This is a genomic window from Bradyrhizobium centrolobii (assembly GCF_001641635.1).
Lineage (GTDB): Bacteria > Pseudomonadota > Alphaproteobacteria > Rhizobiales > Xanthobacteraceae > Bradyrhizobium > Bradyrhizobium centrolobii.
Genome location: NZ_LUUB01000090.1, coordinates 108,452 through 165,112 on the forward strand (window position 1 = coordinate 108,452; position 56,661 = coordinate 165,112).

Below are 56,661 nucleotides of genomic sequence, written 5' to 3' on the forward strand. Positions count from 1 at the left end.
GGCGGGTAGTCTCTCCGCTTCGTCATTCCGGGGCGCGCCGTCTTCGGCGCGAGCCCGGAATCCATCGTGCGACAGAGTCGGTCGACGAATGGATTCCGGGCTCGTCGCTTTCGCGACGCCCCGGAATGACGGGGAGACGCGGATTTCTGGATTGCTTCGCTTCGCTCGCAATGACGACGCCACAACGAAAAACGCCGGAGCGGTTTCCCGCTCCGGCGCCATTTTCGTTCAGGCGATGAGGCTTACGCCGCGTTGAAGCCGGCAACGGCCTTCACTTCGAGGAAGTCCTCGAGGCCGTACTTGCCCCACTCGCGGCCGTTGCCCGACTGCTTGTAGCCGCCGAACGGCGCGGTCCGGTCGTTGGGCACGCCCTGGAGGTTGACGTTGCCGGCGCGGATCTGGCGCGCGACCTTCTTGGCGTTCTCGACCGTGTCGGCCGTGACGTAGCCCGCAAGACCATAGGGCGTGTCGTTGGCGATACGCACGGCGTCTGCTTCATCCTTGGCGCCGATGATGGTGAGCACCGGTCCGAAGATCTCCTCGCGGGCGATCGTCATCTCGTTGGTGACGTCGGCGAAGATGGTCGGACGGACATAGAAGCCCTTGTTGACGCCCTCGGGCAGGCCCGGGCCACCGGCGACGAGCGTTGCGCCCTCGTCGATGCCTTTCTTGATCAGCGCCTGGATCTTGTCCCACTGGCCACGGTTGACGACGGGACCGATGGTGGTGCCTTCGCCGCGCGGATCGCCGGCCTTGGTCTTGTCGGCCACCGCCTTCGCGATCGCAGCGACTTCCTTCATCTTCGACAGCGGCACGATCATGCGCGAGGGCGCGTTGCAGGACTGGCCGGAGTTGTTGAACATGTGCATCACGCCCCCGGTCACCGCCTTCTGCAGGTCGGCGCCCTCGAGGATGACGTTCGGCGACTTGCCGCCGAGCTCCTGGCTGACGCGCTTCACCGTCGGAGCTGCGCGCTTCGCCACATCGATGCCGGCGCGAGTGGAGCCGGTGAACGAGATCATGTCGATGTCCGGATGCTCGCTCATGGCGGCGCCGACCTCGGGGCCGAGACCGTTGACGAGGTTGAACACGCCCTTGGGCACGCCGGCTTCATGGAGGATCTCGGCGAAGATCAGCGCCGAGGTCGGCGTGAACTCGGACGGCTTCAGGATCATGGTACAGCCGGCGGCGAGCGCAGGCGCCACCTTGCAGGCGATCTGGTTGAGCGGCCAGTTCCAGGGCGTGATCATGCCGACCACGCCGACCGGCTCGCGCAGCACCATGGCGGTGCCGGCCGGTTCCTCGAAGTGATAGTTCTTGAGCACGTCGAGCGTGGTCATGAGGTGGCCGAGGCCTGCGCCGGCCTGGAGCTTCTCCGCCATCGGCAGCGGCGCGCCCATCTCGTCGGAGACGGCAGCGCCGATCTCCTTGAGGCGACCCTTGTAGATCTCGATGACCTTGGAGAGCAGCGCGACGCGCTCCTCGCGGCTGGTCTGGGAGTAAGTCTGGAACGCGCGCTTGGCGGCGGCAACGGCCTTGTCAACGTCGGCCTTGGAGCCGAGCGCAACCTCATACATCGCCTCTTCCGTCGCCGGATTGACGACCGGAGTTGACTTCTTGACGGCGGGATCGACCCAGGCGCCGTCGATGTAGAATTGCATGCGATTGACCATCTTTGACCTCTTCCTGGGGGGCATGGTGGGGGCGTTTCGGCAGGCATCCTTGCACGAAAGCGCCAGCAGTTGAACCCGCCATATGCGGGGCCAGCGTTGCGGCGGACGGGGCGGAATATGGGACGCATCGCGAACTGAGGCAAGCGCGGCCATGGGTCCCGGCTCAGCGTCGCGACATTTCATGCCGCGCCGCGTCCGGGACGCGAAATTGTACCGAGCGAATTACTCTCGTGCCCCGGACGCAGCGCAGCGCATCTTCAGCGGTGCGCTGCAGAGCCGGGGCCCATGCGACCGATCACACCGCCATCTTGCGATGGAGCACCGGCGCGCCGGTGGTGAGGCTTTCGGCCGCATCGATGATGGCGTTGGCATCGATGCCGTAGTGGCGGTAGAGGTCGGCGATCGCGCCGGTCTGGCCGAATTGCTCGACACCGAGCGCCTCGACGCGATGGCCGCGAACGCTGCCGAGCCAGCCGAGCGCGACCGGGTGGCCGTCGATCACGGTCACGATGCCGCAGTCGCGCGGCAGCGGCGCCAGCAGTTTTTCGATGTGGCTGAGGTGCTGTACGCCGCGACGATCACGCCGCAATTTCCGCGCGGCGGTCCAGCCCGCATGCAAGCGGTCCGCCGACGTAATCGCGAGCAGGCCGATATCGCGCCGGCTCTCGCCGATGAAGCCGGTCGCCTCGATCGCCTCCGGTGCGATCGCGCCGGTATAGGCAATCACCACTTCGGCATTCGGCCCCGGCTTGCGCAGCCAGTAGGCGCCGTCGGTGATGCTCTTCTCGAGTTCCGGCGTCATGATCCGTTGCGCCTGCTCGATGCTCCGCGTCGAGAGCCGCAAGTAAACCGAGCCGCCCTCGCCCGCCTCGCGCTGCATGTGGCCAAAGCCCCAGCCCATGATCACGGCGAGCTCGTCGACGAAGGCCGGCTCAAACGAGGCGAGCCCGTCCTGCGCCATGCCGATCAGGGGCGTCGCGATCGACTGGTGCGCGCCGCCTTCGGGCGCGAGCGTGATGCCCGAGGGCGTCGCCGCCACCATGAAGCGCGCATCCTGGTAGCAGGCGTAGTTCAGCGCATCGAGCCCACGCTCGATGAAGGGATCGTAGAGCGTGCCGACCGGCAGCAGCCGCTCACCGTTGATCTGATGCGACAGGCCGAGCGCGGAGAGCATGATGAACAGGTTCATCTCGGCAATGCCAAGCTCGAGATGCTGGCCCTTGGGCGAGGCATCCCAATTGTAGGTCGAGGGGATTTTCTCGCTGCGGAATAAGTCCGCCTTCTCGGCGCGCGCAAACAGGCCGCGCCGGTTCACCCAGGGGCCGAGATTGGTCGAGACGGTCACGTCAGGCGACGTCGTCACGATGCGCTTGGCGAGTTCGCTGTCGCCGCGCGCGATCTCGTTCAGCACGAGCCCAAAGCCCTGCTGGGTCGACATCTGCGGCGACGGCTTGAAGGTGAGCTGGGCCGGCACCTCGACGGCGGACGCGGTGAGCCGGCGGCCGTCCCGGTTGAACGGCACACGCGCGAGGAACGCTTCGAGCTCGGCAGCATCCTGTGTGAGGCCTTCGAACTTGTCCCATTCGTGTCCGGGTCGGATGTTCTGGCTGGAGCGCCACTTCTCCATCTGCGCGACCGTCATGAGGCCGGCATGGTTGTCCTTGTGGCCCTGGAACGGCAGTCCGACGCCCTTGATGGTGTAGGCGATGAAGCAGACCGGGCGATCGTGGTCGATGGATTCGAAGGCCTCCAGCATGCTCGCCATGTCGTGGCCGCCGAGGTTCGACATCAGCGCCAAGAGCTCGTCGTCGCTGCGACGGTCGATCAGCTTCGTGATCGGGCCCTGATCGCCGATCTCGTCGTGCAGGTGCTTGCGGAAGCCCGCGCCGCCCTGGAAACACAGCGCCGCATAGAGCGCGTTCGGGCAGTTGTCGATCCAGCGCTTCAAGGCCTCGCCGCCGGGCTCGGCGAAGGCTTCGCGCATCAGGCGGCCATACTTCACGATCACCACGTCCCAGCCGAAGTTGCGGAACATGGTCTCGAATTTTTCCCAGAGACCTTCGCGCACGACGGCATCAAGCGACTGGCGGTTGTAGTCGACCACCCACCAGGTGTTGCGCAGGCCGTGCTTCCAGCCCTCCGCAAGAGCCTCGAAGATGTTGCCCTCGTCCATCTCGGCATCGCCGACCAGCGCGATCATCCGCCCTTCGCGGCGGTTCTTCATCCAGCCATGCGATTTGACGTAGTCCTGCACCAGCGAGGCGAACAGCGTCTGCGCGACACCGAGGCCGACAGAGCCGGTCGAGAAGTCGACGTCGTCGATATCCTTGGTGCGCGAGGGATAGGACTGCGCGCCCTTGAAGCCGCGAAAATTCTCCAGCTTCTCGCGCGTCTGCCGACTGAACAGATACTGGATTGCGTGGAACACCGGGCTCGCATGCGGCTTCACCGCGACGCGATCCTCAGGTTTCAGCACCGAGAAATAAAGCGCCGACATGATGGTGGCGAGCGAGGCGGACGAGGCCTGATGGCCGCCGACCTTGAGGCCGTCCGCGTTCGGGCGGATGTGGTTGGCGTGATGGATGGTCCACGACGACAGCCACAGCACCTTGCGGCTCAGTGCGGACAGGGTTTCGAGGCGGGCGGAATCAACGGGCATGGCAATGCTCCCGGAACTAAGATCCCGATGATACGCCCGCGAACGGCGCCAAACTTCTCAATTTTTCGCGCCATACCCGGCAGTATTGGGATATTTTACCAATGAAAGGCCATCCATGACAGGTTTCATCCCAATGCCCGACCTCGACGCCATCGACCGCAAGATCCTCGCGCTGCTCCAGTCCGACAGCCGCCTGACGATGCAGGAGCTCGCCGACAAGGTCGGACTCTCGGTCTCGCCTTGTCATCGCCGGGTCAAGCTTCTGGAAGAGCGCGGCGTCATCACGCGCTACATCGCGACCGTGGACCAGAAGGCGCTGGGCTTGCACGTCAGCGTCTTCATCTCGATCAAGCTGGCGCGGCAGAAGGAGGAGGACCTCAACCGCTTTGCGCGCGCGATCTCGAAATGGGACGAGGTGCTGGAATGCTATCTGATGACCGGGAACCGCGATTACCTGCTGCGCGTCGTCGCCGCTGATCTCTCCTCCTATGAGGCGTTCCTGAAGAACAAGCTGACCCGCCTCGACGGCATCGCCTCGATCGAGTCGAGCTTTGCCCTGAGCCAGGTCAAATATTCGATCGCCCTGCCGGTGTGAGGCCGATCCGGGCCGTTTCGGGGCCAATTCCCCTGACAAGCGGCGCCCTCCGGCCACCGGTGTCACATTAGCGCAATAAACCCCGCCGATGGTCGGGATGAGAGGCACGTGAGCCGAGAGAAAAGACCCATGACTGCATCTGACCGCACCTCTGACACCGCCAAGCGCGAGCGCATGATTCAGGAGATGGCCGACGATCTCGACGAGGAGCTAGAGATGGAGCTCGACGACGCCCGTCTCGACGAGCTGCTGGACGAAGCCGACGCGCCCGGCCCGACGGTCGATCGCAAGCTGTACTTCAGGGAATTGCTTCGGCTCCAGGGCGAGCTGGTCAAGCTCCAGGACTGGGTGCAGACCGAGAAAAAGAAGGTCGTGGTCCTGTTTGAGGGCCGCGATTCCGCCGGCAAGGGCGGCGTCATCAAGCGCATCACCCAGCGCCTCAATCCCCGCATCTGCCGGGTCGCCGCGCTCCCGGCGCCGAGCGAGCGCGAGCGCACGCAATGGTATTTCCAGCGCTATGTGGCGCATCTGCCGGCCGGCGGTGAGATGGTGCTGTTCGACCGGAGCTGGTACAACCGCGCCGGCGTCGAGCGCGTGATGGGCTTCTGCACCGAAGAGCAGTACCAGGAATTCTTTAAGTCGGTGCCGGAGTTCGAGCGGATGCTGATCCGCTCCGGCATCATCCTGGTCAAGTACTGGTTCTCAATCACCGACGACGAGCAGCAGTTTCGCTTCACCATGCGCATCAAGGATCCGCTGAAGCAGTGGAAGCTGAGCCCGATGGATGTCGAGGCGCGCACCCGCTGGGAGCAGTACACCAAGGCCAAGGAGACGATGCTGGAGTATACGCACCTGCCGGACTCGCCGTGGTGGATCGTCGACGCCGTGGACAAGAAGCGCGCGCGGCTCAACTGCATTTCGCATCTGCTCGACCAGATCCCGTACCAGGAGGTCTCGCGCGTGCCGGTGGTGTTGCCGCCGCGCGTCCGCAACCCCGACTATCAGCGCGGGCCGATCCCGCCGGAGATGTACGTACCTGCGAAGTATTGACGGCGCCCGNCCGCCGCGTTTGCCGGCGGGCCGGCTTGCCGATGAGGAAAGCGAGATGCCCGTGCCGAGCGATCTCAGCGTGAACCGGGACGCCTCGTCGCGCCGCCGCAACCGCCTCAGTCCGTGGCTCGCGCTTGCGACCGTCCTCTCGGCCCTGACGGTCGCGCTCGCGCTCGCCTATTGGGCGTGGCAGCCGGCGACGCTACGCATTGCCGTCGGGCCGCCGGGCAGCGACGACCAGACGCTCGTACTCGCAATGGCCAGAGCGTTCGACGCGAAGGGCGGGCCGGTGCGGCTCACCCCGATCGAGACCGACGGACCGCTGCAAAGCCTCAACCTGCTCGGCGGCGGCAAGACCGATCTCGCGGTGACGCGCGGCGATCTCACCATGCCGCCGGAGACCAATTCGGTCGCGATCCTGCGGCGGAATTTCGTAGTGCTGTGGGCGCCGACGGGCCGCAAGGGCGCGGCCAAGTCGAAGGTCACCGAGATCGCGGCCCTCAGCGGGCGCCGTATCGGCGTGGTCGGCCTTGGCGATGCCAATCTCAACCTATTGCGCGTGATCCTCTCCGAGTCCGGCGTCAATCCGCAGAAGGTCTCGGCCGTCCAGTTCGGCACCGACAGTATCGCGGAGATGACCCAGGACACCACGCTCGACGCCTTCATGATGGTGGGCGCGCTCGACGCCAAGGTCATCGCGGACACGATCGCGGCGACCGCACGCCTGCGCGGTGAACCCAAATTCCTCGCCGTCGATGTCTCCGAGGCCATCGCCGAGCGGCATCCGCTCTACGAGTCCGAGGAAATCCCCGCGGGTGCATTTGCCGGCGCGCCGCAGCGTCCCGACGACAAGATCGAGACCATCGCCGTCAATCACCTGATCGTGGCGCCGAGCGCGCTTTCCGAGGATACGGTCGCGGCTTTCACGCGCGAGCTGTTTGCGATCCGGCAGTCGCTTACGAAGGATTTGCCCAGCGCCAGCCGCATACAGAAGCCCGACACCGACAAGGATGCCGCTCTGCCGGCCCATCCTGGCGCTGCCGCCTATATCGACGGCAACGAGCGCAGCTTCATGGACAAGTACAGCGACTACATCTGGGGCGCGGTGCTCCTGCTCTCCGGCCTCGGCTCCGTCGCCGCGTGGCTGCGCCATTATCTGAGGCGCGAGGAGCGCAGTCTCAATGCACTGCATCGCGACCGCCTGCTCACGGCGATCTCGAGCGTGCGCGAAACCACGTCGCTGGACGATCTCGCTTCCATGCAGAGCTCGGCTGACGACATCCTGCGCGAAACGCTGGCCTGTCACGAAGACGGCGCCATCGAGGACGGCGACCTTACCGCCTTCGGTCTCGTACTAGCGCAATTCCACCAGGCGATCGTCGACCGCCGGGCTGTAATCGGCCGGACAGGCGCTGCCGACACGCCGGCGAAATCCGATGGCGCTGTGCTTCAACCCTTCCCTATCTCCACGGCTGCACGATGATCTTGGTGTGCGCCTCGGGATTGGCGAGATCGGCAAACGCCCTGGCGACGCCGTCGATGCCGACCTCGGCCGTCACCATCGCGGCGGCGTCCACTTGTCCTTCCGCGATCAGGCGCAGCGAGCTTGCGAACTCATCCGGCGTGTAGCCGAGCACGTACTGGACGTTGAGCTCCTTCATGATGCCGAGCATCGGCTCGCTTCTGTCGGTTTCCATGCAGACGCCAACCACGACGATCCTCGCATCGCGCGGGGCGCCCTCGAACACCTGCTGCAACAGGCCGGGCACGCCGACGCATTCGAAGATCAGCGCGGGCTTCAGCGCCGGCAGCATCGCCTGCAAGGGCGGCCGCGCCGCCTTCTCCGCGTCCGACATCTGCGCGTACTCGGCCCAGGTCGCATAGGGCTGCGACGCCTTGGGATCGACGACGATGTCGGCGCCGAGCTTTGCCGCGAGTGCACGCCGCGCCGGCGAATAGTCGGCGGCGACGATCGGATGCAGGCCCCTGATCTTCAGAGCGGCGATGACCGCGAGCCCGACCGGCCCGCAGCCGATGACGAGCGGCACCTCGCCGCCACGAATATTCGCCTTCGCCACGGCGTGAACGCCGACCGCGAGCGGCTCGGTCAACGCGGCACGCTCGGGCGCGAGACCATTGGGCACCTCCAGCAGCAGCGCCTCGCTGAGCAACATCGCTTCGGCATAACCGCCGATATTGTCGTTGGAGTAGCCGATGCCCTCGATGCCCTGCGGCGTCAGCAGCGCCGGCAGCGAGCACACGCGCGCACCACGCTTCAGCTTGCGTTCCGTGCCCGGACCGTAGTCGACGATCTCGCAGCAGAACTCATGGCCGAACACGACGTCGCGGGAAAGGTCCATCGGCTTGCGCCCCACCTTCTTCGCCATCTCCACCATGCGGTGGGCGTGCTGGCGCGCGTGCAGGTCGGAACCGCAGATGCCACAGGCGAGCGTCTTGACCAGCACCTGGCCGGCGCCCGGCTTCGGCTCCGGCATCCGGTCGACAACAATCTCACCGTTCCTGAATATCGCGGCCCGCATCCGGCTCCTCCCTTGTTGTTGGAGCCGTTGATAGCACGAAGCCCGGTTCGGAATATTGCGTCAGGGGTTCGGGGAACGCTCTTCCAGCACCAGGAGCTGAGCGCGGCGGATGCGCTCGCGATGAGCGATGTAGAGACCACTGGCAACGATGAAGCCCGCGCCGGTGACGGTCCAGACGTCGGGCACTTCGCCGAACAGGAAGAAGCCGAGAATGCTGACCCAGAGCAGCTGCGTGTAGGAGAATGGCGCGAGCACCGAGGCATCGCCATAGCGATAGGCGAGCACGATGATCCACTGGCCGACGGTGGACGCGACGCCGATCACGATGCCGAGCCCGATGGCGGTCCAGCTCGGCGTCACCCAGACGAACGGCACCATCGCGGTGAGGATCGCAAGCCCCGTGAGCGCCGAATAGGCCATCGTGGTGAGGACGGCTTCCCGCCCGCTCATCATGCGCGTCAGGATCAGCGCGGCGGCCCAGCAGAACGCCGAGACGATCGGGAAAAAGGCGGCGACGTGAAACGCGATCGAGCCCGGTCGCAGGATGATCATCACGCCCATCAGGCCGATCGCAGTCGCGATCCAGCGGCGCAAGCCGACCTTCTCGCTCAGGAAGACGATCGACAGCGCAGTGACGAACAGCGGCGAGACGAAGCCGGTGGCGGAGGCTTCCGCGATGGGCAAGAAGCGCAGACCGGTGATGAAGAACAGCGAGGAGCCGAGCAGTGCCGCGCCGCGCATCAGTTGCAGTCCGAGCCGTTCGGTGTGCATCGCATGGAGCGGCGAGCCCGGCAGCATCACCGGCGTGAACATCAGCGCGAAGGTCAGAAAGCGGATCCAGGTGATCTCGATCGACGGCAGACTCGACGACAGGTATTTCGCGGTGACATCTGAGCAGCCGAGGAACACCGTCGACAACAGCACCAGCGCGATGCCCTTGAAGGGATGGTCGACGCGCGCGGGTGCGCGGCGGCCGGCCTGCTTCTTCTCGGGCATGGGCACGGAAACACTGTCGAGCCTTGCGGCTGCGGCGGGCGGCGGGGTCACGGCTGGAACTCGGGAAAAATGCGAATCGAGTACGCTGGTAAAAAACGCCAATTGCGCCGCGTTCACAACTTCCGAAAACAGGATGCCGATATGCGCTGGCGGGCGCGCGCGCCAACGCTCCATTAATAATAGGCGTTTGTGCATTACAGCATGGGCAGGCTGCGCGGCTTTGGACCGCGCGGAAAAGCCGCATCCAGCGCTGTAATCTCGTCTTTCGTCAGCACGAGATCGCCAGCCGCCGCATTTTCGCCGGCATGTTCCGCCGATGACGCTTTCGGGATCGCGAACACCGTAGTTGCACGGGTGAGGAAGCTCAGCGCGACCTGGCGCGGCGTGGCGCGACGCGCTTCTGCGATACGCGCGAGCACGGTGCCGCCCTTGCTGCTGGACGCGGGGAAATCGTCATGGCCGAACGGCGAATATGCGACCACCGCGACGCCATGCCGCTCGCACCAGGGGATCACCGTGTGCTCGATCGCGCGCTCCCTCAGATGATAGAGCACCTGGTTGCAGGCGATCCTGCCTTCACCGGCAACGTCGAGCATCTCGTCGAGATCGTCGGCGTCGAAATTGGAGACGCCCCAGGACTTGATCTTGCCGGCCTTCACCAGATCCTCGAACGCCGCGACGGTGTCTTCGAATGGATAGGAGCCGCGCCAGTGCAGCAGGTAGCAATCGAGCCGGTCGGTCTTCAGCCGCTTCAATGAGCGCTCGCAGGCCGTGATGGTGCCGCGGCGCGAGGCGTTGCTCGGCAGCACTTTCGAGACCAGGAACACCTCGTCGCGGCGACCTGCGATCGCGTCGGCAATGACGAGCTCGGCGTCGCCATACATCTCGGCGGTGTCGATGTGCGTCATGCCGAGATCGAGCCCGCGCTGAAGCGCCGCGACCGCGCGCTTGCGGTCGCCGTGGTCGAGATACCAGGTGCCCTGCCCGATGACGGAGACGTTGGTGCCGGTCTGGCCGAAGGGATTCTTGTTCATGTTTGCTCCGACTGATGCAAGCAAAGGAGGCTGCGCATTTACTCCCTCTCCCCGTCCTTACGGGGAGAGGGTTGGGGTGAGGGGCTGGTTCCGCGATGATGGTGGCAGTTGGACTCGCGGAAGCTCCCCCTCACCCGCATTCGCGCTTCGCGCAATTGCGGCCTCTCCCCGCAGGCGGGGAGAGGCGAAGAGCGCGCGCGGATCGAGCTTCATTACACAACTGCGATTGCGCGTTACAGGTCACCGATATCCGCGACCAGCACGCCGCCGGTGGCGGACTCCGTGATGTAGAGGCGATCCTTCTTTGCGCCACCGATCGCGACGTTGGTGCAATTCGGCCCCCGACACGATTTGATCCGCGCGATCATTTCGCCATTGGGCGCAAACACGAAGACGTGGCCGAGCGAGGCATGGCCGACGAACAGGCGGCCTTTTGCGTCCATCGTCATGCCGTCGGGGCCGCTGGTGCCGAACAGCGAGCAGAAACGCCCCACTTTCGAGACGCTGCCGTCCTTCATGAACGGCAGTCGCCACACCGCATTGTCGCGCGTCATGGCGACGAACAACACGGTTTCGCTCGGATCGAGCACGAGCCCGTTCGGGCTGATGCCGGTGTCGATGAGGCAATCGAGCCGGCCGCTCGGCGCCAGCCTATAGACGCGGCCGCTCGGATCGTGCAGGCCGGTCTGGCCCTGATCGGTGAAATAGATGTCGCCGTTCGAGGCGAGATGGAGATCATTGCAGCCGCGGAACGATTCCGAATTACGCGCGGTCAAGACCGGCGTGATGCGCCCTGCCCCGGCGTCGAGCTGCATGATGCCGTGCATGTAGTCGGCCACCAGGACGCGGCCGTCGGCCGCGATCTTCAGCCCGTTCGGCCACCCCTCATATTCGATCACGAGCGACCATTCGCCATCGGCAGCGATACGGAAGATGCGGCCGAAGGGAATGTCGACGATGTAGAGATTGCCGGCTGCATCGAAGGACGGACCTTCGATGAAGGAGTCGGTCGGCACACCGGGCCGGTTGGCGTCGGCCCAATCAGTCCGCACGCCCTTGCGGCGGAACTTGTCGGGCATGGTGGAGAAGATCTGCGTTTCGATCAGGCGCGGCGGCGTTTCCAGGTACATCATGGTTGTTGTTATGTGTGTTGGGCAGGCGCGATGCGCGACAGCATAGGCCACAATGCCGGGCCCGTCGATTGGGGCAGATGTCATGGCAGGAATGGCGTCAAGCCGGCGCCACGTACTCGGCCGTCGTCCCGGCGAAGGCCGGGAACCATAACCACAGGGAGGAGTTTGGCGGCGACTCGTCGCTCGGTAGTCCGACCGCGCACAATCGAGAGATTCCGCGGTATGGGTCCCGGCCTGCGCCGGGACGACGCTGTGGAGACAGTGTACAACCGTATCAACACCGTCATTGCGAGCGCAGCGAGGCAATCCAGACTATCACCGCGATGGGGCTCTGGATTGCTTCGCGGAGCCTGTCATCGGACCGCGCTTCGCGCGTACCCTTGGCTCGCAATGACGATGGGAAGGAGGCGCGCCTAACTCGCTGCGCCCGCGAGCTTCGCTTGCTTCGCGGGAGCGCTTTCCGTGGCCGCGATCAACCGCTTCAACTCCGGGATGCAGGAGCCGCAATTGGTGCCGGCCTTGAGCTTTGCGCCGATCTCGGCCGCCGTGCGCGCGCCTGCCGCAATCGTATCGCAGATCGTGCCGCGGCCGACGCCGAAGCAGGCGCAGACCACGGGTCCGGTCGAGGCGACGCCCTCGGTGGACTTCCCGGATAGGAGCAGGCGGCGCTGCTCGTCGGTGACGCTGGCTGCAGCGAACACGCTCTTCACCACTTCCCAGTCGCCGGCATCATGCGCCGGGCCGACGAACAGGCAGGTCTCGATCCGCTCGCCCGCGAACGAGGCCGCACGATAGACGCCGCCGCCGAAGTCACAATACTCGGCGACATCCTCGCCGGCGACGCCGTCGAGCCAGGCCGGCCAGCGCGCAAGATCGGCATTGTCGGCGAACAGATAGCCGAAGCCGCCGGCAACCGTCACACGCGTCCACCACAGATGCGGTGGCAGCTCGAGCTGCCTGCGCGAGAGGACGAAGCCGCGGAAGACGTATTCGTACGGCGCGATCGCGGCCGGCGTGGCCTTCGATTCCGGCTGGCCCGAGAACGGATCGCTGAACGACTGCACCAGCGCGCCGACGCGGCCGTGCGAGGCGTTCATCGCGCTCCAGTGGATCGGCGCGAACAAGGTGCCGCGCTGCTGGCGCTCGCTGACGACGGTCTTCAGGATGCACTGGCCGTAATCGGTGCTGATGCGGGCGAAGCCGTCATGGACGATACCGTATTTGCCGGCGTCGTCGGGATGGATCTCGACGAACGGCTCGGGCAGGTGCGCGCCCAGCCGCTGGCTGAGGCCCGTACGCGTCATGGTGTGCCACTGGTCGCGGATGCGTCCGGTGTTGAGCCGTAGCGGGCGCGACGGGCTGGTCTCGCCGCGCAGCAACGGCACCTCGGGCGCGACGAAGCGGCCCTTGCCGTCATTGGTGAAGAAGCCGCCGCGCGCGAAGAAGCGCTCGCCGGGAGCCTGGCCTTCGCGCGCCGGCCATTGCACGGGCGTGAGCGCATTGAAGTCCTCGTCGGAGAGCGATTTCAGCGCGCCGATGTCGAAATCGCGGCTGCCATCGTTCTCGAAGGCCGAGAGCGCGGCGTGCTCGCGGAAGATGTCGGCTGCCGATTTGTAGCTGAAGCTGTCGCCGAAGCCGAGGCGCTTGGCAACCTCGCTCAGGATCCACCAATCGGGCCGGGCCTCGCCGGGCGCCGGCAGGAAGGAGCGCTGGCGCGAGATGCGCCGCTCGGAATTGGTCACCGTGCCCGACTTCTCGCCCCAGGCGAGCGCGGGCAGCAGCACGTGAGGGCCGGCCTCGACCGTGTCATTGGACAGCACGTTCTCGGAGACCACGAACAGCTCGAGCTTCTTCAGCGCTTCGCGCACGACATCGGCGCCGGGAAGCGACACTGCGGGATTGGTGCCCATCACCCACAACGCCTTGACCTCGCCGCGGTTGATGGCCTCGAACAGCTGCACCGCCTTCAAGCCCTCATGGGTGGCGATGCGCGGCGCCGTCCAGAACCGCCGCACGCGGTCGATGTCGGGCGGCGTGAAGTTCATATGCGCGGCGAGCTGGTTGGCGAGCCCGCCGACCTCGCGGCCCCCCATCGCGTTGGGCTGGCCGGTGAGCGAAAACGGCGAGGCGCCCACCTTGCCGATGCGACCCGTGGCGAGATGGCAGTTGAGGATGGCGTTGACCTTGTCGGTGCCCTGCGCCGACTGGTTGACGCCCTGCGAATAGAGCGTCACGACACGCGGCGTGTCGCGGAACATCTGGAAGAAGGTCGCGACGTCCTGTTCGGACAGGCCGGTCGCGAGCGCGGTCGCGGTGACGCTGCCGGCGATGCCTCGCGCGCGTGCCAGCGCGTCGTCGAAGCCGCTCGTGTTCTGCGCGATGTAATCCGCATCCAGCGCGCCGCTGTCGGCGAGATGGACGAACAGGCCGGAGAACAGCGCGGCGTCGGTGCCGGGCTTCAGGCCCAGGAACAGATCGACGTCGCTCGCGGTATCGGTGCGGCGCGGGTCGATCACGATCATGCGCGCGCCGCGCTCCTGCCTGTTCCTGAGCATGCGCTGGAACAGCACCGGGTGGCACCAGGCGGCATTCGAGCCGACAAACACCAGGAGATCGGCCTGGTCGAGATCCTCGTAACAGCCGGGCACGGTGTCGGCGCCGAAGGCGCGGCGATGGCCGGCGACGGACGACGACATGCAGAGCCGCGAATTGGTGTCGACATTCGCCGTGCCGACAAACCCCTTCATCAGCTTGTTGGCGACGTAATAGTCCTCGGTCAGGAGCTGTCCGGAAAGATAGAACGCGACCGCGTCCGCGCCGTCGCGCGCGACGATGTGCTGCATGCGGTGGGCGACATGATCGAGCGCGTCGCTCCAGGCGACGCGTTCGAGCACGCCCTTGCAGCGGATCATCGGATAGAGCAGCCGGCTTTCGAGCCCGATGGTCTCGCCGAGCGCGGAGCCTTTAGAACACAACCGGCCGAAATTGGCGGGATGCTCGGGGTCGCCCGCGATCGCCGCGCCGCCGCTGCCGTCGGGCGTCGCCAGCACGCCGCAGCCGACGCCACAATAGGGGCAGGTCGTTCGTGTGGTGCGGAGCGTCGGATCGATCGCCGTCATCATCAGGCCGCCTTATCAAGCCGCTTTGGAGGGACGCGCGACCGCGCGGCCGAACATCATGTCGGTGCGGATGGCCGCGATCTTCTCGCACGTACGGATCAGCTCGAGATACCAGAGCGCATCGACGGTATCGCCGATCAGCACGGCGCCGGTCAGCCGGCCGTCGGCGATCACAAGCTTCTTGTAGGTGCCGCGCTTCACGTCAGAGAGCACGAGGCTCTCGCTGCCCTCGCCGCCGATGAAGTCGCCGGCGGAGAACACGCTGACGCCAGACACCTTCAGATTGGTCGAGACCACGCTGCCCTGATAGGCGGCAGGCCGATCGGCGAGATGTCGCGCCAGCACCCGCGCCTGCTCATAGGCCGGCTCGACCAGGCCGTAGCAGATGCCGCGATGCTCGGCGCATTCGCCGAGTGCGAAAATGTCGGACGAAGCGGTCTGCATCACGTCGTTGACGACGATGCCGCGGTTCACCGCGATGCCCGCCTCCTTGGCCAGCGCGATGTTGGGCCTGATGCCGGCCGCGAAAATCACGGCGTCGGCCTCGATGCGGCTGCCGTCGGCGAGCTCGACGGCCTCGACATGCCCCTCGCCATGGATGCGGGCGGTCGAGGCGTTGAGCAGGACGCGGACGCCCTTGCGCTCGACCAACGTCTTGAGCAGGTCGGCGGCGGGCAGATCGAGCTGGCGCTCCATCAGCCGGTCCATCAGATGCAGGAGCGTCACCGGCGCCCCGGCCTTGGCGAGGCCATAGGCCGCCTCGAGGCCGAGCAGGCCGCCGCCGATCACGACGACGCGCTTCCTGCCCGCAGCCAGCGTCAGCAGCAGATCGACATCGCGGCTGTCGCGAAAGGTGTGCACGCCGGCAAGATCGGCGCCGGGCACGTTCAGCCGCAGCGGCGTCGAGCCGGTGGCGAGCACGAGCTTTGAATATTCCATGCTCTCTTCGCCGGCGATCTTGAGCTCGCGGCGGCCGGTGTCGATCTCCGTGACGCGATAGCCGTAACGCACCGTGACGCCGCGATTGCGCCACCAGTCGGCCGGCCTGAGCTCGATCTCGTGCGAACCGGTCTCGCCGGCAAGCACCGATGAGAGCAGCACACGGTTGTAAGCGAGCCGCGGTTCCTCGCCGATCACGGCGATGGCGTAGCGGCCGAGCGCGGTCTTGGCGAGCTCATCGACCAGACGCGCGGCCGCCATACCGTTACCGACGATGACGAGCGGTTCACTCACGAGACATCTCCTATTCTGCGGCCTGCGCCTGCGCGCCGTAGGCCTCCGAGATCATGAAGCCGGACAGCACGCCGTAGGCGTCGGTCCAGGCCTTCGCGACATCCGGCGTCCAGGCCTCGCCGAGGCCTTTCTCCAGCGTCCACAGCAAGGTCGCGCCGACCACGGGGTAGTGTTCCGCCTTGGCGCCGTAAGCGACGTGGCGCTTGGCGAGCACGGAGGCCGCGGGAAGCATCGAGTCCAGGTTCGACAAACCGCTCACCACGGCGGCAAGCATGCCCATAAGCTTCTTGCGCTGCTCTGTCATGTCCTCGGGAAACATCGCACGCACGGATGGCGCGACCTCGAACAGGCGATCGTAGAACAGCACCGCGGCCGCTTCGGAAATCGGCGCAACCTTGGAAAAGCTCTGCTGGACGAGGGTAATCTGTTCGGGTGTCATGATGTTCTTCTGCCTGTTTCGGTTTGTCTTTGTCCGCGCCGTTGCGGAAAAAGTTCATGGGTCAAACGTCATCAGTGGGGCTTCTCCCCGCGTACGGGGAGAAGCGAGATTCATACCAACCTCAGACCCGCGCCTCGGCGAGGCTCGGCGCGCCTTCTCGCTGCGGGCCGCGACGCAGGTAGAACCACCAGGTCAACCCGAGACAGGAGGCGTAGAAGGCGAGATAGATCGCGAGCGCGAGCTGCGGTCCGCCGGTCATGGCGATCGACTTGCCGAAGCCGCTCGGGATCAGGTAGCCGCCGACGGCGCCGATCGCGCCGATGAAGCCGACCGCCGCACCGCTCTCGATGCTCGCCGTCTTCAGCGCAAGCGCGCGCGCCGCATCGCCTTTGCCGCGCACCTTGAACAGGTTCTCCTCGCGGAAGATCGAGGGGATCATGCGGTAGGTCGAGCCGTTGCCGATGCCGGTCGTCACGAACAGGATCAGGAACATCGACAGGAAGCCGATGAAATCCTTGTTCCCGACGAAGTAGAGCACGCCGATCGTGGCCGCCGCCATCGCGATGAAATTCCAGAAGGTGATGATGGAGCCGCCGACCTTGTCGGCGAGCCATCCGCCGAAGGGTCGCGCCAGCGAGCCGACCAGCGGCCCCAGGAACGCGATCGAGATCGTCATCGCCGGGAATTGCGTCTTGATCAGCAGCGGAAACGCCGCGGAGTAGCCGATGAAGGATCCGAACGTGCCGATATAGAGGTACGCCATGATCCAGGTGTGCTTGCGCTTGACGATCGCGAGCTGGTTCTTCACCGACGACTTGGCCGAGGTGAGGTTGTTCATGAAGAACACGGCGCCGAACACCGCGATCGCGATCGGCAGCACCCACATCAGGCCGGCGTTCTGCAGGAAGATGCCGTCGACGGGCGTCGCCTGGAACAGGTTGATGACGCCGAGCGTCATCAGGATTGGGGTCAGGAGCTGGACGCTGGAGACGCCGATATTGCCGCCGGCCGCGTTCAGACCGAGCGCCGATCCCTTCATCCGGTCCGGGAAGAAGAAGGAGATGTTGGTCATGCTGGAGGCGAAGTTGCCGCCGCCGAGGCCCGCGGTCGAGGCGACCAGCAGCATCAGCCAGAACGGCGTGTCGGGCTGGCTCACGAAATAGGCTAGCGACAGCGTCGGGATGAACAGCACCGCCGCGCTGAAGATGGTCCAGTTGCGGCCGCCGAAAGTCGTGACCGCGAAGGTATAGGGAAAGCGCATCAACGCGCCGATCAGGCCGGGAACGGCGACGAGCTGAAACAGCTGGTCGGTGGTGTAGTGGAAGCCCGCTTGCGGCAGCTTGGTGGTGACGATGCTCCAGATCAGCCAGACCGAGAAGCCGATATGCTCGGCCACGATCGACCAGATCAGGTTGCGTCGCGCGATAGTCTTGCCAGTCGCATTCCAGAACGCCTCGTCTTCGGGGCGCCAGTCTGAAATCCACGTCGGATTTCCAGTCGGATTCGTCGTCATTGATAATCCCTTCTAGGCTCACCGCTGCGTCGTTGCAGGCTCGGCCTCCAGCCATGGAGGCGTGCTCCGAGGCTTCACCCCGGTGGCGAGTTCACGATGCTGATTGATGATGTTGAGGGACGTCGTCGTTGGCGTCACAAATTGACACTTCAATTTCCGTGCCAACTGCGCGCTATCTGGAAATACAGGGATTTCAGCGCGTTATTCGCATTGCCCGAAATATTTGCAGGCCTGTTTCGCACGCTAATTTTGCGATTCGCTCAATCCTTGTGCGCCGCACAAGGATTGAGCGGGATGTCGATTATTTAGGCGCAGGCACTTCGCGCGTTAAACTTTGGTTTACGCGGCCTCAACGAAGCGATGACGCTCGTAGAGGAATTCGAGCACGCGCTGCCGGCACTTCAGATAGGCGGCGTTGGTTGCGAGCTCGAGCCGGTTGCGCGGACGCGCGAGCGGCACGTCGAGGACCTCGCCGATGCGCGCGGACGGGCCGTTGGTCATCATCACGATGCGGTCGGACAGCAGCACGGCCTCGTCGACGTCGTGGGTGATCATCAGGATGGTGTTGCCGAGCTTCTGATGCAGCGCCATCACCGAATCCTGCAGATGCGCGCGCGTCAACGCGTCGAGCGCGCCGAAGGGCTCGTCGAGCAGCAACACCTTCGGCTCCATGGCGAGCGCACGGGCAATGCCGACGCGCTGCTTCATGCCACCGGAGATCTCCGAGGGACGCTTGTCCTTGGCATGGGCCATCTGCACGAGGTTGAGATTGTGCATGACCCAGGCGTCGCGCTCGGCCCGCGTCTTGGTTTTCGCGAAGACCTTGTCGACGCCGAGCTTGACGTTCTCGTAGACGGTGAGCCATGGCAACAGGCTGTGGTTCTGGAACACCACGGCGCGGTCGGGCCCCGGCGAGTTCACCTCGCGGTTCTCAAGCAGCACGCCGCCGGTGGTGGCACGGGTCAGACCCGCGATGATGTTGAGCAGGGTCGACTTGCCGCAGCCGGAATGGCCGATGATCGAGACGTATTCGCCCTTCTCGATTGTGAGGTTGATCTCCTTCAGCACCTCGGTCGTGGCATTGCCGCGGGTGAAGGTCTTGTCGATGTGGTCGAGCTTCAGATAGGCGGTCATATGCTCCTCTCCTTCAGTTCTGCGCGGTGCCGCGGGTGACGATCTTGCCGAGGCCCGCGATCAGGCGGTCGAGCACGAAGCCGACGATGCCGACATAGAACAGCGCCAGGATGATCTCGCTGATGTGCGAGGAGTTCCAGGCGTCCCAGATGAAGAAGCCGATGCCGACGCCGCCGATCAGCATTTCGGCCGCGACGATCGCGAGCCACGACAGGCCAATGCCGATGCGAAGCCCCGTGAAGATGTAGGGCGCGGCCGCCGGGATCATGATCTTGGCGAAGAACTCGAGCGGATTGAGCTGCACCACCGCCGCGACGTTGCGATAGTCCTGCGGGATGTTGCGGATGCCGACCGCGGTGTTGATGATGATCGGCCAGATCGAGGTGATGAAGATGACGAAGATCGCCGACGGCTGGCCGTCGCGGAAGGCCGCGAGCGACAGCGGCAGCCAGGCGAGCGGCGGAATCGTGCGCAGCACCTGGAACAGCGGATCGAGCCCGCGCATCGCCCAGACCGACTGCCCGACCAGCACGCCGAGCGCAATGCCGGCGATTGCGGAGAGCGAATAGCCGAAGGCGACGCGCTGGAGACTGGCGGAGAGATGCCAGAACAGGCCCTTGTCGATGCCGCCATGGTCGAAGAACGGATCGAAGATCAATTCGTGGGTGTCCTTGAACACCTTCGACGGCGGCGGCAGGGTCGAGCCGGCGCGGCGGCAGACGAGCTCCCACACAAGCATCAATAGCGCGAGCACCACCAGCGGCGGGATCACGCGCACGGCGGTCTCCCTCGCCATCCGCGCGTAAGTCTCGCTACGCGGCGGACGCTTCGGCGTCATCGCGACGACCGGCGCGGCGGCGCCTGCAGGCGTCGCCGTGTCAATGTCCATCTTCGTGGCAGGCATGTTCATCGCAATCTCTCTCCGGCTTCCCAAGACGATGCGGCTGCCTGACGGCGGCCGCAGGCTCCATCAGACTTCGACGCGCTTGATCGCGAGCGACTTCAGATAGGCAGCCGGATTTTCGGGATCGAACACCTTGCCGTCGAAGAAGGTCTCCTTGCCGCGCGAGGTGGAGGCCGGGATGTCGGAGGCTGAGACGCCCAGTGTCTTGGCCGCGTCCTTCCAGAGGTCCTCGCGGTTGACCTTGGCGATCAGCGCCTTGCTGTCGAAGCCAGGCTCATACTTGCCCCAGCGGATGTCCTCCGTCATGAACCAGAGATCATGGCTCTGGAACGGATAGGAGGCATGGTCACGCCAATACTTCATGATGTGTGGCGAGTTCTCGACCACCTTGCCGGTGCCGTAGTCGAACTTGCCCTTGGCGCGATCGGCGATGTCCTCGACCGGACAGTTGATCCACTGCCGCTTCGCCATGATCGTGGCGAGCTCTTCCTTGTTCTCCATCTTGTCGGCCCATTGCTGGGCTTCGAGCACGGCCATCAGGATCGCTTTCGTCGCCTTTGGATATTTGTCGACGAACGCGGCGCGCATGCCGAGCGATTTTTCAGGATGCTTGCTCCAGATCTCGCCGGTGTTGACGGCGGTATAGCCGATGCCCTGGTCAACCAACTGTCCGGGCCAGGGCTCACCGACGCAGAAGGCGTCCATGGTGCCGACCTTCATGTTGGCCACCATCTGCGGGGGCGGCACGGTGATGGTCTCGACGTCCTTGTCGGGATCGATGCCGCCGGCGGCGAGCCAATACCGCACCCAGAGATCGTGCGTACCACCCGGGAAGGTCATCGCGACCTTGGCCGACTTGCCTTCGGCCTTCTTCTTCTCGAACGCGGTCTTGAGCGGCGTTGAATCGACGCCGATCTTGAGCTCGGCATATTCCTTGGCGACCGAGATGCACTGCGCATCGAGGTTGAGCCGCGCCAGGATGTACATCGGCGTCGGCTGGTTGTTCTGCGTCACTTTGCCGGCGGAGATCAGATACGGCATCGGCGTGAGGATATGCGCACCGTCGATGCCGTTGCCTTCCGAACCGAGCACGAGATTGTCGCGCGTGGTGCCCCACGAGGCCTGCTTCTGCACGTCGACGTCAGGCACGCCGTGTTTGGCGAACAGGCCCTTATCCTTGGCGACGAACAGCGGACCAGCGTCGCTCAGCGCGATGAAGCCGAGCTTGGCACCCTTGACCTCGGGGCCTGCGTCCTGCGCGAACGCACCGGCGGGGAAATTCAGCTTGGCGGCGGCGAGAAGTGCGGCGGTGCTGCCGGTCGCCTCCAACAATTGACGGCGGCTCAGGCCACCCTCCGAGGGCCGGCGAATGCGCTTGGTCATGGGTCGTGTCGTCCTTTGCGTCGTTGCAGGAAATGATTGCGTCAGTGCACACGAGCCCACTTGTCCGGTGACGCCGCCGTTGGCGCATGCGAACGCATGACGGGAGAGACCCCCGTCGCGGTGGCGTCGGCAAATTCGGATGAGAAGTCTCGCGGGACGGCTTCAATGGCGTCGGCACAAACTATTCAAGCTTTGTGCCAAGCCGAACGGCGCGAATACTACATATATATCAATGGATTATAGCAGTGGAACAGGTTGTCGCAGGTCGCATTTCCGCATGCGGAATTTGCGGCCAGCCCAATTCTTGTGCGCCGCACATAAACTAGGCAGGAGCTCGGATTGCCGTTGTCAGGCGTGTTCCTCGACCTTCACTCCGAGCGGTTTCGGGGCCTGGCCACCGCCCGGCTTGAGGTGGAATTCGTAACTCATCAGATGCCAGCGCCCGTTGGCCCTGGTGCCGTCGGGCATCGCCGGATCGTCACGCGGCTCGACCTTGGCGACGAGGTCGTCCTTGACCCCGAACACCACGTCGGAATCGAGATATTTGTCGCCGCCGATGAAGACGTGGGTGATCAGCGGCTCAAAACCCTTTGCATTCACCAGGAAATGCACATGCGCCGGGCGCATCGGATGGCGCTTGGTCTGCATGATCATCTCGCCGACCGGGCCATCGGTCGGGATCGGATAGCTGCACGGCAGGATGGTGCGGAAGAAGAAGCGGCCGTCGCTATCGGTGACGAAGCGCGCCCGCGCCGAGGCGCCGACCTCGTCATAGTTCGGCTTCTGTGAATCGTAGAAGCCGTCGTCATCCGCATGCCAGACGTCGACGGGGACGCCCACGAGCGGCTTGCCGTCAAGATCCGTGACGCGGCTTTGCACGAACATCTTCTCGCCGGTCAGATTGTGCGGCGAGATATCGGTGCCGTGCGCCGTCACCTTGTGCTCGCCGACATAGAAGGGACCGAGCACGGTGGTCTGGGTGGCGCCCTCGCGGTCGCGATGGTTGACGGCGTCGACCAGCATGGAGACGCCGAGCACGTCGGACAGGAGGATGAATTCCTGGCGCGTGTCGGTGCATTTCTGACCGGTGCGGGTCAGGAAGTCGACCGCGTATTCCCATTCCTCGAAGGTGAGACCGGTCTTGCTCACGTAATCGTGCAGCGATTTCACCAGTTCCTGAAGCAGGAATTTCGCGCGCGGGTTCGGCGTGTTGTCGAAGCTTTTGACGACGGCTTCGGTGAGTTCGGTCTCGTTGAACTGAGTCATAGGCTGTCTGCCCTCGTTTTTTCTCGTTAGCCCCGGCGGGCTCCCTGGCGTTCCGGCAGACAGCCTACACCAGCGGACCCCGCCGCGTTAAGCGCGACCGGCTTGGAATGGGGCCGCCATTTCGGCTATCAACGTCTGACAAAACTGCCCGGAGGAACTGATGCTCGCCCCCACCCCCGCCTCGCCCGAATCCGTCGGCATGTCCAAGGCCGCGCTCGACCGCGTCGATGCGCATCTGAAGAACCGGTACATCGATGCCGGCCGTTTCCCGGGGACGCACCTGCTGGTCTATCGTCGCGGCAAGGTCGCGCACAGCTCGGTCCAGGGCTTTGCCGACGTCGAGCGCAAGGTGCCGGTCAAGGACGACACCATCTACCGCATCTATTCCATGACCAAGCCGCTCACCAGCGTAGCCTTCATGATGCTGGTCGAGGAAGGCCTCGTCGCGATCGACGAGCCCGTCGCCAAATACATTCCGGAGTGGAAGGACCTCGGCGTGTTCGTCGCCGGCACCTCGCCGGCCTTCCTGACCCGGCCGCCGTCCCGGCCGATGCTGATCGTCGACCTGCTGCGCCACACCGCGGGCCTCACCTACGGCTTCCAGCAGCGCTCCAATGTCGATGCCGCCTACCGCGCCGAGAAGATCGGCGAGGTGGAGAAGTCCGGCACGCTCCAGACCATGATCGAGGGGCTGGCAAAAATCCCGCTTGAGTTCTCGCCGGGCGACTCCTGGAATTACTCGGTCGCCACCGACGTGATCGGCTATCTCATCGGCAAGATCTCTGGAATTCCCTTCGAGCAGTTCCTGAGACAGCGCATCCTCGATCCGCTCGGCATGACCGACACCGATTTCCACGTGCCGGCCTCCAAGGCGCATCGCTTCGCTGCCTGCTATTCCGCCGATCCTGGTGGCGGCATGACCTTCCATGCCGGCCAGCGCCGCCAGGGCCTGACGCTCCAGGACGATCCGGCGACGAGCTCGTTCCTGACGCCGCCCTCCTTCATCTCCGGCGGCGGCGGACTGTGCTCGACGGTCGCCGACTATCTCACCTTCTGCCGCGCGCTCCTGAACGGCGGCGAACTCGGCGGCGTCAGGTTGATCGGGCCGAAGACGCTGGCGCTGATGACGACCAACCACATTCCGGGCAACCGCCACCTGCCCGAGGTGTCGCGCTCGCTGTTTTCCGAAGCGACCTACAACGGCATCGGCTTCGGCCTCGGCTTCGCCGTGACCATGCGCCCGGCCGAGACGCTGATCGCCGGCAGCCCCGGCGAATATAATTGGGGCGGCGCGGCCACGACCTCGTTCTGGGTCGATCCGGCAGAGGAGCTGGTCACGATCTTCATGACGCAGGTGCTGCCGTCGAGCGCTTATCCGATCCGCCGCGAGCTGCGCAGCATGGTCTACGCCGCGATCACCGAGAGCAATCTATAGCCCCATGGCTCACGGAACCGGTCTTGGCGCTTCAGCGCCGAGGCCGTTTCGCGCACGCTCCAAACCCGGCAAATGACCTAGCCTTCGGTTCGGTCCTCCCAGTCGTCCCACTTCACGTCGTTGATTTCGAGATAACGAGAAACGGCGACCCCGATGGTTGGGAAGAAGTAATTTTCGCCAAGCTGCGCGAACAGGCCAAATCTTTTCAGCTTGTCCTTTACCGGATCCTTGAGCTCGGCAAAGCACAGCTCGATACCCTGCGCGTGCAGCGCCTGATCCAGTTCGGCAACGACGTCGCAGGCCGTGACGTCCACACTGGTCACCGGCTCAGCCGCAACGACCAGCCAGCGTACGGGTGTGGGCGATGCGGCCACGGCATCCATGACACGTTCCCTGAAGAATTCAGCGTTGGCGAAGAACAGCGGCGCGTCCCACCGAAACAGGACCAGTCCGGGGACACGTCGCGCATCCGGATATCTCGTGATGTCGTGATAGCCTTTGACGCCGTCGGCGCGCCCCAACACGGCGGAGTGAGGGCGCCAACCGTCCCAGAGAAACTCAGCGATGGCGATTGCGATCGCCAGACCTATTCCTGGAATCACCCCGAGCACTGCAACGCCGACAAAGCAGACGATCGCCAACCAGAATTCCCAGCGCTGAATGCGATAGATTCGCTTGAGGTCGACGACCTCAACCAAGCCGATCGCCGAGGCGATGACCACGGCGGCCAATGCCGGGCTGGGCAAATGCCGAAGGAGATTTGGTGCGACCAGCAGGAGCGCCGCGATGGCAAGCGCGCCGACGACGCTGGTGAGTTGGGTCCGAGCGCCGGCGGCTTCCGCAACGGGTGTACGCGAGCTGCTGCTGCTGATCGAGAACCCCTGAAAAAATCCGGTCGCCAGATTGGCGGCGCCGAGCCCCACCAGTTCCTGGTTGGGATCGACCGGCGCTCCCAATCGTGCGGCATAGGCACGTGACAACACACTGGTATCGGCAAACGACACCAGCGCGATGGCACAACCGCCGATCAGCACCGGGACCAGATCGCCGTAGCTGATCCAGGGAACGACGAAACCCGGCAGCCCCTGAGGAAGAGAACCCACGACCTTCAAGCCATAAGTTCCTCCAAGATCCAGCACACCGGCAACGACCGTCGCCCCGACAACCGCGATCAGGATGCCCGGGAGCCGCTTGCTGTTCTTGAGAAGCAGGATCACGATCAACGTGGCGAGCCCGATCCCGAACGCGACCCAGTTTGTCCGTCCTTCGAGGATTGCACCGCCGATCGCCCCTAGGCTCCGCAACGGTCCTTCGCTCTTGATAGAGAAGCCGAGGAGCGTCGGCAGTTGGCTGATCAAGACGGTCAACGCTATTCCGTTCATATAGCCGCAGCGGATCGGCTTGGAGAGAAGCTCGGTGACAAAGCCCAGGCGCGCCAGACCCGCCAGAATGCATACGATCCCCGAAACGATCGCCATCATGCCGGCGAGCGTCGCGGCCCGCAGGGGATCGCCGCCGGCCAACGGAGTGACAACGCCGAGGATGATCCCCACGAGAGCCGAGTCCGGGCCCAGGACGAGTATGCGGCTTGGGCCGAACAACGCGTAGACCAGGAGCGGCACGATCGTTGCGTAAAGACCGTAGATGCCAGGCAGGCCCGATGCCACCGCGTAGGCGATTCCAACCGGAACCAGCATGGTCGCCAGGACGACCCCCGCGAAGATATCGTGCGGAAGCCACGCCGCCTCATATCGACGGAGCGTGTCCAACCCTGGCAGCCAGCGGATCCAATGCTTCATTGGCGGTCACTCCCAAACCCGGATCGGGCTTGCCAGCCGAGCGTCACGAGTTGGCCGTGATTGGCGGACTGGAATCCACTATAGGTCCACTATGGGCGATATGCGGCTGACATGTTGAAGCATGGCGCAGCGATCGAGCAATCTGCTGGCGCTTTTGCACTGCAACTTGTGCATCGTCCGCGCGATCAAAATGCGGGGTGGCACAATCGCCGCGCTGCTCTATGCTCCGCCCTCCGGCGCCGCCGCGCCGGAGCAAGGGTATCCGCGTTTGCCAAAGTTCACCCTGCCGGTCCGGCTAGCTCTTCTGGTCGCTGGAACGACGCTGCCGCTGATCGTCTTCGCCGTCGGCCTCGCCTACTACAACTACCACCAGGATCGCAGCGATGCGACGCGGCGGGTGCTGGAGACGGTCCGCAGCATGCGCCTCGTGCTCGACGCCGAGGTACAGCGGATGACGGGCGGATTGCAGGTGCTCGCACTCAGCGATTCCTTGCGCAGCGGCGACTTCGACAGCTTCCGGCGCATGGCGGAGGGCTTCATCAGCCAGTACGGCAAAGACAGCATCCTACTCCTCGCCGACAGGTCCGGGCGCCAGGTCTTTTCGACGGTGACGGCCGACACCGCGAGCCTGCCACGGCGCAACAATCACGAGATCGTCGAGCGGGTGTTCGCGAGCAAGACGCCGCAATATTCCGATCTGTTCGTCGGCTCGACCAAGAATCGCCCGATCGTGACCGTCGAAGTGCCCGTTCTGCGCAACGGCGAGGTCGTCTATACGCTCTCGTTCAGCCCGCCGCTCGACATCTTTCAGCGGCTGGTCGAACAGCAGCGGCCCGACGACCAGTGGACGGTCTCGCTTCTGGACACCAAGGGCATCGTGTTCGCGCGCACGCCCAATCCGGCCGAGACGTTCGGCAAGCAAGCCTCTCCGTCGCTCTACGACGCGATGTTTCGCGCGCCGGAGGCCGCGCTCCACACGATCTCGCTCGACGGCATCGCGCTGGCATCCGCTTATACGCGATCGCGACTGACCGGCTGGACGATCGCCGCCGGCGTCGCCGAGAGCTCCCTGATCGCACCGCTGTGGCGCAACATCGCGATCACCAGCCTGATCGGCGGCGTGCTGCTCCTGACCGGCCTGACCTTCGCGGTGCGGATGGCGACCACGATCGCGCGCGGCGAGATGCTGCACAACCTTCTGATCGAGGAGCTCAATCACCGCGTCAAGAACACGCTGGCGCTGATGCAGGCGATCGCGGTGCAGACCTTCCGCAGCGCGAGCCGTGACGAGCGGACGAAGTTCGAGGGACGGCTCGGCGCGCTCGCCGAGGCGCATAATCTGCTGAGCCAGGAGAAGTGGCAGGGCTCGGAGCTGAAGGACGTGATCGGACGCGTGCTCCAGCCCTTCCTGCCCTCGGCTCCCGAACGCATCCGGATGGCCGGCCCCGTGGTGCCGCTGTCGCCGCGCCTCGCCGTGGTGCTGTCGATGATCGTGCACGAGATCGCCACCAACGCCGCCAAATACGGCGCGCTGTCCAGCGACACCGGCAGGGTGACGCTGGACTGGGAGGTCACCGCTGAAATGCCGAAGCCGCGGCTGCGGCTGATCTGGACCGAGGCCGGCGGCCCGCCGGTGACAGCGCCAGTGCAGCGCGGCTTCGGCTCACGCCTGATCGAGCGCAGCGCGCGCGACCAGCTCGGCGGCGAGGCAACCGTCGATTTCCTGCCGCGCGGCGTCGTCTACACCGTCAGCTGCTCGCTGGACGAGGCACGCTGAAACGAACCGACACGACGGAGATGACATGAAGATCACCAACGTTCGCACACACATCCTCGAAGCCAAGCTGTCGCAGCCCTTTGCCTATTCGCGGGCCTGGTATGATACGCGCACCGCGATGCTGGTCGAGATCGAGACCGATGAGGGGCTGACCGGATGGGGCGAATGCTATGGGCCGGCGCGGATGACCGCGGCCGTCGTGCAGAACGTCGCGCCATGGCTGATCGGCGAGGATCCGCTGCGCACCGACGTGCTGTGGCAGACCATCTATACACGCTTGCGCGATCACGGCCAGAAAGGCGTCGTTATCCAGGGGCTGAGCGGCATCGACATCGCGCTGTGGGACATCAAGGGCAAGCGGTTTGGCGTGCCCGTTCACCGACTCCTCGGCGGCGCGGCACGCCAGGAGGTGCAGGCCTATGCGACCGGGCTCTACCGGCGCAAATCAGGCGACCCGCTAAAATATCTGCCGGAGGAAGCGGCCGGATATGCCGCCGAGGGATTCGGCGCGGTGAAGCTGAAGGTCGGCTTCGGCATCGCGGAGGATGCCGCCGTCACGCGCGCGGTGCGCGAGGCGATCGGCCCTGACGTCGCGCTGATGATCGATGCGAACCATGCCTATGACGCGGTTGCCGCGATCCGGCTCGGCCGCCTGATCGAACGCTACAACATCGGGTGGTTCGAGGAGCCTGTTCCGCCGGAGGATGTGGCGGGCTACCGCGCGGTGAAATCCGCACTCGCCATTCCCATCGCGGGAGGCGAATGCGAGTTCACCCGCTTCGGCTTCCGCGATCTGTTCGCCTCCCATGCGCTCGACATCGCCCAGCCCGACACCTGCGCGGCCGGTGGCTTGAGCGAATGCAAGAAGATCGCCGACATGAGCGAGGCGTTCGGCATCCGCTACAACCCGCATGTCTGGGGCACCGGCATGGCGATCGCGGCATCGCTCCAGCTGCTCGCGGTGCTCCCCTCGCACACGCCGGCCTCGCTGGCACCGCTCGAGCCCCTGCTCGAATTCGACCGCACCGAGCATCCGATCCGGCAGGCGATCCTGACGCAGCCGATCGAGCATGAGAGGGGCGTCGTGCGCGTCCCTGACGGTCCCGGCCTCGGGATCGAGATCGACCGCAAGGCGCTCGCGCGCTTTGCGGTGAGCTCGTCGGCGTAGGCCTCCTGGAGATCACGAGAGCCCGGGGGCGCCTTTCGGGCCAGGCCTCATCGCTGTCTGAACGGCATAGGTGCCCGGCCCATAAGTCCCGATGAGGGCAAGAGCGCCAAGCAAACCGAGATTCTTCAGGAAGTTAATGGTTTGCATGACGACCTGTGCTTCCGGTGCCGCCCAGAAATTGTGGAACATCAGCGTGGCGGCGATCGTGAACAGCAACAGGACGACGGCCGCCTGGCGTGCGAACAGGCCAAGCAGCAGGGCCGTGCCGCATCCGAGCTCGACCGCGACTGCGCCCACAGCGAGGACGACGCCAAGTCCATCCGCGCCGCCGGGAAGCCGGCCGGCGGTTACGGAAAATGCCAGCACCTTGCCGATGCCGCTGTAGAGAAACAGCGGCGCGATCGCAACGCGCGCGAACAGAAGCACCCAAGCGTCGGGTAGGCTCGCAGTCTCAACGGAACGAGCGGATGTCGGCATTTCGGATCTCCTCTGGTGAAGCCTGGTCAATGAAAGCCGCGTGCGGCCGGCGGTTGTTCATCGATGCACGCGTCATCACTCCGCGGGCGCAACATCGGCGCTCGGAAGACGATTTGCTGTGGCCATGCCAAGCGATCCGATCGCCAGCGCGCCGATGATGGACGCGCCACCAATTGCCCAGAACACAGCGTCGGGACCACCGGTGACCTGCTGCAAGAGACCGATGACATAGGGGCCGAGAATCGCGCCCACGCGGCCGATGCCCAATTCCATCCCCACGCCGCTGGCGCGGAAGCAGGTCTCGTAGGCTCCGGCAGTGAAGTTGTTGAGGACGTGCTGCGCGCCGATGATGCAGAAGCCGGCAATAGCAACGATGGCGAGATTGATGCCGTGACCGCTGACGAAGACGAGCGCCAGCACCGCGATCCCACCGCTCAGCCACCACGTCGCGAGGTAGCGCGGCGTCAGCGCAAAATTGCGGTCGGCCAGCATCGCAAGCGCCAGACCACCGACGAAGGACATCGCCTGCATCAGGGCGCCGAAGCCGAACGAAGCCGCAAAGGTCTCGCCGCGCTTCAGCATGACCGTTGGAATCCAGCCCGTGAGCCCGAAGATCGCGAACAGGCTGAGGAACGCCGTGATCCAGATGGTCAGGGAGACACGGCGATAGCGCGGGCTCAGCAAAGCGCCAATCGTGCTCTGCGGCACCTTGCTGTCGGCCGGCGCGAAGGTCGCATTCTGATAGACGGCCGCCCGCTCCGGCCGCAGTCGCGCGAGCAATGCGCGCAGCTCCTCGACGCGCGACCTGGCCGCCAGGAACCGCGGGCTCTCGGGCAGAATGGCATGGGCCACGAAGGTCAGGGGAATCGACAGCGCGCCGACGTAGTAGAGGATCTGCCAGCCATAATGCGGCGTCAGGAACACGCCGACGAGACCGGCGCAGACGCCTCCGAGCGACCAGCCCAGCGTCACGCCCCAGAGCGAGAACGTGTTGCTGGCGCGCTTTGGCGCAAGCTCGTTGATGAAGGTCGTGCCCAGCGGCAGCAGCACGCCGAGGCCGAGCCCGGTGACGAAGCGCAAGGCGCAGTAGCTCCAGAAATCGTTCGCCAGCAGCGCGGTCAGCAGTGTGAAGATGTTGACGATCCAGAGGCCCGCGAGCAGCGTGCCGCGCCGGCCAAGGCGGTCAGCGATGCCGCCGTGACCGATCGCACCGATCAGGAAGCCGACGAGACCCGAGCTCACCAGGAGACCCGCCTGGCTTGGCGCGAGCCCCCAGGGCTGAGCCACGTAATGGATGACATAGGCCGGATTGAAGGTGTCATAGCCGTCGAACAGCGTGATGAGCGTGATCAGGATGCCGAGCAGCTTGTGGAACGGGCCGATCGGAGCGCCGGACAATTCCTCATGCACGTCGATTTCGGACGAGAAGCTCACGGGTTTCCTCCATTGCAACTGATGACGTCTTCTGCTCTGCGGCAGATTGGATTGATGCGTCGCCGAGCCCGAACAGGGCGCGCGCGTTGTCGCGGCCGATCTTGAGGCGGTCGCCTTCGGAGATCGCAGCCGTGTCGAACCAGTCGGCGGCGTGATCGATGTTCTCGAACGGCCAGTCGGTGGAGAAGAGGATGCGATCGGCGCCGATCTCGAGCATCGCGTCGATCAGCGCCTGGGTGCGGAAATTGCCCGACGTGGTGATGTAGAAATTCTCGCGGAAATAGTCGGCGATCTTGCGCCGCGCCGGATAGGCGTTCTGGGTCCGCATCCACTTGTTGTGATTGTCGACGCGCCACATCGAGTACGGCAGCCCCTCCCCCATGTGACCGAGGATGATCTGCAGCCGCGGATGCGCATCGAACAGGCCGCAGCCCATCAGGCGCAAGGCGTGCACCGCGGTTTCCTGCCCGAATGCCCAGGTCGGGCCCAACAGCCAGCGATGCCCCTCGTAAATGGCTGCGTCCTTCGCAAGCGGATTGCGCGGGTGCAGATAAAAGGGGACGCCGAGACGCTCGACCTCCGACCAGAACGGCCAGAACTCCTTGCGATCGTAATAGAGAGCGTGATCGGTGCCGGCGAGTTCGCTGAAGCCGTTGACGAGCGCGCCGCGAAATCCAAGCGCGCTGGCGCAACGATCGAGCTCGCGCGCGGCCGCGTCGGGATCCTGCATTGGCAGCGCCGCGAGACCCTGGAAACGATCGGGGCGTCTTGCGACCTGCTCGGCGAGAAAGTCGTTGGCACGACGCGACAAATCCACTGCGCGATTGCGGTCGGAAAGCGCCTGGACCGCCGGTGCATTCAGTGACAGCAGCATCATCTCGATGCCATGGGCATCCATCTCCGCGAGCCGCCGGTCGTGGATGTCGAGCAGCCGCGCCTTGAGCTCGACCCAGTCCTCGGCCGGCGCGAAGCCCGCGCTGTCGTGGACGGTCCCCTCCATCGCGAAATGCTCTTCGAGCGCAATCTTGCCCTGCATGGCGTAGTTCCTTCGGCTTTGCTTTCGGCGTTGACAAAGCAGAGCACTGAGCGCAAATACTTGTCAATGAGAAAGTTGCATTTGCAAATGATTGGTATGCAAATATTGCCCATGCGAAGGTTGGCGCTTATCCCGGGCGGAGTTCTCCCGCCAGGACCCAAGCCCATGTATCGATTTTCGAATTCGCTCCCCTATCTGCTTGCCAGGCTCGGCGTGCGCATGGGCGATCTCTTCGCGCGCGTGATCCGCCACGAGAAGTTGACGCTTCCGATGTACCGCGTGCTCGCCGCACTGTCCGAGCAAGGCCACCCGTTGCGGCTCGGAGAGATCGCCGAGCTGACTTCGGCCGATGTGTCCACCCTGTCACGCATCGTCGCGGAGATGAGCCGCGCGGGCCTGCTCACGCGCGACCGGCCCGAGAACGACCAGCGCAGCCTCCAGGTCGCCCTGACGCCCAAAGGCGCCGAGCTGGCGGCACGGCTGATGCCGCTCGCCGCCTACTATGAAGAGGTCGCAACCGGCAGCATGTCCGCCAAGGAAGCGGCGGAGCTCAAGCGCGTGCTGGTCGAGCTCTACAAGAACATCGATCGGCTCGAGCAGGAAGTCGAAGCCGGATCGATCAAGGTCGCGCCGCCGGCGCGGCCGAAAGACGTCCGTGAGGAGCGGCTTGAGGCGAAGGGCAAGACGGGTCAGCCGCGCGGAAAGACATCACGCAAATAGGGAAACGACCAAGGAGAGGCCATGCGACAGGAACCCATCATCATTGCAGGCGGCGGCATCGGCGGGCTTGCAGCCGCCATCGCGCTGGCGCGGAAGGGTTTCCAGGTCACGGTCCTCGAACGGGCGTCGCGCTATCAGGAGATCGGCGCCGGCATTCAGCTCGGCCCCAACGCATTTCACGCCTTCGACCGTCTCGATCTCGGCAACGCGGCGCGCTCGATCGCCGTCTTCATCGACCAGCTCCGGCTGATGGATGCGATCTCGGCGGAGGAGATCACCAACATCGATCTGACCAGCTATTTCCGCCGGCGTTTTGGCAATCCATATGCCGTGGTTCATCGCGGCGATCTTCATGGCATTTTCGTCCGCGCTTGCGAGGCGCACCCCAATGTCACCTTACGGACTGATTGTGACGTGGTCGGATATGATCAGAATGGCCCGCGGGCCACCGCCCTGCTCAAGTCCGGCGAGCGTGTCACCGGGTGTCTGCTGGTCGGCGCGGACGGGCTCCGCTCCCGCATTCGCCAACAGATGGTCGGTGACGGCGCGCCGCGGATCGCCGGCCACACCACCTATCGTTCGGTCATCCCGACCGAGCAGATGCCGGAGGATCTGCGCTGGAACGCTGCGACGCTATGGGCCGGTGCCAAATGCCATCTCGTGCATTACCCGCTTTCGGGCTGGAAGGTGTTCAATCTCGCGATCACCTGCCACAACGACCCGGCGGAGGCTTTCGCCGCCCGGCCCGTGACCCATGAGGAGGTCCTTGAAGGTTTCGGGGACGTGCATCCCCGCGCCAAGGCGATCATTCATCACGGAAAGGACTGGAAGGCCTGGGTAACCAGCGATCGCGATCCGACCGATCGCTGGATCGACGGGCGCGTCGTTCTCCTCGGCGACGCCGCGCATCCGATGCTGCAATATTTTGCGCAAGGCGCCTGCATGGCACTGGAGGACGCGGTTTGCCTCGCCGAAGAGCTCGACCAGGCGCAGGGCGACATCGGGCACGCGCTGGAGCGATATAGAAATGCCCGCCTACTGCGCACCGCGCGGGTCCAGCTCCAGGCCCGGGAACTCGGCGACCACGTCTACCACCCGGCCGGCGTCCACGCGCTCTTGCGCAATCAGCTCATTCGCGAGACCAGCCTGGAGCGCTTCTGCGAGAATCTGGCCTGGCTCTATCAGGACCCGTTCTCCGAACGGTCGTCGGACGTCGCAAGAAAGATCACGCAGACCTGAGACGGAACGGCGCGATCGGCAAGCGTGGCGCTAGCCGATCGTCTGCAGCACCGGGAACGTCTCGAGCAGCCAGATGCTCACATTCGAGACTGCGCCGGTGAGAAATGCGATGCCGGTGATCACCATCAATACGCCCATGGCGCGCTCGACATTGGCGAGCTGCCCCTTCATGCGCGCGAACAGTTTTGAGAACTGCTCGATCATCAAAGCGGCGATCAGGAAGGGAATGCCGAGGCCGGCGGAATAGACCGCGAGCAGGCCCGCCCCCTTCGTCACCGTCGCCTCGGCCGCGGCGATCGAGAGGATGGCGGCGAGGATCGGGCCGATGCAGGGCGTCCAGCCGAAGGCGAAGGCGAGCCCCATGACGTAGGCGCCCCAGAGCCCGACGGGTTTCGGGATCGGCAACCGGCCTTCGCGCATCAACAGGCCGATGCGCGTCAGCCCGAGGAAATGCAGACCCATCACGATAATGACGACGCCGGCGAGGATCGAGAGCTCGGCCGACCAGGCCCGGATCAGCCCGCCGACCAGCGAGGCGCTGGCACCCAGCGCGACGAAGATCGTCGAGAAGCCGAGAACGAACAGCAGCGCCGACATCATGACGGCCCGCTTGGAGGCCGATGCCGGCTCCTCGCTTTCGACATGCTCGATCGTGGCGCCGGTGAGATAGATCAGATAGGGCGGAACCAGGGGCAGAACGCAAGGGGAGAGAAAGCTGACGAGGCCGGCTATCAGCGCCGCCGGAATCGAAACATTTTGCATGATGCAGTCGGAGCCATTTCGGGCCCCTGGCAGCGCGCGAGGACTGCGCGAGGCCGGAGCCGGACCGGCTCTGGTGTAGCCGATACCGGGGAATGCGCAACAGAGGCGCAGGCAAACCAAGGCTCCTCCCGATGCCGTCTGTGATCACAGATGCGGCATCGGGACGCGCACAAATCTCGCAAAAGCGGATTCGGCGGCGCGGCTACTTCACCACGCGGAGCAGCGGACGCCGGGGCTGGTCCTGCGTCTGCTTGGAAGGGGGCGGCGGTTCGCTTGCAGCGCCCCGCAGCATTTCGTCGCACAATGCCCGAAGGTCGGCATTGTCAATTCCTTTAAGTCTCATCCGCACATCGAGGATGACGATGGACAGCAGCTCGGCCGACTCGCGGCTATTGCTCTCGTTGAGAACCCTGCGGCACTCCTCGAGCGTCTCCAGCACCGACTGCAATTGTTCGTCTAAATGCGACACTGGCGTTCTTTCCGTTCGTTCGGCCTGCGAGAAGTGATTGCAACGTTCCCCTCGGCCCCCATATCGGGGCGAAGATAGCACGGGGAATTTACGCCTCCGAACACGAATTCAGCGCATTCCCGGCCCGAAACCGCGGTTCTGTCCAGGAACGAGACACCGGGTGATCGGCGAAGGGCGCGGCGCTGAACAGTAAAATGCCTGGCCCGGGACGAACGATCCGTGCTGCAAGACCGCACTGGCCGTCGCGCGAGGTCCATCCCGTCGGACGAATCCGCTATCCTCGCCGCCATCTCAAGGCTCGCAACGGAACGCACGCGATACCCCTCTTCCGGGCGACAGTTTGCCCGATTCCCAGCCCAGGCGCACCCCAATACCACTTGTGGTGTAGTAAAGATGGCGTTCAAAAGTCGCCGTTCCTCAACCCGTCGTGGTTGTGGTTTGCGCGAGATTCTGCCAGTTTAGCGGGCCGAAAGGACTTGTATGCACCTCTTGGCGGAAAGGGGCGTTCCACTGGAGGAACGCCAGAAAACAAACCTCAGCGGCCTCTCGGATTGGGACGCGGCGCGCATATTCCTTGAAGTCGTCCGCTGCGGCAGCTTCCGCTCGGCAGCCGAGCGTTTGTCGCTATCGATCAACGCCGTGCGGCGGCGAATCGACGATTTCGAACGCCAGACAGGCACCACCCTCTTCACCCGCGACGTCCACGGTACGCATCTGACCGACGAAGGCGCGCTGGTGGTCTCCGCTGTCGAGCGGATGGAGGCGGCCACCTTCGACGTTTTGCGCGCCAGCGATTCGAAGGCCAATGCGCTGTCCGGCGAGGTGCGCGTCGCCGTCACCGAAGGGCTTGGGACATTCTGGCTCGCTCCGCGGCTCGTCGAATTTCAGCAGACCTATCCCAGGATCCTGGTCGACCTGCATTGCGCGATGCGTTCGGCCGACGTCTCCCGCCACGAGGCCGACGTCGCCATCCATCTGTCGCGTCCCTCCGCGCTCGACATCAAGCTGGTGCGGCTCGGCCGAATGCATCTGATGTTCTGGGCCGCGAAGAAATATGTCGAGAAACATGGCGCGCCGCAGACGGCGGCGGAATTGATCAAGCACCGCTTGGTGCTGCAATTCGCCGACCAGCTCGCCGCCAAGGAAACTTTTGAGAGCTTCTTCCCGGGCGTTCCTGAACGTGACCTTCTGGTCATGAAGACCAACGTCTCAAGCGCCAACTACTGGGCTGTCGCGAATGGCGCCGGAATCGGCGTATTCCCGAGCTACGCCATTGCGCTTGGCGGGAAGTTGACGCCACTGGAGGTCGAGCTGAACAGACCGCTGGATATCTGGTTGTCCTACCACCCCGGTAGCGGCCGGATTCCGAGAGTGCGGCACATGATTGACTGGCTGATCGACGCTTTCAATCCGGCACGCTTCCCGTGGTTTAAGGACGAATTCGTGCATCCGCATGAATTCAAGGACTTGTATATGGGCGAACCCCTGACCCAGCTCTTCGGGGGATTTTCAACCGAAGAACGGTGAGAACAAGATGAAAGCAGCGGCAAAGAGAATGAAGCAGCGCAGTGCCGGCAAGCCGGACATCGAGCTTGGCAAACGGATTCGTCTGCGGCGCGTCGAGATGAAAATCTCGCAGGCCGAGCTGGGCGAGAAGCTCGGCGTCAGCTTCCAGCAGGTCCAGAAATACGAGAAGGGCGTCAATCGCGTCGGTGCGGCTCGGCTTCAGCAAATCGCCTCCGCTCTCGATGTGCCCGTTACCTTCTTCTATGACGGCGACAACAAGGCGCGCGAGGTCGAGAGCCTGCTCTTCCTCGACAGCGCCTTCAGCCTCCGGCTGCTGCGCGCCTACAGCAAGATCAAGGATCAGACGGTGCAGCGTCAGCTCGTCTCGCTGATGGAATCGATCGCGGCGAACGAAGCCTGAGAGCGATCAGAGGTCTGGCCGTCATGGCCGACGTTCAATCCGCCGCGTCGCGGGGGCGCGGCCGGATTGAACGAGACCTTGGACCGCGCGCATGACGCGCGCGGCGTTTGCCTTTGCGGGGCGGCCTGACCGTCCCTTTTTTCTGGCATTTGCTCCAATCGCATCGCGGTTTCCGCGAACCCATTCAGGATCTGCCGCGACCTAATCGAGAGACCCAGCGTCACGAACGCCTGGGCGCTCGAGGGGCCACGCTTAATCGGACCGCAACCCTGATGCCCTAGCCTGCCGGCGCCTTCGCTGCCCGGGGGCGCCGGCATCGGCGGGNCTTCGCGAGCCCCGTCCGGGCCTCGTCCTCATGGGGAAGACCAGACATGTCGAAGCGCCACGCCGTGATCGTTGCCATGGGCCTGTTCGCGAGCGCCTCGGCGTTTGCGCAAACCGAGACCACCGGCCAGGCCGGTCCCAAGCCGGCGCCCCCGGCCGGCACGATGCCCGCGGCGGCAAACCCGGCCCACGCAGCCGCGCCGAAAACCGCCGCCTCGGTGCCTGCTTCGACGCCGGAGAGCCGCTCGGCGGCGGCACTCGCAATCTCGCATGAGCCAACCTATGACGAAGGCACCGCACAGCGGATCAAGGATGCGGCGCTCAGCTATTCCGACCTCGCGGTCCGCGGCGGCTGGCCGACGATCCCTGCTGATGCGAAATTCGCCCTCGGCGTCCAGGGCGCCAGCGATGACTTGCTGCGCAAGCGGCTGATCGTCTCCGGCGACCTCGCCGCCGACAAGGCGAGCGGCGCCTTCGACCAAAATCTCGCCGACGCCGTGAAACGCTTCCAGGCTCGTCACGGCCTCGCCCCAACCGGCATGATGACGCCGCGCACGATCGCGGCGATGAACGTGCCGGTGCAGAAGCGCATCCGCCAGTTGGAGGCTTCGCTGGAGCGGCTCGAGAACATCAACTTTGCCTTCGGCCCGCGCTACGTCGTGGTCAATATCCCCGCAGCCTTCGCCGAAGCGGTCGAGAACGACGTGGTGGTGCGGCGCTATCGCGTCATCGTCGGCAAGACCGAGAAGCCCTCGCCGACGCTGACCGCGTCGATTACCGGCGTCGTCCTCAATCCGACCTGGACAGTGCCCTCCTCGATCGCCAAGAGCGAAATCTCCGCGCATATGCGCAAGGATCCCGCCTACCTGTCGCGCATGCACATGGAGGTGCTCGACGGCCACGACAACCCGATCGATCCGCATTCGGTCGACTGGTCGGGCACGCACACGCCGAATTTCACGGTGCGCCAGCAGAATGGCACCTGGAACGCGCTCGGCGCGGTCAAGATCGACATGCCGAACTCCTATTCGGTCTACATGCACGATACCAACCAGCGCAATCTGTTCAGCGACGACTACCGCTTCGACTCCCACGGCTGCTCGCGCGTCGACAACGTGCGCGACCTCGCCGCCTGGCTCCTGAAGGACCAGCCGAAATGGACCCGCGCCGAGATCGACGCGGCGATCGCCACCGGGCAGCACCAGGAGGTAGCCATGGCGAAGAAGGTGCCGGTGGCCTGGATCTATCTGACGGCGTGGATGGCCAAGGACCAGACCATCCAGTTCCGCAACGACGTCTATAACCAGGACGAGCAATTGCTGGAGGCGACCGCCGAAGAGGCGGCGTTCTTTGGCAACGCCGCCAATCATCCGCTGACCGCGCACATGGCGCAGTAGGATGGCGCAGTAGGCATGCAATCGCGGCACAGGCGGATGCAAAGCCCTCCGCCCTGCCGCGGTTGACCCTGACATCGCGTCAGTCGCACATTGCGTCCTGTCAACGACAAGCGGGTGCGTGATGCCGGACCAACCCAACTCGACTGACACCTCCTACGCCGACGGCAAGATCCTCAAGCACGCCGCAGACGGCGTCGGCGTGATCACCTTCAACAATCCCGACAAGCGCAACGCGATGTCGCTGGAGATGTGGGAGGGATTTGGCGAAGCGCTGGCGAGCTTGCGTGACGATGATGCGGTGCGCGTCGTGATCCTGCGCGGCGCCGGCGGCAAGGCCTTTGTGTCGGGCGCCGACATCAGCCAGTTCGAGAAGACCCGCCACAACGCAGCCGCCTCAGAAGAGTACGCCAAGCGCAGTGCTGCGCAGCGCGCCCTGCTTGCCGACTACCCCAAGCCGACGATCGCCTGCATCCAGGGCTTTTGCCTCGGCGGCGGCATGCAGGTCGCGATGCTCGCCGACATTCGCATCGCCGCGCACAGCAGCCAGTTCGGCATTCCCGCGGCAAAGCTCGGCATCGCCTATGGCTATGACGGGTTGCGGAATCTGGTATCGCTGGTCGGTCCGTCCTGGGCGCGGCTGCTGATGTACACGGGCATGCGCATCGATGCCGCGGAAGCGCTGCGCATCGGGCTGATCGAGCGGATGATCCCGGACGATCAGCTCTGGGGCGAGACCATGGCGATCGCGGAAACGATCTCCGGCAACGCGCCGCTCGCGATCAAGGCGGCGAAGATCACCATCGCGCAGGTGCTGAAGGACGAGAGCCTGCGCGACATGGATGCGATCAAGGCGATCGGCAATGCCTGCATGGACTCTGCGGATTTCCGCGAGGGCCGGCAGGCCTTCATGGAGAAGCGCAAGCCGCAGTTCCAGGGGCGCTGAAACTGAACCGGCATTCAGGAAGATTAAATTCCTCGCTGCCCCGCGCTGCAACAGCAACTAATTGATCTCGCGCAAGTTCTTCCGTCACCAACGAGGAGGGATTGCGATGAAACTCAAGTTTGCTGTTCTTGGTCTGGCTGCCATGGGCGGTGCTGCGCTCGTGTCAGGGCAGGCTCTGGCGGCGATGCCGAACGGCATTCCACAGGCCGATCGAATCGCAAGCGGCCCGGCTGCGAATGTCGATCAGGTGCGCTGGGTGTGTAACCCCTGGGGCCGCTGCGCGTGGCGTCCGAACTACTACGGCGCATATGCCTATGGCGGTCCGGGGTGGCGATGGCGTCATCCGGGATGGCGATGGCGTCACCCGGGGTGGCGGTGGGGTTACTGATGAGCGAAAGAGGGGGCCAACGCCCCCTTCTTTCGTGTGACGCGAAGCTCGACTAGATCGCCGCGAGCACGGCTTTCGCGATATCGGCTGTGCCGTTGCTGCCGCCGAACTCCATGGGCCTGATGCCGCCGGCATAGGCCTGATCCACCGCGCGCTCGATTTTCTCGCCGGCCTCGGCCGCGCTCTCGACACCATGCTTGTCGGCAAGCCAGTCGAGCATCATCGCGGCCGACAGGATCATGCCGGTGGGATTGGCCTTGCCCTGCCCCATGATATCGGGTGCCGTGCCGTGGCACGGCTGGAACACGGCGTAGCGGTCGCCGATGTCGGCCGACGGCGCCATGCCGAGGCCGCCGATCAGGCTCGCGGTGATGTCCGAGACGATGTCGCCGAACATGTTCTCCATCACCATGACGTCGAAATCCCAGGGACGCTTGACCAGCATCGCCGAGCAGGCATCGACATAGAGCCGGTCCGTCTTCACCTCCGGATGATTCTTGGCGATCTCGTCGAAGATGCCGCGGAAGAAGGCAAAGGCCTTGAACACGTTCGCCTTGTCGACGCAGGCGAGCGCGCCCGACTTGCCGCGCGCCTTGCGCCGCTCGGCCAGCCGGAACGAGAACTCGAACAGGCGTTCGGAGGTCCTGCGCGTGATCACCATGGTCTCGCGCGCATCCTCATGCGTGACGACGCCCTTGCCCATCGAGGCGAACAGGCCTTCGGTCGACTCCCTGATCACGACGAGATCGATGCCGCGCTGATCGGCGCCGACGATCGGGCTCGGCACGCCCGGAATGAGCCGCGCCGGGCGGACGCCAGCATAGAGATCGAAGATGAAGCGCAGCTCGATCTGCGGCGCGATCTCGGTGTTATCGGGATAGCGAACCGACGGCAGGCCGCAGGCCCCGAGCAGGATCGCATCCGCCTCCTCGCAGAGCTTGATCGTGGAGTCCGGCATCGACTTGCCGGTCGCGAGATAATTGTTGGCGCCGGCCGGCGCATCGGTGAAGCGAAAGCTCAAGCCGGACTTCTGTTCGATCTTGCGCAGCACCTCGATCGCCGGCGCCATGACCTCGGGACCGATGCCGTCGCCGGCGAGCACGGCAATGTGGAAAGCGTTGTTTGCGGACATGGGGGTTCCTACTCGAAGGAAAAGAGGCTCATCATTGCGAGGAGCGAAGCGACGAAGCAATCCAGACTGTCTCCGCGGATGGATTTCTGGATTGCTTCGCTTCGCTCTCGCAATGACGGAGGAGAGAGCGTTCGTTACGGCGTCAGCACGGTGCGCCCGACCACCGCGCCCTGCTGCAACTGCACGAGCGCTTCATTGGCCTTGGCGAGCGGCATCGGTGTCACCGGGATCGGCGGCACCTTTTTGCTGCGGACGAGATCGAGCAGTTCCTGCGTCTCGCGCAAATTGCCGACATAGCTGCCCTGGATCGTCACCGCCTTGATCGGAATCAGCGGCAGCGCCCAGGTCGCGCCGCCGCCGAACAGGCCGACGATCACGAGCTTGCCGCCTTTGGTCAGGCAATCAAAGCCAAGCTGCGTGGTGGCGGCATTGCCGACGAGGTCGATCACGGCGCGGATCGGACCGCCCGCCTTCTTGGCAAGCTGCTCCAGCGCATCCGGCGCCTTGGGATCGACGGTGGCGAGCGCGCCTGCCTTCTCCGCCGCCTCGCGCTTCCTCGCGTCGATGTCGACCATGATCGCGCCTTTGCCGCCCATCGCCTTTAAGAGCGACAGCGCCATCAGGCCGAGACCGCCGGCGCCGAACATCACGATCGGCGTGTCGAAATGCTGCTCGACTTTCTTCAGCGCGCTGTAGGTGGTGACGCCCGAGCAGGCATAGGGCGCGGTCGTCACGGGATCGAGGCCTTTGAGATTGAGCAGATAGCGCGGATGCGGCACCAGCATGTGGTCGGCATAGCCGCCGTCGCAATAGACGCCGAGCGAGCGCGGCGTCAGGCACATGTTCTCTTCGCCGGCAAGGCAGGTCGCGCATTTGCCGCAACCGATCCAGGGATAGACGAGGCCGACATCGCCGAGCCTCAGATCGCCCTGGTCGGTCGGCTTCACGTCCGGTCCGAAGGCCAAGACTTCGCCGACAGTCTCGTGGCCCATGGTCAGCGGCAGGTTGATGCCGCGGTCCTTGAGCGACAGCGGCTTACGGCCGTGGCCGAGATCATAGCCACCTTCCCAGATGTGCAGGTCGCTGTGGCAGACGCCGGCCGCCTTGACCTTGATCAGCACCTGCGTGCCCTGCGGCTCCGGCGTCGGCTGGTCGAACTCCTTCAGCGGCGCCTTGAAATCGGCAACCTTGAAACTCTTCATGAGCGTCTCCCGCATGCTTCTTGTTGTCGCCGCCAGCATGCCACGGCCGGCCCAGCGAGACAAACTCGGACCTGCCTTAGTTTACGCCGACGGATGATGGCAAGCGACCGCGCGCAGGGGCGCATCGCGTTTCCCCGCGACGATGTCCTTCAACCCTCCGCGGCCGTTTTGCCCGACGGAATTGGCGCATCATCGGCAAGGCCAACCTCCGCGCGCACCGCGGGCGTGTGCTCGCCGAGCACGGCCATCGTGTTGCCGGGCGACGTGTCGGCGCCCGACATCCGGAACGGCAGGTTGAGGACCTGGAAAGAGCCGCCTTCGTCCTCTACGGCAGACAATGCGTTTCGATGCTCAAGCTGCGGATCGCGCAGCGCCTCGGCCACCGTGCGATAGGCCGACGCCGGCACGCCGGCCTCACCGAGCGCGGCAAGGCACGCATCGCTCGTGAGCTGCCGCGACCACCTCTCGACGCCGTCCATCATGTCAGCCCAGTTGTCGCGCCGCGCGCCATAGGTGGAGAAGCGCGGGTCCAATATCCATTCCGGCCGGCCAATCACGCTCATCAGCGCCTGAAATGTCTTCTCGCTGGCGACGGTGATCATGACGTAGCCGTTCGCCGTCTCGGTCGGGCCGAACATCGGACGCGGCGGCGGCTTCACCGCGAATTGCGAGCTCTGCAACTCGATCACCGTCAGCGTCAGCATCGATTCCAGCATGGAGACGTCGATGTGCTGGCCGAGACCGGTGGCCGTGCGCTGATACAGCGCCGCGGCGATCGCCCCGAAGCCGTAGGTGCCGGTGACGACGTCGGCATGGTAGATGCCGCAATAATCGGGACGGTTGCGGCCGGGCTGATAGGCGAGATGCGCCATGTCGTAGCCGGAAGCTGCATGGATCACCGGCGCATAGGCCGGCAGCTCGGCGGAGGGGCCGGTCTGGCCGTAGCCGGAGATCGAGCAGTAGATCAGCTTCGGATTGAACGGGCGCAGGCTGTCGAAGTCGAGACGCAGGCGGCGCATCACGCCGGGACGGAAATTCTCGACCAGGATGTCAGCGGTTGCGGCCAGCCGGCGCACCGCCTCGTTGCCGTCCTCCGACTTCAGGTCGAGCACGATGCTCTTCTTGCCGACATTGAGCTGGCCGAACACGGTGCTGCAGCCCTTGCGCAGCGGAGGCCGGGTCCGCATCGTCTCGCCGCCATCGGTCTCGATCTTGATCACCTCGGCGCCCATGTCGGCGAGCATCCGCGCGCAATGGGGACCGGCGATGGTGGTCGAAAAATCCAGGACTCGCAGACCGGCAAAGGCCTTTGTCGTCGTCCTCTCATGCTTATCTGCTAGCTGCATCCTTGGAGGCCCTCAGGAACAATGGGGTGTTCTTCTTGGTTGGTGGGCCGACCCTAGATGGCGGCGGCGCGGTAGGAAAGTCTTTACCGAGCGGCCGCGTCTTGCGGGCGGGCTTAGGAATGCTGGGATAACTGGACCCGTTCTTGCATAGCAACATACAGAGGGCAATCATTCTTGAGGGTCTTATTCGTCACCACGGAAATGGACGACTTCGTCCGCGTCGGCGGACTTGGCGCTGTTTCGGCTGCCCTCCCCCGAGCTCTTCGACCCTTCGCCGATATCCGCATCATGCTGCCCGGCTATCGCGACATCATCGAACAACTCACGCATATTCAGGTCGTTGGCCGCTGTCCGCCATTCGCGGAGATGCCGGCCTGTTCGCTCGGCCGCGCCTCGACCAAGGACGGCCTGCCCGTCTATGTGCTGTTGTGCTCACAGCTCTACGACCGGCCCGGCAACCCCTATGGGGACGAGTCCGGGCGCGACTGGCCGGACAACGACATCCGCTTCGCGCGCCTTGCTTCGGCGGCCGCTGAGCTGGCCGCAGGCAGCCTGGACAAGAATTGGGCAGCAGACCTGTTGCATGCCAATGACTGGCAGGCTTCGCTCGCGCCGGCCTATCTCGCCTGGCGCGGTGCCAAGATCCCGTCGATCCTGACCATCCACAACCTCGCCTATCAGGGACTCTTCCCGAAGGACTCGCTGCGGCGGATCGGTGCACCGGAAAGCTCCTTCCACATCGACGGCGTCGAGTTCTACGACCAGCTCTCCTTCCTCAAGGCCGGGCTCGTCTATGCCTCGCATCTCACGACCGTCAGCGGCACCTATGCGCGGGAGATCACCACGCCCGAATTCGGCTGTGGCCTGGAAGGCCTGTTGCGCCTCCGCTCCGATGCCGCCGAACTCACCGGTATCCTGAACGGCATCGACGAGAGCTGGGACCCGCGCTCCTGCGCACAGCTCGCCCAGCAGTTCGGGGCCGGCGACTGGGTCGGCAAGAAGGCCAATGCGGACTATGTGCGCAAGCAGTTCGGGCTCGCAGTGTCGCGGGGACCGATGTTCGGCATCGTCGCGCGCCTGGTGCATCAGAAGGGCATCGACCTCGTGCTGTCGGCGGCCGACGAGATCATCGATTCAGGCGGGCAGATCGTGGTGACCGGCTCCGGCGAGCCGGCGCTCGAGCAGGCGCTGATCGATGCGCATCGGCGGCGCCCGGACGCCATCGGCGTCGTCATCGGCTTCAATGACGCCCGGGCGCGGCGGATCTTTGCCGGCAGCGATTTCACGCTGATGCCGTCGCGCTTCGAGCCGTGCGGGCTGAGCCAGATGTACGCCCAGCGCTTCGGCTCGCTGCCGATCGGCCATCAGACCGGCGGGCTGGCCGAGACCATCACCGACGGCGAGACCGGCTTTTTGTTCTCAAAACCCTCGCATGAGTCCTTCCTCGGCGGCATCCGCCGGGCGTTCTCGACCTTCATGGCACATGACCAGCTCGACTCCATGCGCCGCAGCGCCATGGCGCGGTCGTTCTCCTGGAGTATCTCGGCCGGCTGCTACAGCGCGCTTTATCGGAAGTTGGCGTCGGCCTGAGCCTCTACCTGCCGTGGTCATTCATTTGCGGGCGTCCGATCCACGCCCGGTTCAGACACCGGATCATCCAGTCGGGTTGCGATTGACCCCTTAGCCGCGCCTGCGCTTCCTGGTAGGGACCGACATAACGCAGCCGATTGGGCAATCTCGGATAGACGCGCCGTATCCATGTCAGCGCGCGGTCGGCGGCCCTGGCGTCCCGCTCGTCGAGCGCAAAGCCGAAGCCTGCGCGCAATCGCTCTGGCAGCATGCTCACAGTGAGAGCACGATACCATCGTGGTGGCCGCAACCACGGACGCGCTCCGCCAAGGATCTGCGTGGCGATCTCGCGCGCCGCCGCGCTGACGGTCAACGTCTCCGACTGCGCCATCTGCGCGTTATACGCTGCGAAGCCGGTCCAGTCCGCCGGAAGATCATCCGGCGTTAGCCCAAACAGAGCAGCGAACACCTTGCTCTCGGCCCAGTAACGTTCGCGGTCCTCGAAGGAAAACGGCGGCAGAACCAGATCATGGGCCATGAGCGCGGTCTCGACCAGCGTCGCATGAACCCAGCGCAGCGCTGGGACGTCGTTGGCGCAATAGCTCGAGCCTGCCGCGAACGGACCGACCGCCTCGGGCATGTGGCCGACGATCATGGTATGACGCCGATGCAGCTGCCGGGCCGAGAGGAACGCCCTGTCGAGTGAGCCGAACACCATGGCAAACATGATGTCGAACGTGCGATGGAAGCGGCCGATCGGATCGGCAAACGTCCGGGAGTGCTCGGCGATGGCGGCAGCGACCCAGGGATGCGCCAGTTGAAGCAGCAACGCGCGGCCCGCGCCGAGAAAGATGACGGCTTCGCGGTCAATCCGCCAAGTCACCGAGGTCGGGCCGAACACGCCTGCGGTCGACCCCGCGGCATCAGCCCGGACGAGATCGAGCGCAGCCTCCAGATCTTTCTCAGCGATCATTGCAAGCCCTTCGACGCAAACGCGCCAAGGATAGACCAGACCCGGGGTCGCGCGAAATCGTCATTGCGTGAAGCGACGAGTAGCCCGGCCATCACTCTGCCGCCAACGACATCTCCTCCATATGCTCGTGCAGCACGACGCCTGACAGCGGATCGAATTCCCCAATCCACGGCGCGCGCGCAAGCACCGCGCTGGTGTGCGCATAACCGGCATCCCAGCGCTGCGTGATGCCTGAGGGGCTGAAGTCGATGTCCTTGGTGTGGGTCTCGCGATCGAGTTGCGGCGCCAGCAGGCGCACCACATGCATGCGCGTCGGACAGCCATAGCTCATCAGCTCACGCACGGCCGGATCGTCACGCTCGCTCTCGGGCAGTCGCGCCGCGAGCTGGTTGATGACGTGGCGCAGACGATGCGCCTGTTGTTGGCGGGCGATATGGCTGGCGATCCGGCTGGAATACTGCACGTCCTTGTGCCGGTTCAGCACCTCCGCCATCGTCGTCGGCTCGGTGCCGACGGGATTCCACAGATGTACCGCGAAGATCAGCGAGTCCTTGCGCGGGTTGTCGTCGAAGACGGCCTCGGTCGGCGTGTTCGACAGAATGCCGCCGTCCCAATACAGCTCGCCGTCGATGCGCACCGCCGGAAAGGCCGGCGGTAGCGCGCCCGAAGCCATGACGTGCTTGACTGTCAGATCGCCGTCGCGGCTGTCGAAATAGCGCATCCGGCTGGTCCGGACGTGAGCTGCACCGACCGTGAGGCGCGGCGCGCAGCGATTGACCAGGCTGAAATCGACGAGCTCGACAAGCGTCTTCTCCAGCGGCGCCGTCGAATAGAAGCCGGCGTGATCCGCGCCGAGCGGATAGGAATCGCCGGCATGCGCCAGCGGATTGGGCCGGAAGAAGCCGGGAATACCATTGGCAATCGTCGACCAATAAGCAAGTTTCTCATTGAAGCCCGGGAACGCCGTCCGCGGATTCCAGATCGGACTCTGCTCCATCCGCTTCCAGAACTCCTTCAGCCGCGACAGCCGGTTCTGCGGCTCGTTGCCGGCGATTAGACTGGCGTTGATCGCTCCGATCGAGGTGCCGATGATCCAGTCCGGCTCGATGCCGGCCTCGTGCAACGCATGGTAGACGCCGGCCTGGTAGGAGCCGAGCGCGCCACCGCCCTGGAGCACCAGGACGACCTGGCCCGGCAGGTCCCCTGACCTGATGCTTTGAATGGTGCTCTGCATGTGTCGCCTCCCGTCAGGCTCGACGCCGCTCAAATTACGCCGGCGCGGCGCTATTGTTACGCCCTGCCCTTCTGCGGGACGGACGGACACAACGCAAATGCCCGTTGGCTTCCGAAACCATGCGCGGACGCTATTGCCGCCAGGGTGTCATTCCCCACTCCGATCGGCTAGATTCCGGGCCGGTTTTGCTGGGAGCCGATCCATGGAAATGCATCAGGTCCGCTATTTCCTCGCGGTGGCGCAGCTACTGAATTTCACGCGCGCAGCCGAAGAATGCAACGTGACGCAGCCCTCGCTGACGCGCGCGATCAAGCAGCTCGAGGCCGAGCTCGGCGGCGACCTGTTCCGCCGCGAACGGCCGGCGGCGCAATTGACTGAGCTCGGCCAGCGCATGCATCCGCTCCTGAAGCAGTGCTACGATGCGGCCGTCGGCGCACGCTCGCTCGCCTCCTCGTTCAAGAGCGGAGAGATCGGCGCGCTGCGCATAGCGCTGACGCATTCGGTCGATCTCACCCTTCTCATTCCCCATCTCAAGCAGATCAAGCGACAGTTCAACCGGCTCGAACTCCGCTTTCTGCGGGGCACGAGCCGCGAGATCAGCGATTTCCTCAGGAAGGGCGAGGCCGAGCTCGGTATCGCCGCCGATATCGATGAGGCCTGGGAGCGCCTCGACGTCTGGCCATTGTTCACCGAGACATTCGAGCTCGTCGTCAACAGGGAGCATCGACTGGCCGATCGCAGCACCATCGAGCTCGACGACCTGCGCTCCGAGCAATTGCTCAGCCGAACCTTCTGCGAGCATTCCCGGCGCATCTCCGCGAGTCTGCGCGAACACGGGATCGACGTCGATCATGGCCACGAGATTGCGAGCGAGCACGATCTGATCGAGCTGGTGGAAGCCGATATCGGCGTCGCCATGGTGCCGCACACCTCGCCCGTGCCGGAAAGCCTGAAGCGGACGTCGGTGACCGGGCTCGATGCCCGCCGCACCGTCAACCTCTATGGCGTCGCCGGCCGGCAGCGCACGGCGGTGGCCAACGCCGTCATGCGCCTGCTGCGCGGCGCGGACTGGCGGGCGATTGCGGGGTAGCTCTACCGACGCAAAGGCGGTGTCTACGCTCCCTCGCCCCGCTTGCGGGGAGAGGGTTGGGGTGAGGGGGAGTCTCCACGGGGACGGTGACAGTAGGACTCGCGGAGAGCCCCCCTCACCCGGATTGCATCTTCGATGCAATCCGACCTCTCCCCGCAAGCGGGGAGAGGCGAAGATCAGTGCTCGCGGCTCGCGCTCTCCAGCGCCGCGAGCAGGTCGTCGATCTCCATGCGCTTGCGGAAATCAGGATCGACGAAGCGGGCCTTCACGATCCCGTCGCGGCCGACGACGAACACGGCCGGGATCGGCAGCATCCAGCCATCGTTGCCGTGGAACTTTGCCATGTCATGATAGGACAACAGCCGCTGGATCTCTGTGCCGAGCCAAATCGCCAGGTTGAGCGACAGCGCGTAGCCGTTGTCCAGATCCGTCAGCACCGGGAACGGCGCACCCGAGTCAGCCCTGAATTTTTCGGTGAACTCCTGGGTCTCCGGCATGATCGCGACGATCTGCGCGCCCATCGCCTTGATCCGGGCCTCGGCTTGGATCACCGCCCGCACATTGAGGCGGCAATAGGGGCACCAATGGCCGCGGAAGAACGTGACTGCAACCGGTCCCCGCGCCAGCAGCGTGGGCAGAGTGACCAGCCGTCCGCTCTCGTCAGGCAACATGAACGGCGGCATCACCTCGCCCGGACGCGGCGCGTTTTCGCCGCCGCCATTCTCGTTCAGCCTCACCACGAGGCGATCGACCGCCTCACCATAGGCCGGAAAGATCTCGCGCCCGGCAGCCGCATAGGCGCGGAGCTGTTCGTTCAGCGTGCCTTCCATGTCGCGGCAGCGCTGGAAGGCGAGCTTGAGCCGTTCGGCATCGGTTGGTGAAAGGGATGTCATGTTCCACTCCGGCACCAAGACTTGAGGGTATTATTTTTACGTTCGGGCCGCCCTGCAAGGGGGCGGCCGTCGCGCGAGGGCCGGCTCAGTTCACGTAGAAATTGCCGGTCGGATCGAGCCGCCCAGGCGTGTAGTACAGCGCGCCGTTGTCCATGAAGAAGACGGTGTTTTCAGGCACTTTCTTCGCGTTCTTCATCATCGCCTCGTGGTTCCTCTCGGGCGAGGCCGTGGCCATCGCCGACATCTTGCCGGGCCCGCCATAGACATAGGCCATTCCGGCCTTGAAATCCCAGGCAGCCTCCGAGAAGGCCGATGTGGCGATCACCGCGAACGCGGCAGTGGCGATCAGGGTCTTGGACAGTTTCGTCATGGATGCTCCTCCGGATTGACGTCAACGCCCGCCAATCGGGCGCCCTGCCATCGAACGCCGGAAGCGCCACAAGCGGAAATGCCGATCCCCGATCGGTTCGATAGCCGCCGCCTATCAAGATAGCGCGGAGCTATCGCAGCGAGAGCGAGACGGCATTTCCGCGGAGGCGCGGCTTTGGCGAAGCTGATGCCATTGCCGGCAATCGATGAGCCCCGGCGAGCAACAAGGGAGACTATCCATGTTCACGCATCTCACATCGTCGCGCGCAGTCTGGGCAGGCCTTGCCGTCGCCGGCGCGCTCGTGGTCTCGGCGCAAGCAGCCCTCGCCGGCGAATGCCCGGCCGACAAGATCAAGCCGAATGCACGCCAGATGGTCGACTACAAGCCCGTGGGCGTCACCGATGTGACGCTCGGCTCGATCGACCTGGCAAAGCAGCCCGCCAACATCAGGGATCGCGAGCTGCGCTTCCGCAAGCTGACCATCGAGCCCGGCGGCATCGTACCCTGGCACAGCCATGACGACCGCCCTGCCCTGATCTTCGTACAGCAGGGCGAGATCGTCGAATACGCCTCCAACTGCATTGACCCGATCGTGCACAAGGCTGGCGATCTCCGCCCCGAGGTCTACGGCACCTCGCACTGGTGGAAGAATCTCGGCAGGGAGACCGTCATTCTCTACGTCGGCGACGTCCGCAGGGATCCTCACGACCACAATATGTGACGAGCCTTTGCTGCCCCGTCATTCCGGGGCGCGAAGCGAACCCGGAATGACGTCCAGCCATTTCAAGAGACGCAGTCATGACCGATCTGTCCGCGCGCATGCAGCTGACCCGAATGGCGATGTCCGGCCACTCACCCGGCATCGTGCTCCGCTCTCTCGTGATCGGCCTGACCGCTTTCCTCACCGTGGTCGACCTGTTCGCCACGCAGGCGATCCTCCCCTCGCTGACGCGGCACTACGGCGTGACACCGGCGGCAATGGGCTTTGCCGTCAATGCCAGCACTTTCGGCATGGCGATCGCCAGCCTCGCAGTCGGCCTTTTCAGCCCGCGCATCGATCGAAGGGTCGGCATTCTCTTGAGCCTGACTTTGCTTGCCATTCCTACTAGCCTGCTCGCGTGGGCGCCCAATCTCGTTGTCTTCACCGGCTTGCGCATCATCCAGGGCCTTTGCATGGCCTCTGCCTTCGCGCTGACGCTCGCGTACCTCGGCGAGCAGTGCAGTGCGATGGACGCCGGCGGCGCCTTCGCCGCCTACATTACCGGCAATGTCGCAAGCAATCTGGTCGGCCGGCTGATGTCGGCTGCGCTCGTCGACAGCTTGGGCCTCGCCTGGAACTTCTATGTCTTCGCCGCGCTCAACCTCGCGGGAGCAGTGCTGGTCTACTTCACCATCGTGCGCGTCGAGCCGATGCAGGCGATGGCGCCGACGACATCCCCGCTCGAGGTCGCATCGGCGCACTGGCGCAATCCGCGGCTGCGCGCGGCTTACGGTCTTGGCTTCTGCATCCTCTTCGCCTTCATCGGCACCTTCACGTTCGTCAATTTCGTGCTGGTGCGGCCGCCGCTGTCGCTGGGCATGATGGACCTGGGTCTGGTGTATCTGGTTTTCCTGCCATCGATCGTCACCACCCTGCTCGCCGGCCGCGCCGTCGCGCGGATTGGAACGCGCCCGACCATCTGGGCCGCGCTTTGCGTCGCCGCAATTGGCCTGCCTCTGATGCTGACGGTGCATCTTGCCACTGTCCTGGCGGGCATGGTGCTGGTTGGTGTCGGCACCTTCTTTGCCCAGGCGGCCGCGACCGGCTTCGTCGGGCAGGCAGCCGGCCAAAACCGTGGCGTCGCCAGCGGGACCTATCTAGCCTGCTATTTCTGCGGCGGCCTCGCCGGCACTGCCGTGCTCGGCCGACTGTTCGATTCCTCGGGATGGCCTGCATGCGTTGCCGGTATCGGAGCGGCACTCGCGATTGCGGCGCTCCTGACGTCTGCGCTTAAGCGCGAATTCTAGCGCTTGGCCTGCGCCTCCTGCGGCGGATCGTCGTCGGCGATCGCACGCCAGGCAGCGCCGTCGAGGTCTTCGTACTGGCCGCTCTTCAGTGACCAGAGGAACGCAGCGAGACCTGCCAGTCCGAGCGCCAGCGCCAGCGGGACCAGGATGACCAAAATCTCCATCACACGCTCTCCCCCGACGCGCTGCGGGCCCGCAGCGAATTCAGCATGACCAGGATCGACGATCCGCTCATGGCGGCCGCCGCGATCAGGGGCGTGACGACGCCGCTGATCGCGATCGGCACCGCAAGGACGTTGTAGCCGATCGCAAGCCAGAGGTTTTGCCGCATCAGGTGCAGCGCCTTGCGCGACAAGTCGATCGCAGCGACGACCGGCGCCAGCGGCCTGCCGAGGAAGACGAGATCGGCGGTCGACTGGCTGAGATGCGCGGCCGAGATCGGCGACATCGAGACATGCGCCGCCGCCAGCGAGGGCGCATCATTCATGCCGTCGCCGACCATCAGCACCTTCGCGCTGCGCCGCTTGAGCTCCTCGATCCGTGCGATCTTGTCGGCCGGCGTGACGCCGGCGCGCCATTCGGCGATGTCGAGCGCGTGGGCCGCCGCCTTCACCGCCGGCTCGCGGTCGCCGGAGAGGATCTCGATACCGACATTGCGCGCCTTCAGCGCCGCGATCACCGCCCGCGCATCCGGACGCAGGCCCTGGCGGACCGAGAGAATAAATTTCTCGCTGGCCTTGCTGAAGGCCACGATGGAGGCCTCGGGATCGAGATTGGCGCCGATCAATGCCTCGGCGCCACAGAAGGACGGACGTCCCAGGCGGATCTCGACGCCGTCGATCGTCGCGCGTACGCCCTGCCCGGCTTCCTCGACTGCATCGACGATCGGCGACTTCGCGCCGGACGCCTGCGCGACCGCGGCGGCCACGGGATGATGGCTCGATAGCGCGAGCCGGCCGGCGAGCTTGAGGATATCGGCGGGAATGTCGGCTGCGTTCGTTACTTCAAGATCCGGCAGCGTCAGCGTGCCGGTCTTGTCGAAGATGACGTGATCGGCCTCGGCCATGCGCTCGATGGCATCCCCGGAATTGAGCAGCACGCCGGACTTGAACATCGCGCCCGAGGCCACCGTCTGCACGGTCGGGATCGCGAGGCCCAGCGCGCAGGGACAGGTGATGATCAGCACGGCAACGCCCGTCACGATCGCATCATGCCAGCTCACACCCGCAAGCACCCAGCCGAGAATGGTGAGGAGCGCGGTCGCATGCACCACCGGCGCATAGAGCCGCGAGGCGCGGTCGGCGAGCCGCATGTAGCGCGAGCGCGCCTGGAGCGCGTTGTCGAGCAGCCGCGTGATCTCCGCAAGCAGCGTCGCCTCGGACGCCGCCGAGACCCGCACCCGCAGCGTGCCGGAGATGTTCATCGATCCCGCATAGACCGGCGTGCCCGGCCCGGCCGTGACATAAAGCGTCTCGCCGGTGATCAGGCTCTGGTCGATCTCGGAACGCCCCTCGATCACGGCGCCGTCGACCGCGCAGCGCTCGCCGGGCCGCAGCAGCACGATGTCGCCGGGATGGATCGCCGCCACCGGCACCTGCGAGATCTCGTCAGGCCCGACGAACTTCGCGGCCGTCTCCGCCTTCAGTGCGGCGAGATTGCCGGCGACCGCGCGCGTCCGCCTCCGCATGTTCTGGTCGAGGAAGCGGCCGACCAGGAGGAAGGTGAGTAGCATGATCGCCGCATCGAAATAAGCGTGATCGGCGTGATGGATGGTCTCGACCACGGACATGCCGAGCGCAAGGCACACCCCGATCGAGATCGGCACGTCCATGTTGGTGGTCTTCGCCGCCAGCGCGCGCCAGGCCGAGCGGAAGAACGGCTGGCCGGCATAGGCCGCCGCCGGCAGGGCGATCAGCGCCGACAGCCAGTGGAAGAAGTCGCGCTGTTCGGGCAGCATGTCCGAGACGTTGCCGGACCACACCGGGATCGACAGCATCATCACGTTCATGGTGGCAAACGCCGCCACGCCGAGGCAGCGCAGCAGGAAGCGCGATTCCGCAACCTCGGTCGCCTCCGCGCTCTCCGTCTCGTAAGGATATGCCTTGTAGCCGAGCTCCTCGAGGCGATCGATGAAGCGCCCCGGATCGAGCGTGCCCTCCTTCCATTCCAGCGCGACGCGGCGGTCAGTGAGGTTCACCCGCGCCAGCGTGACGTCGGGAATGGCCGATAGTCCGCGCTCGATCCTGGCCATGCAGCCGGCGCAGTGAACGCCCTCGACCGCGAGATCGATGTGCTGCAGCCCGTGGCCCGCGGCGCGGACATAATGTGAGAAATCCCGCGTCACCTGCATGGCGCGCCCCTTCAGTGCAGGATCACGCGGTTGCGCGATAGGAAGACGCGCATCCCCCGCGCCTCGCCCTCGATCACCAGATCCCACTGGCCCGGCGCGACGGAAGCGGCGTCGCCGCGATAGATGCCGATGCCGGCCTCGGATAGCCCGACGGCAAGATCGGCCCGCTTGTCGGTCGGCCGTTCCAGGCGACCGCCGAATTTCAATCCGCTCATCGGCTGACCTGCCGCATCGCGCGCCTCGACCTGGAGTGTGGCGCCGCCATCGGCACGCCGCTCGATATGCGCGTTGATCTGCCATTTTCGCGCGGCCTGTTGCTGGGCGGCAGAGATTTCCCTGTCATAGGTGAGACCGGCCGCATAGGGGCTATCCACATCGGTACCGGGAAGCGTCGCGATCGCAAGTTTCATCATGGTCACGTTGACCCCGATCACGACGCCGAAGAAGGCGACCAGCATCAGGAAGACCTTGGTTCCGGTCAGCGGCTTCGGTGCGGATGCCATGGTGAACTCCGGGACTCTCTCAAGGCGAGACGAAATTGTCGGTGGTGCTGGCGACCTCGCCGAGCCCGATATCGGTAACGTGGAAGCGGACCGGGATAGACTTCTCCGGATTGCTCTCCGCCGGCGCGGTGACGAGCAGCCGCAGCTCGCTGGTGGAGTCACGGGGGATCACGACCATCGGCCGGTCCGGCGTCACCGAATCGACGCCGACGACGTGGATCGTGGCATTGACCGGGCCGTCTGCGTCGATCGCGACGACGCGATCATAACCGCTCTTGTTCAAGAGCCGGACCGTATAGGCATTGCGGATCGATCCGTCGCTGAGCCTGACCGCGATCGGATTGCGGTCATGCAGGACGTTGACGTCGAGCAGGCTGCGCGTCGCAAGCGTATAGAGCATGATGCCGCCGACGGCCGCGATCACGGCGCTGTAGATGATGGTGCGAGGCCGGAGGATGCGATAGATCGGCGCCTTTCCTTCCTGGCGGCGCTGGATGTTGATGTCGTTGTCGTAGCCGATCAGGCGGGTCGGCCGGCCGATCTTCCTCATCACATTGTCGCAGGCATCGATGCAGAGCCCGCACTGGATGCATTCGAGCTGCGGCCCGTTGCGGATGTCGATCCCGGTCGGGCAGACCGCGACGCACTGATAACAGTCGACGCAGTCACCGACATGCTCGCCGAGCGCGCGCAGCTCGGCGGCCTTCTTGACCGAGGTGCGCTTCTCGCCGCGATCATAGCGGTAGGTGACGTTGAGCGCCCATTCATCGGTGAGCGCCGCCTGGATGCGCGGCCACGGGCACATGTAGGTGCAGACCTGCTCGCGCATGAAGCCGGCCAGCACATAGGTTGTCGCGGTGAGGATACCGATCCAGATGTAGGCAATCATCGGCGCCTGGAAGGTGACGAGCTCCTTCACCAGCGTCGGCGCGTCGTTGAAATAGAGCACCCAGGCACCGCCGGTCCACCATGCGACCAGGAGCCAGATGGAATGCTTGAGCACGATCTCGGAGATGCGCTCCAGCTTCATCGGATCGGACAACTTGTCCTTCCTCATGCGCTCGCGCCGGTCGCCCTCGATCAGGCGCTCGACGGCATAGAACAGATCGGTCCAGACCGTCTGCGGACAGAGATAGCCGCACCAGATGCGGCCGCCGACGGAGTTCACCAGGAACAGCGCCACCGCGGCGACGATCAACAGGCCCGTGAAGTAATAGACCTCCTGTGGCCACAGCTCGATGAAGAAGAAGTAGAAGCGGCTGTTCGGAAGGTCGATCAGCACCGCCTGACTCGGAGCGCCGAGGCCACGATTCCAGCGCACGAAGGGCAGGAAGTAGTAGACGCCGAGGCAGAACGTCATCAGGCCCCATTTGATCCGGCGGAAGGTGCCGGAGACGCTCTGCGGATAGACCTTCTTGCGGGCGGCGTAGAGAGGCCCGTAATCGTCGTCCGATGTGAGCTCGTTCGGGTTCACGGTCTTGTTCATCGCTGAAAGCTTTTCGAGAGGTGCGATCGAACCTAGAGCGAGGGGCGGTGCGTCACTTGATCCAGCGCAAACGGGGGCGTTTTTCTCCGCCCCCGTCGATCGTCGATCGCTATTTTCCGCCGCCCAGCGAGTGGACATAGACCGCCATCGCCTTGATGGTGGCGGGATCGAGCCGCCCTTCCCAGGCCGGCATGACACCGGCGCGGCCCTGGCTGATGGTCTCGATCAGAGTCGCCTCGTCCGAGCCATAGAGCCAGATCTTGTCGGTCAGGTTCGGCGCGCCCAGCTCCGGATTGCCCTTGCCGCCGTCGCCATGGCAGGCGGCGCAGTTCTCGGCGAAGATCTTTTCACCCTTGGCGGCGTCATAGCCCTTGCGGGTCGAGAGGCCCGACAGCGAGCGCACATAATTGGCCACGGTGACGATCTCGTCCGGCTTCAGCACGCCGTCCTTGCCGAAGGCGAGCATCTGCCCCTCATGCGTCTTGGCATGGCCGGAGCGCGCGCCGTACTGGATGGTCTGCATGATCTGGTCGAGCGTGC

50 protein-coding genes (1 of these 50 running past the window's edge) are annotated in these 56,661 nt (G+C 64.8%); 18 read left to right on the forward strand and 32 right to left on the reverse strand.

Features of this window, described 5'->3' with window-relative positions; genetic code table 11:
• Positions 1–242 precede the first annotated feature (242 nt).
• Positions 243–1,673 carry an aldehyde dehydrogenase family protein gene (locus tag AYJ54_RS32680; RefSeq protein ID WP_063705598.1) on the reverse strand — a complete coding sequence of 477 codons (1,431 nt, stop codon included), beginning with the start codon at positions 1,671–1,673 and terminating at the stop codon, positions 243–245.
• Positions 1,674–1,968: 295 nt separating this feature from the next.
• Positions 1,969–4,332, reverse strand: a complete 2,364-nt coding sequence (locus AYJ54_RS32685) for a transketolase (RefSeq protein WP_063705599.1) — start codon at positions 4,330–4,332, stop codon at positions 1,969–1,971.
• A 133-nt stretch (positions 4,333–4,465) separates the two neighbouring features.
• Here AYJ54_RS32685 and AYJ54_RS32690 point away from each other — a divergent pair, with 133 nt between their 5' ends.
• The 3 genes from AYJ54_RS32690 to AYJ54_RS32700 all read left to right on the forward strand — a co-directional run bounded on the left by AYJ54_RS32690 (position 4,466) and on the right by AYJ54_RS32700 (position 7,460).
• Positions 4,466–4,927, forward strand: coding sequence for an Lrp/AsnC family transcriptional regulator (locus AYJ54_RS32690; RefSeq protein ID WP_063705601.1), 462 nt, complete (start codon positions 4,466–4,468; stop codon positions 4,925–4,927).
• Between the two features lie 129 nt (positions 4,928–5,056).
• The gene (ppk2, locus tag AYJ54_RS32695) at positions 5,057–5,977 is read left to right on the forward strand and encodes a polyphosphate kinase 2 (RefSeq protein ID WP_063705603.1); all 921 of its coding nucleotides are present in this window, start codon (positions 5,057–5,059) and stop codon (positions 5,975–5,977) included.
• Between the two features lie 55 nt (positions 5,978–6,032).
• Entirely contained in the window at positions 6,033–7,460 is a 1,428-nt protein-coding gene (locus AYJ54_RS32700; protein ID WP_082905972.1) for a TAXI family TRAP transporter solute-binding subunit, read from the forward strand.
• Here the strand turns inward: AYJ54_RS32700 and AYJ54_RS32705 are convergent.
• The 8 genes from AYJ54_RS32705 to AYJ54_RS32740 form a co-directional block, all read right to left on the reverse strand.
• Positions 7,438–8,517 carry a zinc-binding dehydrogenase gene (locus tag AYJ54_RS32705; protein ID WP_063705606.1) on the reverse strand — a complete coding sequence of 360 codons (1,080 nt, stop codon included), beginning with the start codon at positions 8,515–8,517 and terminating at the stop codon, positions 7,438–7,440. The genes AYJ54_RS32700 and AYJ54_RS32705 overlap by 23 nt on opposite strands.
• Positions 8,518–8,577: 60 nt before the next feature.
• The gene (locus AYJ54_RS32710) at positions 8,578–9,519 is read right to left on the reverse strand and encodes a DMT family transporter (protein ID WP_063705812.1); all 942 of its coding nucleotides are present in this window, start codon (positions 9,517–9,519) and stop codon (positions 8,578–8,580) included.
• A 188-nt stretch (positions 9,520–9,707) separates the two neighbouring features.
• Entirely contained in the window at positions 9,708–10,547 is an 840-nt protein-coding gene (locus tag AYJ54_RS32715) for an aldo/keto reductase (RefSeq protein WP_063705608.1), read from the reverse strand.
• Between the two features lie 233 nt (positions 10,548–10,780).
• Complete coding sequence (locus AYJ54_RS32720) at positions 10,781–11,677, reverse strand: SMP-30/gluconolactonase/LRE family protein (RefSeq protein ID WP_063705609.1); 897 nt, start codon at positions 11,675–11,677, stop codon at positions 10,781–10,783.
• Between the two features lie 416 nt (positions 11,678–12,093).
• Complete coding sequence (locus tag AYJ54_RS32725) at positions 12,094–14,799, reverse strand: nitrate reductase (RefSeq protein ID WP_063705814.1); 2,706 nt, start codon at positions 14,797–14,799, stop codon at positions 12,094–12,096.
• A gap of 15 nt (positions 14,800–14,814) precedes the next feature.
• On the reverse strand, positions 14,815–16,032 hold the full coding sequence (locus AYJ54_RS32730; protein WP_082905961.1) for an NAD(P)/FAD-dependent oxidoreductase: 1,218 nt from the start codon (positions 16,030–16,032) through the stop codon (positions 14,815–14,817).
• A gap of 10 nt (positions 16,033–16,042) precedes the next feature.
• The gene (locus AYJ54_RS32735; protein WP_063705613.1) at positions 16,043–16,471 is read right to left on the reverse strand and encodes a globin family protein; all 429 of its coding nucleotides are present in this window, start codon (positions 16,469–16,471) and stop codon (positions 16,043–16,045) included.
• Between the two features lie 121 nt (positions 16,472–16,592).
• Positions 16,593–17,984, reverse strand: a complete 1,392-nt coding sequence (locus AYJ54_RS32740; RefSeq protein WP_063705615.1) for an MFS transporter — start codon at positions 17,982–17,984, stop codon at positions 16,593–16,595.
• 96 nt (positions 17,985–18,080) lie between these two features.
• Between AYJ54_RS32740 and AYJ54_RS50000 the strand changes: the two genes are divergently transcribed.
• The gene (locus AYJ54_RS50000; protein WP_136624079.1) at positions 18,081–18,293 is read left to right on the forward strand and encodes a hypothetical protein; all 213 of its coding nucleotides are present in this window, start codon (positions 18,081–18,083) and stop codon (positions 18,291–18,293) included.
• Between the two features lie 30 nt (positions 18,294–18,323).
• Here the strand turns inward: AYJ54_RS50000 and AYJ54_RS32745 are convergent, their stop codons facing one another.
• The 4 genes from AYJ54_RS32745 to AYJ54_RS32760 form a co-directional block, all read right to left on the reverse strand.
• Positions 18,324–19,118, reverse strand: a complete 795-nt coding sequence (locus AYJ54_RS32745) for an ABC transporter ATP-binding protein (RefSeq protein WP_063705617.1) — start codon at positions 19,116–19,118, stop codon at positions 18,324–18,326.
• 13 nt (positions 19,119–19,131) lie between these two features.
• Complete coding sequence (ntrB, locus tag AYJ54_RS32750) at positions 19,132–20,028, reverse strand: nitrate ABC transporter permease (protein WP_063705618.1); 897 nt, start codon at positions 20,026–20,028, stop codon at positions 19,132–19,134.
• A 60-nt stretch (positions 20,029–20,088) separates the two neighbouring features.
• On the reverse strand, positions 20,089–21,405 hold the full coding sequence (locus tag AYJ54_RS32755; RefSeq protein ID WP_063705620.1) for a CmpA/NrtA family ABC transporter substrate-binding protein: 1,317 nt from the start codon (positions 21,403–21,405) through the stop codon (positions 20,089–20,091).
• Positions 21,406–21,753: 348 nt separating this feature from the next.
• Positions 21,754–22,671, reverse strand: a complete 918-nt coding sequence (locus tag AYJ54_RS32760; RefSeq protein WP_063705622.1) for a dioxygenase family protein — start codon at positions 22,669–22,671, stop codon at positions 21,754–21,756.
• A 160-nt stretch (positions 22,672–22,831) separates the two neighbouring features.
• On the opposite strand from AYJ54_RS32760, the gene AYJ54_RS32765 reads away from it, so the two are divergent.
• Positions 22,832–24,106 carry a serine hydrolase domain-containing protein gene (locus tag AYJ54_RS32765; RefSeq protein ID WP_063705623.1) on the forward strand — a complete coding sequence of 425 codons (1,275 nt, stop codon included), beginning with the start codon at positions 22,832–22,834 and terminating at the stop codon, positions 24,104–24,106.
• Positions 24,107–24,183: 77 nt separating this feature from the next.
• On the opposite strand, the gene AYJ54_RS32770 is transcribed toward AYJ54_RS32765, so the two are convergent.
• The gene (locus AYJ54_RS32770; RefSeq protein WP_063705625.1) at positions 24,184–25,905 is read right to left on the reverse strand and encodes a SulP family inorganic anion transporter; all 1,722 of its coding nucleotides are present in this window, start codon (positions 25,903–25,905) and stop codon (positions 24,184–24,186) included.
• A gap of 268 nt (positions 25,906–26,173) precedes the next feature.
• Between AYJ54_RS32770 and AYJ54_RS32775 the strand changes: the two genes are divergently transcribed.
• Together AYJ54_RS32775 and AYJ54_RS32780 are read left to right on the forward strand one after the other, a co-directional pair.
• Positions 26,174–27,682: a sensor histidine kinase gene (locus AYJ54_RS32775; protein WP_063705816.1), complete on the forward strand. Its 1,509-nt coding sequence runs from the start codon at positions 26,174–26,176 to the stop codon at positions 27,680–27,682.
• A 25-nt stretch (positions 27,683–27,707) separates the two neighbouring features.
• Entirely contained in the window at positions 27,708–28,850 is a 1,143-nt protein-coding gene (locus AYJ54_RS32780; RefSeq protein WP_063705627.1) for a mandelate racemase/muconate lactonizing enzyme family protein, read from the forward strand.
• A 12-nt stretch (positions 28,851–28,862) separates the two neighbouring features.
• Here the strand turns inward: AYJ54_RS32780 and AYJ54_RS32785 are convergent, their stop codons facing one another.
• From AYJ54_RS32785 to AYJ54_RS32795, 3 genes are all read right to left on the reverse strand, one after another.
• Complete coding sequence (locus AYJ54_RS32785; RefSeq protein ID WP_063705629.1) at positions 28,863–29,327, reverse strand: DoxX family protein; 465 nt, start codon at positions 29,325–29,327, stop codon at positions 28,863–28,865.
• A 75-nt stretch (positions 29,328–29,402) separates the two neighbouring features.
• Positions 29,403–30,761 carry an MFS transporter gene (locus tag AYJ54_RS32790; protein WP_082905962.1) on the reverse strand — a complete coding sequence of 453 codons (1,359 nt, stop codon included), beginning with the start codon at positions 30,759–30,761 and terminating at the stop codon, positions 29,403–29,405.
• Positions 30,730–31,797: an amidohydrolase family protein gene (locus tag AYJ54_RS32795; protein ID WP_063705632.1), complete on the reverse strand. Its 1,068-nt coding sequence runs from the start codon at positions 31,795–31,797 to the stop codon at positions 30,730–30,732. The genes AYJ54_RS32790 and AYJ54_RS32795 overlap by 32 nt, the downstream gene beginning before the upstream one ends.
• A 165-nt stretch (positions 31,798–31,962) precedes the next feature.
• Between AYJ54_RS32795 and AYJ54_RS32800 the strand changes: the two genes are divergently transcribed.
• On the forward strand, positions 31,963–32,517 hold the full coding sequence (locus tag AYJ54_RS32800; RefSeq protein WP_063705634.1) for a MarR family winged helix-turn-helix transcriptional regulator: 555 nt from the start codon (positions 31,963–31,965) through the stop codon (positions 32,515–32,517).
• A gap of 21 nt (positions 32,518–32,538) precedes the next feature.
• Positions 32,539–33,756, forward strand: coding sequence for a 3-hydroxybenzoate 6-monooxygenase (locus AYJ54_RS32805; RefSeq protein ID WP_063705636.1), 1,218 nt, complete (start codon positions 32,539–32,541; stop codon positions 33,754–33,756).
• Positions 33,757–33,786: 30 nt separating this feature from the next.
• Here the strand turns inward: AYJ54_RS32805 and AYJ54_RS32810 are convergent, their stop codons facing one another.
• Both AYJ54_RS32810 and AYJ54_RS32815 read right to left on the reverse strand, forming a co-directional pair.
• Positions 33,787–34,518, reverse strand: coding sequence for a cytochrome c biogenesis CcdA family protein (locus AYJ54_RS32810; protein WP_063705638.1), 732 nt, complete (start codon positions 34,516–34,518; stop codon positions 33,787–33,789).
• Between the two features lie 202 nt (positions 34,519–34,720).
• Positions 34,721–34,987 carry a hypothetical protein gene (locus AYJ54_RS32815; protein ID WP_063705640.1) on the reverse strand — a complete coding sequence of 89 codons (267 nt, stop codon included), beginning with the start codon at positions 34,985–34,987 and terminating at the stop codon, positions 34,721–34,723.
• Between the two features lie 480 nt (positions 34,988–35,467).
• Here AYJ54_RS32815 and AYJ54_RS32820 point away from each other — a divergent pair, with 480 nt between their 5' ends.
• The 5 genes from AYJ54_RS32820 to AYJ54_RS48120 all read left to right on the forward strand — a co-directional run bounded on the left by AYJ54_RS32820 (position 35,468) and on the right by AYJ54_RS48120 (position 39,966).
• Entirely contained in the window at positions 35,468–36,514 is a 1,047-nt protein-coding gene (locus AYJ54_RS32820) for a LysR family transcriptional regulator (protein ID WP_063705642.1), read from the forward strand.
• 28 nt (positions 36,515–36,542) lie between these two features.
• Positions 36,543–36,914, forward strand: coding sequence for a helix-turn-helix domain-containing protein (locus AYJ54_RS32825; RefSeq protein WP_027546544.1), 372 nt, complete (start codon positions 36,543–36,545; stop codon positions 36,912–36,914).
• 371 nt (positions 36,915–37,285) lie between these two features.
• Complete coding sequence (locus AYJ54_RS32830; protein WP_063705644.1) at positions 37,286–38,635, forward strand: L,D-transpeptidase family protein; 1,350 nt, start codon at positions 37,286–37,288, stop codon at positions 38,633–38,635.
• 121 nt (positions 38,636–38,756) lie between these two features.
• The gene (locus AYJ54_RS32835) at positions 38,757–39,578 is read left to right on the forward strand and encodes an enoyl-CoA hydratase (RefSeq protein WP_063705646.1); all 822 of its coding nucleotides are present in this window, start codon (positions 38,757–38,759) and stop codon (positions 39,576–39,578) included.
• A gap of 106 nt (positions 39,579–39,684) precedes the next feature.
• The gene (locus AYJ54_RS48120; protein WP_082905963.1) at positions 39,685–39,966 is read left to right on the forward strand and encodes a hypothetical protein; all 282 of its coding nucleotides are present in this window, start codon (positions 39,685–39,687) and stop codon (positions 39,964–39,966) included.
• Positions 39,967–40,018: 52 nt separating this feature from the next.
• On the opposite strand, the gene AYJ54_RS32840 is transcribed toward AYJ54_RS48120, so the two are convergent.
• The 3 genes from AYJ54_RS32840 to AYJ54_RS32850 form a co-directional block, all read right to left on the reverse strand.
• Positions 40,019–41,098 carry an isocitrate/isopropylmalate dehydrogenase family protein gene (locus AYJ54_RS32840; protein WP_063705647.1) on the reverse strand — a complete coding sequence of 360 codons (1,080 nt, stop codon included), beginning with the start codon at positions 41,096–41,098 and terminating at the stop codon, positions 40,019–40,021.
• 134 nt (positions 41,099–41,232) lie between these two features.
• Positions 41,233–42,300 (reverse strand): alcohol dehydrogenase, encoded by a 1,068-nt coding sequence (locus AYJ54_RS32845; protein WP_063705818.1) that lies wholly within the window; start codon positions 42,298–42,300, stop codon positions 41,233–41,235.
• A gap of 149 nt (positions 42,301–42,449) precedes the next feature.
• Positions 42,450–43,646: a CaiB/BaiF CoA transferase family protein gene (locus AYJ54_RS32850; RefSeq protein ID WP_063705649.1), complete on the reverse strand. Its 1,197-nt coding sequence runs from the start codon at positions 43,644–43,646 to the stop codon at positions 42,450–42,452.
• Positions 43,647–43,820: 174 nt separating this feature from the next.
• Between AYJ54_RS32850 and glgA the strand changes: the two genes are divergently transcribed.
• Entirely contained in the window at positions 43,821–45,236 is a 1,416-nt protein-coding gene (glgA, locus tag AYJ54_RS32855; protein ID WP_063705651.1) for a glycogen synthase GlgA, read from the forward strand.
• Positions 45,237–45,240: 4 nt separating this feature from the next.
• On the opposite strand, the gene AYJ54_RS32860 is transcribed toward glgA, so the two are convergent.
• Together AYJ54_RS32860 and AYJ54_RS32865 are read right to left on the reverse strand one after the other, a co-directional pair.
• Positions 45,241–46,188, reverse strand: a complete 948-nt coding sequence (locus AYJ54_RS32860) for an oxygenase MpaB family protein (RefSeq protein WP_063705653.1) — start codon at positions 46,186–46,188, stop codon at positions 45,241–45,243.
• A gap of 91 nt (positions 46,189–46,279) precedes the next feature.
• Entirely contained in the window at positions 46,280–47,422 is a 1,143-nt protein-coding gene (locus AYJ54_RS32865; RefSeq protein ID WP_082905964.1) for a patatin-like phospholipase family protein, read from the reverse strand.
• A gap of 202 nt (positions 47,423–47,624) precedes the next feature.
• On the opposite strand from AYJ54_RS32865, the gene AYJ54_RS32870 reads away from it, so the two are divergent.
• Complete coding sequence (locus AYJ54_RS32870) at positions 47,625–48,512, forward strand: LysR family transcriptional regulator (protein ID WP_063705656.1); 888 nt, start codon at positions 47,625–47,627, stop codon at positions 48,510–48,512.
• A gap of 176 nt (positions 48,513–48,688) precedes the next feature.
• Here the strand turns inward: AYJ54_RS32870 and AYJ54_RS32875 are convergent, their stop codons facing one another.
• On the reverse strand, positions 48,689–49,405 hold the full coding sequence (locus AYJ54_RS32875) for a peroxiredoxin-like family protein (protein WP_063705658.1): 717 nt from the start codon (positions 49,403–49,405) through the stop codon (positions 48,689–48,691).
• 85 nt (positions 49,406–49,490) lie between these two features.
• Positions 49,491–49,775, reverse strand: a complete 285-nt coding sequence (locus AYJ54_RS32880) for a hypothetical protein (RefSeq protein WP_063705659.1) — start codon at positions 49,773–49,775, stop codon at positions 49,491–49,493.
• A gap of 238 nt (positions 49,776–50,013) precedes the next feature.
• Here AYJ54_RS32880 and AYJ54_RS32885 point away from each other — a divergent pair, with 238 nt between their 5' ends.
• The gene (locus tag AYJ54_RS32885; protein WP_063705661.1) at positions 50,014–50,496 is read left to right on the forward strand and encodes a cupin domain-containing protein; all 483 of its coding nucleotides are present in this window, start codon (positions 50,014–50,016) and stop codon (positions 50,494–50,496) included.
• A gap of 77 nt (positions 50,497–50,573) precedes the next feature.
• Positions 50,574–51,782, forward strand: coding sequence for an MFS transporter (locus AYJ54_RS32890; protein WP_063705663.1), 1,209 nt, complete (start codon positions 50,574–50,576; stop codon positions 51,780–51,782).
• Here AYJ54_RS32890 and ccoS read toward each other — a convergent pair.
• The 5 genes from ccoS to ccoP form a co-directional block, all read right to left on the reverse strand.
• On the reverse strand, positions 51,779–51,946 hold the full coding sequence (gene ccoS / locus AYJ54_RS32895; protein WP_063705664.1) for a cbb3-type cytochrome oxidase assembly protein CcoS: 168 nt from the start codon (positions 51,944–51,946) through the stop codon (positions 51,779–51,781). The genes AYJ54_RS32890 and ccoS overlap by 4 nt on opposite strands.
• Entirely contained in the window at positions 51,946–54,132 is a 2,187-nt protein-coding gene (locus AYJ54_RS32900; protein ID WP_063705666.1) for a cation-translocating P-type ATPase, read from the reverse strand. The genes ccoS and AYJ54_RS32900 overlap by 1 nt, the downstream gene beginning before the upstream one ends.
• Positions 54,133–54,143: 11 nt before the next feature.
• Entirely contained in the window at positions 54,144–54,635 is a 492-nt protein-coding gene (locus AYJ54_RS32905; RefSeq protein WP_082905965.1) for a FixH family protein, read from the reverse strand.
• Positions 54,636–54,654: 19 nt separating this feature from the next.
• The gene (ccoG, locus tag AYJ54_RS32910; protein WP_063705668.1) at positions 54,655–56,121 is read right to left on the reverse strand and encodes a cytochrome c oxidase accessory protein CcoG; all 1,467 of its coding nucleotides are present in this window, start codon (positions 56,119–56,121) and stop codon (positions 54,655–54,657) included.
• Between the two features lie 109 nt (positions 56,122–56,230).
• Positions 56,231–56,661 carry the final stretch of a cytochrome-c oxidase, cbb3-type subunit III gene (ccoP, locus tag AYJ54_RS32915; protein ID WP_063705670.1) on the reverse strand. 442 nt of this gene lie beyond the right edge of the window, so only the last 431 of its 873 coding nucleotides appear in the window; its start codon lies beyond the right edge, outside the window — the gene reads right to left on this strand; the stop codon is at positions 56,231–56,233.

Coding starts and splice junctions, on each gene's coding strand:
- AYJ54_RS32690 (WP_063705601.1), top strand. CDS start 4,466: ATGCCCGACCTCGACGCCATCGACCGCAAGATCCTCGCGCTGCTCCAG.
- AYJ54_RS32830 (WP_063705644.1), top strand. CDS start 37,286: ATGTCGAAGCGCCACGCCGTGATCGTTGCCATGGGCCTGTTCGCGAGC.
- AYJ54_RS32755 (WP_063705620.1), bottom strand. CDS start 21,405: ATGACCAAGCGCATTCGCCGGCCCTCGGAGGGTGGCCTGAGCCGCCGT.
- AYJ54_RS50000 (WP_136624079.1), top strand. CDS start 18,081: ATGCTGATTGATGATGTTGAGGGACGTCGTCGTTGGCGTCACAAATTG.
- AYJ54_RS32875 (WP_063705658.1), bottom strand. CDS start 49,405: ATGACATCCCTTTCACCAACCGATGCCGAACGGCTCAAGCTCGCCTTC.
- AYJ54_RS32765 (WP_063705623.1), top strand. CDS start 22,832: ATGCTCGCCCCCACCCCCGCCTCGCCCGAATCCGTCGGCATGTCCAAG.
- AYJ54_RS32725 (WP_063705814.1), bottom strand. CDS start 14,799: ATGACGGCGATCGATCCGACGCTCCGCACCACACGAACGACCTGCCCC.
- AYJ54_RS32715 (WP_063705608.1), bottom strand. CDS start 10,547: ATGAACAAGAATCCCTTCGGCCAGACCGGCACCAACGTCTCCGTCATC.
- AYJ54_RS32880 (WP_063705659.1), bottom strand. CDS start 49,775: ATGACGAAACTGTCCAAGACCCTGATCGCCACTGCCGCGTTCGCGGTG.
- AYJ54_RS32720 (WP_063705609.1), bottom strand. CDS start 11,677: ATGTACCTGGAAACGCCGCCGCGCCTGATCGAAACGCAGATCTTCTCC.
- AYJ54_RS32800 (WP_063705634.1), top strand. CDS start 31,963: ATGTATCGATTTTCGAATTCGCTCCCCTATCTGCTTGCCAGGCTCGGC.
- ntrB (WP_063705618.1), bottom strand. CDS start 20,028: ATGAACATGCCTGCCACGAAGATGGACATTGACACGGCGACGCCTGCA.
- AYJ54_RS32705 (WP_063705606.1), bottom strand. CDS start 8,517: ATGCGGGCCGCGATATTCAGGAACGGTGAGATTGTTGTCGACCGGATG.
- AYJ54_RS48120 (WP_082905963.1), top strand. CDS start 39,685: ATGAAACTCAAGTTTGCTGTTCTTGGTCTGGCTGCCATGGGCGGTGCT.
- AYJ54_RS32845 (WP_063705818.1), bottom strand. CDS start 42,300: ATGAAGAGTTTCAAGGTTGCCGATTTCAAGGCGCCGCTGAAGGAGTTC.
- AYJ54_RS32685 (WP_063705599.1), bottom strand. CDS start 4,332: ATGCCCGTTGATTCCGCCCGCCTCGAAACCCTGTCCGCACTGAGCCGC.
- ccoG (WP_063705668.1), bottom strand. CDS start 56,121: ATGAACAAGACCGTGAACCCGAACGAGCTCACATCGGACGACGATTAC.
- AYJ54_RS32810 (WP_063705638.1), bottom strand. CDS start 34,518: ATGCAAAATGTTTCGATTCCGGCGGCGCTGATAGCCGGCCTCGTCAGC.
- AYJ54_RS32735 (WP_063705613.1), bottom strand. CDS start 16,471: ATGACACCCGAACAGATTACCCTCGTCCAGCAGAGCTTTTCCAAGGTT.
- AYJ54_RS32860 (WP_063705653.1), bottom strand. CDS start 46,188: ATGATCGCTGAGAAAGATCTGGAGGCTGCGCTCGATCTCGTCCGGGCT.
- AYJ54_RS32700 (WP_082905972.1), top strand. CDS start 6,033: ATGCCCGTGCCGAGCGATCTCAGCGTGAACCGGGACGCCTCGTCGCGC.
- AYJ54_RS32870 (WP_063705656.1), top strand. CDS start 47,625: ATGGAAATGCATCAGGTCCGCTATTTCCTCGCGGTGGCGCAGCTACTG.
- ccoS (WP_063705664.1), bottom strand. CDS start 51,946: ATGGAGATTTTGGTCATCCTGGTCCCGCTGGCGCTGGCGCTCGGACTG.
- AYJ54_RS32770 (WP_063705625.1), bottom strand. CDS start 25,905: ATGAAGCATTGGATCCGCTGGCTGCCAGGGTTGGACACGCTCCGTCGA.
- AYJ54_RS32905 (WP_082905965.1), bottom strand. CDS start 54,635: ATGGCATCCGCACCGAAGCCGCTGACCGGAACCAAGGTCTTCCTGATG.
- AYJ54_RS32835 (WP_063705646.1), top strand. CDS start 38,757: ATGCCGGACCAACCCAACTCGACTGACACCTCCTACGCCGACGGCAAG.
- AYJ54_RS32745 (WP_063705617.1), bottom strand. CDS start 19,118: ATGACCGCCTATCTGAAGCTCGACCACATCGACAAGACCTTCACCCGC.
- AYJ54_RS32900 (WP_063705666.1), bottom strand. CDS start 54,132: ATGCAGGTGACGCGGGATTTCTCACATTATGTCCGCGCCGCGGGCCAC.
- AYJ54_RS32885 (WP_063705661.1), top strand. CDS start 50,014: ATGTTCACGCATCTCACATCGTCGCGCGCAGTCTGGGCAGGCCTTGCC.
- AYJ54_RS32865 (WP_082905964.1), bottom strand. CDS start 47,422: ATGCAGAGCACCATTCAAAGCATCAGGTCAGGGGACCTGCCGGGCCAG.
- AYJ54_RS32890 (WP_063705663.1), top strand. CDS start 50,574: ATGACCGATCTGTCCGCGCGCATGCAGCTGACCCGAATGGCGATGTCC.
- AYJ54_RS32820 (WP_063705642.1), top strand. CDS start 35,468: ATGCACCTCTTGGCGGAAAGGGGCGTTCCACTGGAGGAACGCCAGAAA.
- AYJ54_RS32850 (WP_063705649.1), bottom strand. CDS start 43,646: ATGCAGCTAGCAGATAAGCATGAGAGGACGACGACAAAGGCCTTTGCC.
- AYJ54_RS32780 (WP_063705627.1), top strand. CDS start 27,708: ATGAAGATCACCAACGTTCGCACACACATCCTCGAAGCCAAGCTGTCG.
- AYJ54_RS32760 (WP_063705622.1), bottom strand. CDS start 22,671: ATGACTCAGTTCAACGAGACCGAACTCACCGAAGCCGTCGTCAAAAGC.
- ppk2 (WP_063705603.1), top strand. CDS start 5,057: ATGACTGCATCTGACCGCACCTCTGACACCGCCAAGCGCGAGCGCATG.
- AYJ54_RS32740 (WP_063705615.1), bottom strand. CDS start 17,984: ATGACGACGAATCCGACTGGAAATCCGACGTGGATTTCAGACTGGCGC.
- AYJ54_RS32825 (WP_027546544.1), top strand. CDS start 36,543: ATGAAGCAGCGCAGTGCCGGCAAGCCGGACATCGAGCTTGGCAAACGG.
- AYJ54_RS32805 (WP_063705636.1), top strand. CDS start 32,539: ATGCGACAGGAACCCATCATCATTGCAGGCGGCGGCATCGGCGGGCTT.
- AYJ54_RS32795 (WP_063705632.1), bottom strand. CDS start 31,797: ATGCAGGGCAAGATTGCGCTCGAAGAGCATTTCGCGATGGAGGGGACC.
- AYJ54_RS32785 (WP_063705629.1), bottom strand. CDS start 29,327: ATGCCGACATCCGCTCGTTCCGTTGAGACTGCGAGCCTACCCGACGCT.
- AYJ54_RS32680 (WP_063705598.1), bottom strand. CDS start 1,673: ATGGTCAATCGCATGCAATTCTACATCGACGGCGCCTGGGTCGATCCC.
- AYJ54_RS32840 (WP_063705647.1), bottom strand. CDS start 41,098: ATGTCCGCAAACAACGCTTTCCACATTGCCGTGCTCGCCGGCGACGGC.